Source organism: Streptosporangium sandarakinum (assembly GCF_050942225.1).
Lineage (GTDB): Bacteria > Actinomycetota > Actinomycetes > Streptosporangiales > Streptosporangiaceae > Streptosporangium > Streptosporangium nondiastaticum.
Genome location: NZ_CP192034.1, coordinates 6,581,090 through 6,638,307 on the forward strand (window position 1 = coordinate 6,581,090; position 57,218 = coordinate 6,638,307).

The 57,218-nt window shown below is 72.8% G+C and carries 46 protein-coding genes (2 of these 46 running past the window's edge); 24 read left to right on the top strand and 22 right to left on the bottom strand.

Annotated elements, in window-relative coordinates; translation table 11 throughout:
• From ACQP10_RS30285 to ACQP10_RS30295, 3 genes are all read right to left on the bottom strand, one after another.
• Positions 1-3,191, bottom strand: the 5' portion of a protein-coding gene (locus ACQP10_RS30285) for a DEAD/DEAH box helicase family protein (protein WP_433540148.1). It extends 307 nt beyond the left edge of the window; 3,191 of the gene's 3,498 nt are visible here — the first part of the coding sequence; its start codon is at positions 3,189-3,191; the stop codon falls past the left edge of the window.
• Between the two features lie 219 nt (positions 3,192-3,410).
• A complete protein-coding gene (locus ACQP10_RS30290; protein ID WP_389999924.1) occupies positions 3,411-3,617 on the bottom strand; it encodes a DUF397 domain-containing protein in 207 nt (68 codons plus the stop codon).
• The gene (locus ACQP10_RS30295; protein WP_389999922.1) at positions 3,608-4,435 is read right to left on the bottom strand and encodes a helix-turn-helix domain-containing protein; all 828 of its coding nucleotides are present in this window, start codon (positions 4,433-4,435) and stop codon (positions 3,608-3,610) included. The genes ACQP10_RS30290 and ACQP10_RS30295 overlap by 10 nt, the downstream gene beginning before the upstream one ends.
• A 289-nt stretch (positions 4,436-4,724) precedes the next feature.
• On the opposite strand from ACQP10_RS30295, the gene ACQP10_RS30300 reads away from it, so the two are divergent.
• The gene (locus tag ACQP10_RS30300; RefSeq protein WP_389999919.1) at positions 4,725-5,015 is read left to right on the top strand and encodes a hypothetical protein; all 291 of its coding nucleotides are present in this window, start codon (positions 4,725-4,727) and stop codon (positions 5,013-5,015) included.
• Positions 5,012-5,464: an ATP-binding protein gene (locus ACQP10_RS30305; protein WP_389999916.1), complete on the top strand. Its 453-nt coding sequence runs from the start codon at positions 5,012-5,014 to the stop codon at positions 5,462-5,464. Before ACQP10_RS30300 ends, ACQP10_RS30305 begins: the two co-directional genes overlap by 4 nt.
• Positions 5,465-5,547: 83 nt before the next feature.
• Here ACQP10_RS30305 and ACQP10_RS30310 read toward each other — a convergent pair whose 3' ends face one another.
• Entirely contained in the window at positions 5,548-6,243 is a 696-nt protein-coding gene (locus ACQP10_RS30310; RefSeq protein ID WP_346019411.1) for a nuclease-related domain-containing protein, read from the bottom strand.
• A gap of 279 nt (positions 6,244-6,522) precedes the next feature.
• Between ACQP10_RS30310 and ACQP10_RS30315 the strand changes: the two genes are divergently transcribed.
• From ACQP10_RS30315 to ACQP10_RS30325, 3 genes are all read left to right on the top strand, one after another.
• On the top strand, positions 6,523-7,104 hold the full coding sequence (locus ACQP10_RS30315) for a TetR/AcrR family transcriptional regulator (RefSeq protein WP_389999910.1): 582 nt from the start codon (positions 6,523-6,525) through the stop codon (positions 7,102-7,104).
• A gap of 112 nt (positions 7,105-7,216) precedes the next feature.
• Positions 7,217-8,191 (top strand): helix-turn-helix transcriptional regulator, encoded by a 975-nt coding sequence (locus ACQP10_RS30320; RefSeq protein WP_346019409.1) that lies wholly within the window; start codon positions 7,217-7,219, stop codon positions 8,189-8,191.
• 186 nt (positions 8,192-8,377) lie between these two features.
• A complete protein-coding gene (locus ACQP10_RS30325; protein ID WP_346019408.1) occupies positions 8,378-9,820 on the top strand; it encodes an MFS transporter in 1,443 nt (480 codons plus the stop codon).
• Between the two features lie 83 nt (positions 9,821-9,903).
• Here the strand turns inward: ACQP10_RS30325 and ACQP10_RS30330 are convergent, their stop codons facing one another.
• The 4 genes from ACQP10_RS30330 to ACQP10_RS30345 all read right to left on the bottom strand — a co-directional run bounded on the left by ACQP10_RS30330 (position 9,904) and on the right by ACQP10_RS30345 (position 14,249).
• Positions 9,904-11,022 carry an acyl-CoA dehydrogenase family protein gene (locus tag ACQP10_RS30330; RefSeq protein WP_389999903.1) on the bottom strand — a complete coding sequence of 373 codons (1,119 nt, stop codon included), beginning with the start codon at positions 11,020-11,022 and terminating at the stop codon, positions 9,904-9,906.
• A gap of 55 nt (positions 11,023-11,077) precedes the next feature.
• Positions 11,078-12,250 (bottom strand): acyl-CoA dehydrogenase family protein, encoded by a 1,173-nt coding sequence (locus tag ACQP10_RS30335; RefSeq protein ID WP_386148565.1) that lies wholly within the window; start codon positions 12,248-12,250, stop codon positions 11,078-11,080.
• Positions 12,251-12,375: 125 nt separating this feature from the next.
• Entirely contained in the window at positions 12,376-13,581 is a 1,206-nt protein-coding gene (locus ACQP10_RS30340) for an acyl-CoA dehydrogenase family protein (protein WP_389999897.1), read from the bottom strand.
• 209 nt (positions 13,582-13,790) lie between these two features.
• Positions 13,791-14,249, bottom strand: coding sequence for a winged helix-turn-helix transcriptional regulator (locus ACQP10_RS30345; RefSeq protein ID WP_389999894.1), 459 nt, complete (start codon positions 14,247-14,249; stop codon positions 13,791-13,793).
• A gap of 86 nt (positions 14,250-14,335) precedes the next feature.
• Between ACQP10_RS30345 and ACQP10_RS30350 the strand changes: the two genes are divergently transcribed.
• Together ACQP10_RS30350 and ACQP10_RS30355 are read left to right on the top strand one after the other, a co-directional pair.
• A complete protein-coding gene (locus ACQP10_RS30350; RefSeq protein ID WP_433540149.1) occupies positions 14,336-15,592 on the top strand; it encodes an MFS transporter in 1,257 nt (418 codons plus the stop codon).
• A 10-nt stretch (positions 15,593-15,602) separates the two neighbouring features.
• Positions 15,603-16,181, top strand: a complete 579-nt coding sequence (locus ACQP10_RS30355; protein ID WP_179824428.1) for a GNAT family N-acetyltransferase — start codon at positions 15,603-15,605, stop codon at positions 16,179-16,181.
• Positions 16,182-16,214: 33 nt separating this feature from the next.
• Here the strand turns inward: ACQP10_RS30355 and ACQP10_RS30360 are convergent, their stop codons facing one another.
• The 3 genes from ACQP10_RS30360 to ACQP10_RS30370 all read right to left on the bottom strand — a co-directional run bounded on the left by ACQP10_RS30360 (position 16,215) and on the right by ACQP10_RS30370 (position 27,096).
• Positions 16,215-16,838, bottom strand: coding sequence for a TetR/AcrR family transcriptional regulator (locus ACQP10_RS30360; RefSeq protein ID WP_346019402.1), 624 nt, complete (start codon positions 16,836-16,838; stop codon positions 16,215-16,217).
• A gap of 147 nt (positions 16,839-16,985) precedes the next feature.
• Positions 16,986-23,270 carry an RHS repeat-associated core domain-containing protein gene (locus tag ACQP10_RS30365; protein WP_433540150.1) on the bottom strand — a complete coding sequence of 2,095 codons (6,285 nt, stop codon included), beginning with the start codon at positions 23,268-23,270 and terminating at the stop codon, positions 16,986-16,988.
• Between the two features lie 439 nt (positions 23,271-23,709).
• Entirely contained in the window at positions 23,710-27,096 is a 3,387-nt protein-coding gene (locus tag ACQP10_RS30370; protein WP_433540151.1) for a LamG-like jellyroll fold domain-containing protein, read from the bottom strand.
• Positions 27,097-27,490: 394 nt separating this feature from the next.
• On the opposite strand from ACQP10_RS30370, the gene ACQP10_RS30375 reads away from it, so the two are divergent.
• Positions 27,491-28,849: an FAD-dependent monooxygenase gene (locus tag ACQP10_RS30375; protein WP_433540152.1), complete on the top strand. Its 1,359-nt coding sequence runs from the start codon at positions 27,491-27,493 to the stop codon at positions 28,847-28,849.
• On the opposite strand, the gene ACQP10_RS30380 is transcribed toward ACQP10_RS30375, so the two are convergent.
• Together ACQP10_RS30380 and ACQP10_RS30385 are read right to left on the bottom strand one after the other, a co-directional pair.
• Entirely contained in the window at positions 28,779-29,696 is a 918-nt protein-coding gene (locus tag ACQP10_RS30380; protein WP_386148561.1) for a DMT family transporter, read from the bottom strand. The genes ACQP10_RS30375 and ACQP10_RS30380 overlap by 71 nt on opposite strands.
• A 154-nt stretch (positions 29,697-29,850) precedes the next feature.
• Positions 29,851-30,213, bottom strand: a complete 363-nt coding sequence (locus ACQP10_RS30385) for a VOC family protein (protein WP_346019396.1) — start codon at positions 30,211-30,213, stop codon at positions 29,851-29,853.
• 313 nt (positions 30,214-30,526) lie between these two features.
• Here ACQP10_RS30385 and ACQP10_RS30390 point away from each other — a divergent pair, with 313 nt between their 5' ends.
• The 3 genes from ACQP10_RS30390 (at position 30,527) to ACQP10_RS30400 (ending at position 32,993) form a co-directional block, all read left to right on the top strand.
• A complete protein-coding gene (locus ACQP10_RS30390; RefSeq protein WP_346019395.1) occupies positions 30,527-31,252 on the top strand; it encodes a 2OG-Fe(II) oxygenase in 726 nt (241 codons plus the stop codon).
• Positions 31,253-31,301: 49 nt separating this feature from the next.
• The gene (locus tag ACQP10_RS30395; protein ID WP_346019394.1) at positions 31,302-31,919 is read left to right on the top strand and encodes a hypothetical protein; all 618 of its coding nucleotides are present in this window, start codon (positions 31,302-31,304) and stop codon (positions 31,917-31,919) included.
• Positions 31,920-32,072: 153 nt separating this feature from the next.
• Positions 32,073-32,993, top strand: coding sequence for a DMT family transporter (locus tag ACQP10_RS30400; protein WP_433540153.1), 921 nt, complete (start codon positions 32,073-32,075; stop codon positions 32,991-32,993).
• Positions 32,994-33,210: 217 nt separating this feature from the next.
• Here the strand turns inward: ACQP10_RS30400 and ACQP10_RS30405 are convergent, their stop codons facing one another.
• The gene (locus tag ACQP10_RS30405) at positions 33,211-34,002 is read right to left on the bottom strand and encodes a class II aldolase/adducin family protein (protein WP_346019392.1); all 792 of its coding nucleotides are present in this window, start codon (positions 34,000-34,002) and stop codon (positions 33,211-33,213) included.
• Between the two features lie 145 nt (positions 34,003-34,147).
• Entirely contained in the window at positions 34,148-35,308 is a 1,161-nt protein-coding gene (locus tag ACQP10_RS30410; RefSeq protein ID WP_346019391.1) for a lactate 2-monooxygenase, read from the bottom strand.
• A gap of 246 nt (positions 35,309-35,554) precedes the next feature.
• Here ACQP10_RS30410 and ACQP10_RS30415 point away from each other — a divergent pair, with 246 nt between their 5' ends.
• Positions 35,555-35,908 (top strand): hypothetical protein, encoded by a 354-nt coding sequence (locus ACQP10_RS30415; protein WP_346019390.1) that lies wholly within the window; start codon positions 35,555-35,557, stop codon positions 35,906-35,908.
• 105 nt (positions 35,909-36,013) lie between these two features.
• On the opposite strand, the gene ACQP10_RS30420 is transcribed toward ACQP10_RS30415, so the two are convergent.
• On the bottom strand, positions 36,014-36,511 hold the full coding sequence (locus tag ACQP10_RS30420; RefSeq protein WP_433540154.1) for a ricin-type beta-trefoil lectin domain protein: 498 nt from the start codon (positions 36,509-36,511) through the stop codon (positions 36,014-36,016).
• 362 nt (positions 36,512-36,873) lie between these two features.
• On the opposite strand from ACQP10_RS30420, the gene secA2 reads away from it, so the two are divergent.
• On the top strand, positions 36,874-39,084 hold the full coding sequence (gene secA2, locus ACQP10_RS30425; protein WP_433540155.1) for an accessory Sec system translocase SecA2: 2,211 nt from the start codon (positions 36,874-36,876) through the stop codon (positions 39,082-39,084).
• 12 nt (positions 39,085-39,096) lie between these two features.
• Here secA2 and ACQP10_RS30430 read toward each other — a convergent pair whose 3' ends face one another.
• Together ACQP10_RS30430 and ACQP10_RS30435 are read right to left on the bottom strand one after the other, a co-directional pair.
• A complete protein-coding gene (locus ACQP10_RS30430; RefSeq protein ID WP_433540156.1) occupies positions 39,097-39,738 on the bottom strand; it encodes a serpin family protein in 642 nt (213 codons plus the stop codon).
• The gene (locus tag ACQP10_RS30435; protein ID WP_433540157.1) at positions 39,672-40,292 is read right to left on the bottom strand and encodes a serpin family protein; all 621 of its coding nucleotides are present in this window, start codon (positions 40,290-40,292) and stop codon (positions 39,672-39,674) included. Before ACQP10_RS30435 ends, ACQP10_RS30430 begins: the two co-directional genes overlap by 67 nt.
• A 154-nt stretch (positions 40,293-40,446) precedes the next feature.
• On the opposite strand from ACQP10_RS30435, the gene ACQP10_RS30440 reads away from it, so the two are divergent.
• Both ACQP10_RS30440 and ACQP10_RS30445 read left to right on the top strand, forming a co-directional pair.
• Entirely contained in the window at positions 40,447-41,322 is an 876-nt protein-coding gene (locus tag ACQP10_RS30440; RefSeq protein WP_346019386.1) for an AEC family transporter, read from the top strand.
• 101 nt (positions 41,323-41,423) lie between these two features.
• The gene (locus ACQP10_RS30445; RefSeq protein WP_428837508.1) at positions 41,424-42,227 is read left to right on the top strand and encodes a helix-turn-helix domain-containing protein; all 804 of its coding nucleotides are present in this window, start codon (positions 41,424-41,426) and stop codon (positions 42,225-42,227) included.
• Between the two features lie 95 nt (positions 42,228-42,322).
• Here the strand turns inward: ACQP10_RS30445 and ACQP10_RS30450 are convergent, their stop codons facing one another.
• A complete protein-coding gene (locus ACQP10_RS30450; protein ID WP_346019385.1) occupies positions 42,323-42,820 on the bottom strand; it encodes a metallophosphoesterase family protein in 498 nt (165 codons plus the stop codon).
• A gap of 109 nt (positions 42,821-42,929) precedes the next feature.
• Here ACQP10_RS30450 and ACQP10_RS30455 point away from each other — a divergent pair, with 109 nt between their 5' ends.
• Complete coding sequence (locus tag ACQP10_RS30455; RefSeq protein ID WP_433540158.1) at positions 42,930-43,736, top strand: GNAT family N-acetyltransferase; 807 nt, start codon at positions 42,930-42,932, stop codon at positions 43,734-43,736.
• 163 nt (positions 43,737-43,899) lie between these two features.
• On the opposite strand, the gene ACQP10_RS30460 is transcribed toward ACQP10_RS30455, so the two are convergent.
• Complete coding sequence (locus ACQP10_RS30460) at positions 43,900-44,355, bottom strand: MarR family winged helix-turn-helix transcriptional regulator (RefSeq protein ID WP_346019383.1); 456 nt, start codon at positions 44,353-44,355, stop codon at positions 43,900-43,902.
• A gap of 215 nt (positions 44,356-44,570) precedes the next feature.
• On the opposite strand from ACQP10_RS30460, the gene ACQP10_RS30465 reads away from it, so the two are divergent.
• From ACQP10_RS30465 to ACQP10_RS30500, 8 genes are all read left to right on the top strand, one after another.
• Positions 44,571-45,407 carry an NAD(P)H-binding protein gene (locus tag ACQP10_RS30465; RefSeq protein WP_179824470.1) on the top strand — a complete coding sequence of 279 codons (837 nt, stop codon included), beginning with the start codon at positions 44,571-44,573 and terminating at the stop codon, positions 45,405-45,407.
• A gap of 240 nt (positions 45,408-45,647) precedes the next feature.
• On the top strand, positions 45,648-45,827 hold the full coding sequence (locus ACQP10_RS30470; RefSeq protein WP_179824472.1) for a YegP family protein: 180 nt from the start codon (positions 45,648-45,650) through the stop codon (positions 45,825-45,827).
• Between the two features lie 286 nt (positions 45,828-46,113).
• Positions 46,114-46,881, top strand: a complete 768-nt coding sequence (locus tag ACQP10_RS30475; RefSeq protein WP_346019382.1) for a DeoR/GlpR family DNA-binding transcription regulator — start codon at positions 46,114-46,116, stop codon at positions 46,879-46,881.
• Between the two features lie 103 nt (positions 46,882-46,984).
• Complete coding sequence (locus ACQP10_RS30480) at positions 46,985-48,547, top strand: amino acid permease (protein WP_433540159.1); 1,563 nt, start codon at positions 46,985-46,987, stop codon at positions 48,545-48,547.
• Complete coding sequence (locus ACQP10_RS30485; RefSeq protein WP_433540160.1) at positions 48,544-49,977, top strand: FGGY family carbohydrate kinase; 1,434 nt, start codon at positions 48,544-48,546, stop codon at positions 49,975-49,977. Before ACQP10_RS30480 ends, ACQP10_RS30485 begins: the two co-directional genes overlap by 4 nt.
• On the top strand, positions 49,974-51,449 hold the full coding sequence (locus ACQP10_RS30490; RefSeq protein ID WP_433540161.1) for an NAD(P)/FAD-dependent oxidoreductase: 1,476 nt from the start codon (positions 49,974-49,976) through the stop codon (positions 51,447-51,449). Before ACQP10_RS30485 ends, ACQP10_RS30490 begins: the two co-directional genes overlap by 4 nt.
• Positions 51,446-52,723 (top strand): NAD(P)/FAD-dependent oxidoreductase, encoded by a 1,278-nt coding sequence (locus tag ACQP10_RS30495; protein ID WP_389999847.1) that lies wholly within the window; start codon positions 51,446-51,448, stop codon positions 52,721-52,723. Before ACQP10_RS30490 ends, ACQP10_RS30495 begins: the two co-directional genes overlap by 4 nt.
• A gap of 155 nt (positions 52,724-52,878) precedes the next feature.
• Positions 52,879-53,991, top strand: coding sequence for an ADP-ribosylglycohydrolase family protein (locus tag ACQP10_RS30500; protein ID WP_433540162.1), 1,113 nt, complete (start codon positions 52,879-52,881; stop codon positions 53,989-53,991).
• A gap of 41 nt (positions 53,992-54,032) precedes the next feature.
• On the opposite strand, the gene ACQP10_RS30505 is transcribed toward ACQP10_RS30500, so the two are convergent.
• Together ACQP10_RS30505 and ACQP10_RS30510 are read right to left on the bottom strand one after the other, a co-directional pair.
• On the bottom strand, positions 54,033-55,205 hold the full coding sequence (locus tag ACQP10_RS30505) for a hypothetical protein (RefSeq protein WP_433540163.1): 1,173 nt from the start codon (positions 55,203-55,205) through the stop codon (positions 54,033-54,035).
• A gap of 120 nt (positions 55,206-55,325) precedes the next feature.
• Positions 55,326-57,218: the 3' portion of a DEAD/DEAH box helicase gene (locus ACQP10_RS30510; protein ID WP_433540164.1), read on the bottom strand. 1,176 nt of this gene lie beyond the right edge of the window; the window shows 1,893 of its 3,069 coding nt (coding positions 1,177-3,069); its start codon lies beyond the right edge, outside the window — the gene reads right to left on this strand; the stop codon is at positions 55,326-55,328.

Below are 57,218 nucleotides of genomic sequence, written 5' to 3' on the forward strand. Positions count from 1 at the left end.
TCCGTGACGGCGGCCTCCCCCTCCCCCAGGGATGGCGCCTCGCCCAGCTCCGCGTACGACCTCCAGAGGAAGTCGACGTTGTAGACGTTCGGCAGCCGTTTCACCTGGTCGGCGAGGTCCTGGAGCTGCGCGTACGTCAGCCGCGGCCCGCTGCCGTGGCGGAGCTGCTGGACGATCACCTCGTCCTGGTGCTCCTTCACGAACTGGCGGAACGACTGGACCGCCTCCCTGGCGATGTCCACCCCCTCGGCCGAGATCAGCTCGTCGGCCGAGTGCGTGTCGATGACCGTGTCGCGGTCGTGGCGGATGTCGAGGATGCGCCGGCGCAGGTCAGGGTTCGTGGTGAGGGGCGCGACGGCATCGCGCAGCCGGCGCTGGACCGCCTTGTCCCCGCCCGCGTCCTGGGCCTCGATCAGCTTGTCGGTGTCGACGGCCTCGATGAGCCGCCGGACGATGTCGCGCAGCGTGGTGCCCTCGGCGACCCGTGCGATCTCGTCGCGGTCGGCGTCGGTCATGTCGAGGTCGAGCCGGGCGAGCCGGGACGCCAGGGTGGCGACCTCGTGCTCGTCGATCGAGAGGTTGGCCGCCTTGCCCAGCAACTGCTTCAGGGTGAGAGACGGTGCCCGTTCGAGCGGGCGCGCGTCGCACAGCGGGCTGTCGGTGACGCCGACCGCGTCGACCAGCAGGAAGCGGTCCTTACGGCGGGCCGTACGATCTGGGTTGACCTGCCGGAACTCGGTCTCGTCGACGGTGCGGGCACCGCGGCCCTTCATCTGCTCGAAGTAGACCGCGCTCTGCACGCCGCGCATGAAGAACACGATCTCCAGCGGACGCACGTCCGTCCCGGTCGCGATCATGTCGACGGTGACCGCGATACGCAGGGCCGCGCTGGTGCGGAAGAGCTGCAGCAGCTTCTTCGGATCGTCACCCACGTCCTTCGACCGGTAGGTGATCTTCGCAGCGAAGTCGTTGCCCTTGCCGAAGACCTCCCGGACGATCTGCACGATGTCGTCGGCGTGCTCGTCGCTCTTGGCGAAGATGAGCGTCTTCGGCACCACGGTCCGCTTGCCGTACTGCTCGGGGAGAACCCTGTCGCGGAAGGTCTTGAGGACCAGCCGGATCTGGTCCTTGGCCAGCACCGAACGGCCGATCTGCTCGCCGGAGTAGGTGAAGTCCTCCTGCAACTCCTCGTAGCGCTGCATCCGCGTGCGGCGGTCCCGGAACGGCACGACCGTGCGGGTGCCGTCCTCGTCGAGGGCCGGGATGCGGCTGCCGCTCTCGCTGATCTTCGTACGGATCCGGTAGACGTCGTAGTCGACGTTGACCCCGTCGGCCACGGCCTGCTCGTAGGTGTACTCCGAGGCGAGGTTCTGGTCGAAGAAGCCGAGCGTCTGGGCGGTCGGCGTCGCGGTGAGGCCGAGGATGGGCGCGTCGAAGTAGTCGAGCACCGCCCGCCAAGTGCCGTAGATCGACCGGTGGCACTCGTCGACGATGATCAGGTCGAAGGTCTCGGGCGGGAGGTGCCGGTTGTACTGCGCGTCCACCGGCCGGTCGGGCACGTAACCGTCGACGCCGTCGACTTCCTGGTCATCGCCGTCCGCCGGAAGCTGCTCGCCGCGCAGCGCGAGGCTGAGCCGCTGAATCGTGGTGATCACGATGTTCGTCGACTCCAGTACGGTCCCGCCGGCCAACCGCTGGATGTTGTACAGCTCCGAGAGCTTCCGGCCGTCGTCAGGTGTGACGTAGTTACGGAACTCCGCGGCGGCCTGGTCGCCGAGGTTGTTCCGGTCGACCAGGAACAGCACCCGCTTCGCGCCCGCGTGCTTGATCAGCCGGTAGGTCTGGGTGACGGCGGCGAACGTCTTCCCGGCGCCGGTGGCCATCTGGACGAGGGCGCGGGGAAGGTCCCGGTGAAGGGAGCTCTCGACGCCCTTGACCGCGTCGATCTGGGCGGGACGCAAACCCGTCTCGATGAGGGCGGGCATTCGCCGTACCCGTGCGCGGAAGGTCGGTGCGTCCGGCAGGTCGTCGGCCTCGGTCATCCAGGCGGCGATGGTCTCGGGCCGGTGGAAGGAGAAGACGCCGCGCGACCGGGGTTCGGGATCGAGACCGTTGGTGAAGCGGGTCTCCACACCCGTGCTCTCATAGCGGAACGGCAGCGGGATGTCCTTGCGCCAGGTGGCCATGGCGTACTCCTTGGGGAGCGCGGCGGCGTATCCGGCGCTCTGCCACTCCACCCCGGTCAGCGAGGTGCCCTCCCGCTTGGCCTCGATGACGCCGACGAGCATGCCATCGACGTAGAGGGCGTAGTCCGACCTGCCATGGGTGAAGACGAACTCCCGTACGGCCACGCCCGTGCCGGCCAGCGGGTTGAGCTGCGCCAGGTCCTGCACGATCCACCCGGCCTCGCGGAGCATCCGGTCGATCTCGCGGCGTGCCTGCGCCTCGGTGAGCGGTTCCGGCGCACGCGCCTGCTCAATGAAGAGCTTGCGGCGGGAGATCGAGACCTTGTCCGGCGTCCGCTGGTCGAACTCCGATCGGAGCTGCCGCGCGGTGCTCTGCAACGCCTCTAGTTGCGCCGCCAGCCGGTCGCGTTCCCGCAACGCGCGGCTGAGCTCTTCTTCGGCCTTGACCCTGGCCTCGGCCAGCGCCTCGGCGTGGGAGCGCTTGCCGTCCAGGATGAGCCGGGCCTCGGTGAGTTCACGCTTGTAGCGTTCGAGGTCTTCGCGGAGCTGGCCGGTCACGTCGACGGGCGGCTGCGGTGGGACGAAGGTGACGACCTTCCGGTCTCCCGTGATGGCGCGGTGCAGCAGCAGACCGAGCTGGAAGCACTTGTTCACCGCGTCGAGGGCCGCCCTGGAGTCGGCGTAGTGCTCGTGAACGGCCTTGTTTCCGACCCGCCGGATCTCGTGAAGGGCGTCGGCTCCACTGCTGATGATGACGCCGTGGTGGGAGAGCGCCTGGATCCGGCTCGACAGCTTGCCGTCACTGGCCGTCGCGATGCCGGTGCGGCGCACCATGACGGTCGTCAGGACCTCGATGAACTGGCGGCATTTGACCAGCGAGCCGTTGGCGTCGGTGAAGACGGACGTCTCGGCGCCCGTTCCGTACACCACGAGCAGCGGCTCGTGTGTGAGCAGGAATCCGAAATTGGGAGACCCACCCGCCAGACCACCGACCCCAACGCTCATTCACCCTCGCAGACATCACGCCGGATTCAGCAAAGCCTTGCAGAATACATCAAATCGCACAGGGCGGAACAGGAATTCTCCGACTTCCGCCCCGAGGCCACTCAGCAGCGTTAAGAGACGCAGAAAACCCCCGATCGGTTGTCCGATCGGGGGTAACAGATGAAAGGGATGGGCGATATTCCGTTTAAGGGATGACCGAAACTGTTTCGACCGTATCGGTCAGGCCAGAGGGTCGAACTCGCCGGCCTTGACCTCACCGACGAAGGATCGCCACCCAGCGGGAGAGAAGAGGAGCGCGGGACCGGCGGGGTCCTTGCTGTCGCGAACCGCCACCACGCCCGGAAGGTTGGCGGCGACCTCGACGCACTGCCCGCCGTTAGGACCAGAACATGACGACTTGCGCCACACGGCGCCGCTCAGGTCCATGTCCGCCTCGCTTCCTCGACCATTTTGAGGGACATACGTTCAGGATAAGCACATCGGCGTAGCGCCTCATATTGGTTTCTAACCGAAACCACGAATTCATAGTCGCCCGTAACCTGCCCTTGGACTGATGAGTCGGCATGGATCATGTCCGGCTGCCCGTTCGGAAGCTCGGCGATCATAAAAGCACCCGACATGCCCGCCAGGCATTTCGGATCGACGACCTGTACGGAGATCACCGGACGCTGCGCCATCTCCAGTAGATGATCGAGCTGCTCACGCATCACTCCGGCGTCTCCGACCTCACGATGCAGCACCCCCTCGTCGATGAGGGCCGTGAACAGCGGAGGGGCTTCCCTGTCAAGGATCTGGCCTCGCCTCATACGCATCCTCACGCGCTCCTCCAACTCCTCTGCAGTGATCCGGACGCTGTGCTTGAGCACGTGCCGTGCATAGGACTCGATCTGGAGGAGGCCCGGGACGAGGAGTGGATCCCATGATTGGAGGACGAGGGCGTTGGGTTCGATCTCCTCGGCCCAGCTCATGAACCAGGCCGGGCTGCCCGGCTTGGCGAGGATGCGGTGGTAGAGCCGGGTGAAGGAAGTGGCGCCCTCCAGGCCGAAGAACCGGTCCAGCCGTTCGGCATCCGACCTCGACGGGGTGCGGGTCGCGGCCTCCAGGCGGCTCACCTGGGTCTGGGTGCACCCGAGCCGGGCGGCCACCGCCGCCTGGGAGAGCTGGGCCTCCTCCCGCAGCCGGCGCATCTCCGCGCCGAACCGCATCCGCGGTGACCCGGGGTCGAGAAAAGGCTCGACGCTCATCGCATTCCTCCCAAAAAGAGAAAAACGGACTCCCTGCTCCGGCGGCGATACCGCGACACGGTTTGCGCAAACCAGCGGTCGTCATTCCCCGCCATCTCCGATTACGCGGAACAGCCATTTCATCACCTGCCGCAAGGGCAATCTAATCACACGCATTGTTCTTCCGGCAGGAAGGCCAGGAAAGCGGATCCGCCCCCTTCGGACAGGAGAGAAATCAGCGATGCCCCATCAGGAAAGTAGCATTTCCCATTCCTCTCTCGACCCCTGGAAGACCTCGGACCCCGCGACCGTGGAGCAGCAGACCCGGTTCATCCATCTCGTACGGCTCGGCTGGGACCTGCGCACCCTCGGGGTCCGCACCTCGCTGGTCCTGCCGGTGACCGGGAACCCCGTCCTGGAGGTCCACGAGGCGGCCGGGGTCCTCGCCCGGATCACGGCCGTCCGGCGTCACCGCGGCTGGGTCTTCACCTGGCGGCCCTGGTGGGCACGCCTGTGGCGGCGGAGCGCGTGGGTGTGGGCGGAGGCCGACAACGCGGCGGACATCGTCATGTCAATCGTCATCTCCGAGGTGGGATCGTGAGACCGGAGCGGGGGAACGCGCACGAGGCCGACGCCCCGGACGCGCGCCACGGATTCTGGTGGCGGGAGTTCCCGGGTGAGGAAGCGTCCGTACCGGCGGCTCGATCCTGGGCACGCGGGTTGCTGGCCGTACGGCTGGCACCCGGGACGCTCGACGACGTCCTGCTACTGCTGAGCGAGCTGGTCACCAACGCCGTCGCCCATTCCGACTCCGGCCGTACGGCGGGCGGCCGGGTGACCGTTCACCTGGGCGACGATCCCGGGGGCGTCCATGTGGAGGTGACGGACGACGGCTCGGCCACGAGCGCCCCGGCCGTACACGTGCCGGACGCCGACGACGACGGCGGCCGGGGCCTGTGGCTGGTGGCCCTGCTCGCGACCGCCTGGGGCACGTCCCGCCACGACGGCGAGGCGCGAAGGTCCGTCTGGTTCAGGGTCGCGCACCGGTGACCGGGCCTGCGCCGACCACTCCGGGAAACCGATCGCCCGGCGGGCCCGGCATGGTCAGGGCGGTGCGGAACCCGCGCGGACGGTCAGTTCATCCGGCGCAGGACCCGGGCGGCGGTGCGGGCGAGCAGTTCCACCTGCTGGGCGTCGTAGTCCGCCCGGGGACCGCTCAGGATCCAGCGGGGCACCAGGCGCGGCTTGAGGAGGGTGAGCCCCTCGGCGGTGACCGTACGGCGCAGCCTGCCGCCGTGCACCGCGAGCAGCGGCTCGATCGTCACCTCGACGCCCGACTCGCGGGTGAGGACCTCGGCCAGGGCGGCGGAGACGTCGACGAGCGCCTTGGCCACCTTCGTGCCGTACTTCTCGCCCAGGAACAGCCGGTCACCGTAGCGGGCGATCTCGGTGTCGGGGTCCCACGCCTCGTTGTCGACGACCCAGACCCCGCCGGGACCGATGACGAGGTGGTCGATGGACGCCTGTCCGGGGACGGCGCGGCCGTCGAGGACGTGGTAGCCGCGCCTGCGGAGCCTGCGGCGCAGCAGCCTGCCGGTGATGGTCTCACCCCGGCGCCTGCCCCGCCAGACGGCGGTGGCGTTGTAGGAGTACCAGGCCCAGGTGGCGTCGGCGGCGGCGACCAGCAGGGCGGTCACCACCCCGGCGAGCGGGAGGTTGAGGCCGAAGCGGTAGCCGAGCAGCACGCCCACGACCAGGCCGCCGGCGGCCTTGACCGCCCGCGTCTTCCGGCGTTCGCCCGCTTCCTTGATCCAGAACTGTTCGTACATGACCTGAGGGGACAGGCCGTGAACCTGGTCCTCTGGCGTCACGTAGATTGATCCGCCGGACACAGCGAACCCCCGGAGGTCGAGAGCTGACAAGGAGCGGATCTGCCACGCTGAAGATCCTTGTGCCAGAAAATACCCAACCGGGGGCTCCAGGCAGCCAAAGGTGACGCAAATAACACACCTACGCCAGGTACCGACACTTTAACCGACCAGTCGGTATGCTGGGTCGGCACACGGCGGGGGGCCGGACGGCCGGGGCCGGCGGCGGGGAGGGGCCAGATGACGCGCGACAGGGAGTCCGTACGGCAGCGCCTGCTGAGCGAGGCCACGCGCCTGTTCGCCGAGCGGGGCTTCGAGAGCACCTCGGTGCAGGAGGTGGTCTCGGCGGCCGGCGTCACCAAGGGCGCCATGTACCACTACTTCGACTCCAAGGACGACCTGCTCCACGAGATCTACGGGCGCGTGCTGCGCATGCAGATGGAGCGGCTGACCGCCATCGCCGACGGTCCCGGCACGGTGGCCGAGCGCCTGCACGCCGCCGCCGCGGACGTCGTGCGGACCACGGTCGAGAACCTGGACGACTCCAAGATCTTCTTCCGCTCGATGCACCTGCTGGCCCCCGACACCCGCAAGAGCGTGCGCGCCGAGCGCCGCCGCTACCACGAGCGCTTCCGCGACCTGGTGACCGAGGGGCAGCGCGAGGGCGTCTTCAGCACCGCCTCCCCCGCCGAGATCGTGGTGGACTTCTTCTTCGGCTCGGTCCACCACCTGGGCACCTGGTACAACACCGAGGGGCCGCTGTCGGGCGCCGAGGTCGGCGGGCACTTCGCCGACCTCCTCCTCGCCTCCCTGCGCCCCTGACCACACCACTCCGACCTCCGCCCCTGATCCCACCCCTCCCCGGTCGCCCTCGCGGCCGAAGACGCCCCCATCGCGGAAAAGAACCTTCCGCGATGGGCGGCACAATCGGGGGATGCTGGAAACCTCGGCGCGGCTGCTGCGCCTGCTCTCCCTGCTGCAGACCCCTCGTGACTGGACCGGCCCCCAACTCGCCGAACGGCTCCAGGTGACCACCAGGACCATCCGCAACGACGTCGAACGGCTGCGCGAGCTCGGCTACCCGGTGCACGCCACCCCCGGTGTCGCGGGCGGCTACCGCCTCGGCGCGGGCGCGCAGATGCCGCCGCTGCTCCTCGACGACGAGGAGGCCGTCGCGGTCGCCGTGGGGTTGCGCACCGCCGCGGGCGGCTCCATCGCCGGGATCGAGGAGATCTCGCTGCGGGCGCTGGCCAAGCTGGAGCAGGTGCTGCCGTCCCGGCTGCGCCACCGGGTCAACGCCCTGCACACCGCGACGGTGGCGGTCCCGGATCGCTCCCCCGCCACCGTGGACGCCGCCGTGCTCACCGCCATCGCGAGCGCCTGCCGGGACCACGAGCGGCTGCGCTTCGACTACCTCAACCACGACGGCGGCGAGAGCGTCCGGGAGGTGGAGCCGCACCGGCTCGTGCACACCAGGCGGCGGTGGTACCTCGCGGCCTGGGACCCCGCGCGGCAGGACTGGCGCAGTTTCCGCGTCGACCGGATCCGGCTGCGAACCCCGAACGGCGGACGGTTCGCCCCCCGCGAGGCGCCCGGCGGCGACATCGCGGCCTATGTCACCAGGGGTGTGACCACCGCGGTGATCCGGCACCGGGCCACCGTACGGTTCCACGCGCCGGCCGAGGCGGTCGCCGAGCGGATCTGGCCCGACTGGGGGGAACTGGAGGCGGCGGACGAGCGGAGCTGCCTGTTCCACACCGGGGCCTCGTCCCTGGACGCCCTGGCGATCCACCTCGGGATGACCGGCCTCGACTTCGAGGTCGTCGATCCGCCGGAGCTGGCCGCGCACCTGCGCGAGATCGGCGCCCGCTACACCCGCGCGGCCGGCACGCCCGCGGAACCGTCCTGAGCGCCCCGCGCAGCAGGCCGTTCCGGGCCGCGGTCCCGGTGGGGCGGGCCGTTCCAGGGGTCCGCCGTACTTTCGGCGGGTCTCCTCTCCGGAGTTCCGCGGCCTGACGCCAATGCGGAAGCAACCTTTCCGCGTTGATCCCTAGTGTTCCTCCCGTCCCCCGAACGAGACGCTCTGGAGGAGCCGATGACCACCCTCGACACCCACCCGGCGCAGGCGCCGGAGACCGCCGGGCCCGCGCCGTACCGGTGGCGCTGGCCCGCGCTCTTCGTGATCCTCGCCGGGTCGGTGATGGAGCTCCTCGACGCGACCGTCACCAACATCGCCGGGCCGACGATGCGGGCCGACCTGGGCGGCGGCACCTCGATGATCCAGTGGCTCGGCGCGGCCTACACCCTCGCCATGACGGCCGGACTGCTCACCGGCGGCCGGCTGGGCGACATCGTCGGGCGCAGGCGGATGTTCCTCATCGGCGCGGCCGGGTTCGTCGTGGGCTCGCTGCTGTGCGCGGTGTCCTTCTCGCCGGAGACCGTCATCGCCGCCCGGGTCGTCCAGGGGCTCTTCGGCGCCGCGATGGTCCCGCAGGGGCTCGGCATGATGCGGGAGATGTTCCCGCCCACGGAGCTGCGGGCGGCCCTCGGCATGTTCGGCCCGGTCATGGGCCTGTCGGCGATCGGCGGGCCGATCCTTGCGGGCTGGCTGGCCGACGCCGACCTCCTCGGCACCGGGTGGCGCATGATCTTCCTGATCAACCTGCCGGTCGGGCTGGCCACCCTGGCCGCCGCGCTGCGGTTCCTGCCCGCCTCCCGTCCGTCGCGGTCGCTCACCCTCGACCTGCCCGGCGCCGCCCTGGCCTCCCTCGGCGCTCTGCTGGTCGTCTTCCCGCTGGTCCAGGGCCGCGAGTACGGCTGGCCGGCCTGGGCGTTCGTGATGATGGCCGCCTCGGCGGCGGTGTTCGTCCTGTTCGGCCGGTACGAGTCGCGCCGCGCCGGCCGGGGCCGCGACCCGCTGGTGGCGCCCAGCCTGTTCCGTAAGCGCTCGTTCGTGGGCGGCCTGTTCACCGGCACGATCTACTTCGCGGCCTTCACCGGCTTCGGCCTGGTCTTCAACCTCTACACCCAGCTCGGCCTCGGTTACAGCCCGCTGAAGGCCGGCCTGGCCGGGATCCCGCTGTCCGTGGGCATGATCGTCGGCATGGGCCTGGTGCAGGCGCTCCGCGGGCACGGCCGCCGGTTGCTGCACGCCGGAGCCCTGATCATGACGGCCGGGGTCGTCGCCCTCCTGCTGACCCTGGGCGCGGAGGCGGGCCCCTGGCAGTTCGCCCCGGCGCTGCTCGTCACCGGCGTCGGCTCGGGACTGATCATGGGCCCGTACTTCGAGATCGCGCTGGCCGGCGTCGAGCCGCACGAGATGGGGTCGGCCTCCGGGACGCTCACCGCCCTGCAGCAGGTCGGCGCGGCGCTCGGCGTGGCGCTGCTCGGCACGGTCTTCTTCGGCGCCACGGGCGGCGACCCCACCGCCGCCGCGCGGCAGACGTTCTGGGTGGTCGCCGGGATGGTCGCCCTGACCTTCCTGGCCGGTTTCCTCCTGCCCCGCCAGACCCGCGAGGACGCCGAACCCGGCCGTTGAACCCCGGCGCACCCGCACCCGGCTGTTGACCCCGGCGCACCCGCTCCGATCCGCCCGCCCCGCTCCGGTCCACCCGTGCCGGGTCAGATCGGGGCGGGGAGGTCGGCGAGGACGGACAGGGCGTCGCGGTGGGCGCCGGGGGTGCCGAGCGCCGTCTCCGACGCCTTGGCCCGCTTGAGGTAGAGGTGCAGCGGATGCTCCCAGGTCATCCCGGTGCCGCCGTGGAGCTGGACGCCCTCCTCGGCGACGCGGACCGCCACCTCCGAGCACCACGACTTGGCCACCGCCGTCGCGGCCTCGGCCTCCAGGGCGGCCTCGGTGCCCGGCTCCGGGCGGGCGGCCAGCAGGTTCGCGGCGTTCCTGGCCGCCGCGCGGGCCCGCGCCACGTCCAGCCACAGGTCCGCCATCCGGTGCTTGATCGCCTGGAAGGAGCCGATCGGCCGGGCGAACTGGTGGCGCTCCCTGATGTGGGCGAGCGTCGTCGCGAGGCACCACTCGGCGACCCCGAGTTGCTCGGAGGTGAGCAGCCCGGCCCCGAACGCCAGCACCCGCCGCGCGTCGAAGGCCCCGAGCCGCTCGCCGGGCGCGCCGGAGAGCGTGACGACGGCGATCGGCCGGGTCAGGTCCAGCGAGGGCACCACGTCGATCCGGGCGTCCTCCGCCCGCACCCGGTAGAGCGCCGTGCCGACCGGGACGAGCAGCACGTCGGCCGCGTCGGCCCCGGCCACCGCCCGGATCTCGCCGTCGAGCGCGCCGTGGTCGTTCAGCGCGACCGGCGGCGGCAGCGTCCGGTACGGCGAGGCCGCCAGCGACACGGCCAGCGCCGCCGTGGTCTCGCCCGCGGCCAGCTCGGCGAGCAGGTCGCGCCCGCCCGCCGGAAGCCCTTCGTGGACCCCCGCCTGGAGCAGGGCCTCGGTCGCGAGCACCGCGCTGGTCAGGAACGGCACCGGCGCCACGGCCCGTCCCAGCTCCTCCAGCACCACCGCGGCCTCGCGGGCCGACGCGCCGGCCCCGCCGTACTCCTCGGGTACCAGCAGGCCCGCCACGCCGATCTCCCGCGACAGGGTCTTCCACAGGTCGGCGTCGTACGGCGAGGCCGACTCGGCCCGCCTCAGCACGGCGTCGGGCCGGCAGCGGTCGGCGAGCAGGTCGCGGACGGAGGCGCGCAGCTCCTCCTCGACCTCGGTGTACAGCAGCGTCATCGGCACTTCTCCTCGTCCGCCGTGGGGGTCGCCGGCCGGCCCGCTCCGGGGCCCGTCACCGGGGCAGGTCCTTCCAGGGCACGTCCTTGTCCACGCGGGGCTCCGAGGGCAGGCCCAGCACCCGCTCGGCGACGATGTTGCGCAGGATCTCCGAGGTGCCGCCCTCGATCGAGTTGCCCTTGGCCCGCAGGTAGCGGTACCCGGGGCCGCGGCCGAAGAAGTCGACGCTCTCGGAGCGGCGGAAGGTCCAGTCGTCGTACTCCAGGCCCTCCTCGCCGCGCAGCTCCACGTCCAGCGCGCTGAGCGCCTGGTTGAGGGAGGCGAACGAGAGCTTCATGGCCGAGCCCTCCGGGCCGGGCTGGCCGGCCGCGAGCTGCTCGCGCAGCCGCGCCCCGGCCAGCCGGGTGACCTCCGACTCCACCCACAGCGCGAGCAGCCGCCGGTGCAGGTCGTGGGTGCGCAGCTCCGGGCGGGACCGCCAGGTGTCGGCGACCAGGCCGATCATGCCGCCGCCCCGCCGTACCGGCCCGCCGCCGATCGCCACCCGCTCGTTCATGAGCGTGGTGGTCGCGACCCGCCAGCCGTCGCCGACGGCGCCGAGGCGCAGGGAGTCGGGGAGCCGCACGCCGGTCAGGAAGACCTCGTTGAACTCCGCCTCGCCGGTGATCTGCCGCAGCGGCCTGACCTCGACGCCGGGGGCGTGCATGTCGCAGACGAAGTAGGTGAGCCCGCGGTGCTTGGGAACGCCGGGGTCGGTCCGGGCGACGAGGATCGCCCACCGGGCGTGGTGGGCCCCGGAGGTCCACACCTTCTGCCCGTCCACGACCCACTCGTCGCCGTCGCGGACCGCCCGCGTGGCGAGCGTCGCCAGGTCGGAGCCGGCGCCGGGCTCGCTGAACAGCTGGCACCAGATCTCCTCGCCCGTCCACAGCGGGCGCAGGAACCGCTCCTGCTGCTCGCGGGTGCCGAACGCCAGGATCGTCGGCGCCGCCATGCCCAGACCGATGGCCTGCGTGCCCGGGTCGGGCTGCGGGGTGCCGGCGAGCTCCCGCTCGACGACGTTCTGCAGCTCCCGGGGGGCGCCGAGCCCGCCGAGCCCCTCGGGGAAGTGGACCCACGCCAGCCCGGCGTCGAACCGGGCCCGCAGGAACCCCGTACGGTCCTCGGGGCCGTGCCCGGCCAGGAACGCGACGGCGCGCTCCCTGACCGCCTCCTCGTCCAACGTCACGACGCTCCCTTCGCAGTCACGCGATCACCTCTGCCGCCCGGCGTTCCGTTCCGGGCACTTCGGACGGGTCCGGTCCGCGCCCGGAGCCCGGTGACCCGGTGCCGGGGGGCGCCGCCGGCGCCGGGTCAACCCATGTGCTTCTTCAGCTCGCGGTAGGCCAGCGAGCGCTTGTGGACCTCGTCCGGGCCGTCGGCCAGGCGCAGCGACCGGGCGCCCGCCCACAGCCCGGCCAGCGGGAAGTCCTGGCTGACGCCGCCGGCGCCGTGAGCCTGGATGGCCTTGTCCAGGATCCACTCGACCTCGCGCGGGGTGGCGATCTTGATGGCCTGGATCTCGGTGTGCGCGCCGCGGTTCCCGACGGTGTCCATCAGCCAGGCGGTCTTGAGCACCAGCAGGCGGAGCTGCTCGATTCTGACCCGCGACTCGGCGATCCAGTCCTGGACGACCCCCTGCTGGGCGATCGGCTTACCGAACGCCGTACGCGACAGGGTCCGCCGGCACATCAGCTCGACCGCGCGCTCGGCCATCCCGATCAGCCGCATGCAGTGGTGGATGCGGCCCGGCCCGAGGCGGGCCTGGGCGATGGCGAAGCCGCCGCCCTCCTCACCGATCAGGTTCTCCACCGGCACCCTGACGTCGGTGAAGTCGATCTCCGCGTGCCCGCCGTGGTCGGCGTCGGAGTAGCCGAACACGTGCATGCCGCGCCTGATCTCCAGGCCGGGGGTGTCGCGCGGCACCAGGACCATCGACTGCTGTCGGTGGGTGGCGGCCTCCGGGTCGGTCTTGCCCATCACGATGAGGATCCGGCAGTTCGGGTTCATCGCGCCGGAGGCGAACCACTTGCGGCCGTTGATGACGTACTCGGAGCCGTCGCGGACGATGGACAGCGAGATGTTCGTGGCGTCGGAGGAGGCGGTGTCCGGCTCGGTCATGGCGAACGCCGACCGGATCTCCCCGCGCAGCAGCGGCTCCAGCCACTCCTCGCGCTGCCACTCGTTGCCGAACATCGACAGCACTTCCATGTTGCCGGTGTCGGGGGCGGCGCAGTTGGTGGCGGTGGGGGCGATCCTCGGCGAGCGGCCCATGATCTCCGCCAGCGGGGCGTACTGGAGGTTGGTCAGGCCGGCGCCGTGCTCGCCGGGCAGGAACAGGTTCCACAGCCCGCGCTTGCGCGCCTCCTGCTTGAGGTCCTCCATCAGCGGCGGGCTGGACCACCCGCTCTGCGCGGCCTGGGCCTCGAATGCCTCCTCGGCCGGGTGGACGCACTCGTCCATGAAGGCGAGCAGCCTCTGCCGCAGCTCCTCGGTCCTGGCGTCGAACGCGAAATCCATGACCCTCCTCACGGTCTCCAAGGAGCGTACCGACCGGACGGTATGGCTGTCGACAAGGGACGGCGGGGTGTCGGCCGTCCGGCCGCCGAAGCGCCCCTCGGCCGTCCGGCCGCCGAAGCGCTCCCCCGGCGGTCCGGCCGCCGAAGCGCTCCCCCGGCCGCGTGGGCGGCGAAGCGTCCGCGAGGCCCGAAGGCGCGGGGGCCCGCCTCCTATCGGGTCTTCCGCACGTGGGTGGTGTCGGTGTCGAGGAGGGTGCCGTCGGCGCCGGTCGGCGCGATCTCCGGCACGGGGGCGCCGTGCCGGTCGACCAGGACCGAGTGGGCCTCGCCGGGGGCGAAGGCGTGGCGCTCTCCCCACTGCCGCAGGGTGAGGACGACCGCGAAGAGGTCGCGGCCGGCGTCGGTGAGCACGTACTCCTGGCGGCGGCCCGACGGTGCGGCGCGCTGGGCGAGGAGCCCGTGAGCGACCAGCCTGCGGAGGCGGTCGGCGAGGATGTTGCGGGCGATGCCGGTGCGCCGCTGGAACTCGGTGAACGACCGCGCCCCGTCCATCGCGTCACGGATGACGAGAAGGCTCCACCTGTCGCCGACGAGGTCGAGCGCGCGGGCGACCGGGCACTCCGAGTCGGTCCAGTCGAGGTTCGGGACGCCCGTGGTGGCGCGCGACATGACACCTCCCGATGAGTTGCGGATTGAAACCATCATGCCGTACGGTCAAATTGGTTGCAATTTGCTACTTATTGAATCGGGGTGCGATGAACCTGTGGCGGCGGACGTTGCTGGCGGTGGTGTGCGGTGTCTCTGTGGCGGGCGTCTACGCCGCGCAGCCGGTTCTGGGTCCGATGGGACGTGATCTCGGCGTGCCGGCGGAACTCACCGGCTGGATGGTCGCGACCGGCCAGTTCGGCTATCTGGCCGGGCTGGTGCTGCTGGTGCCGCTCGGCGACGTGGCCGACAGGCGCCGGCTCATCCCCGCGCACCTGGTGATCACCGCACTGGGGATGATCCTGACGGCCTCGGCGTCGGCCGCGTGGGCGGCGTTCTCGGGGCTCGCGGTGGCCGGGATGTTCGCGGTCGTGGTGCAGACCACGGTGGCCTACGCCGCGTCGGTCTCGCCGCCCGCCGAACGCGGGCGGAACATCGGTGTCGTGACCTCGGGCGTCGTGGCCGGCATCCTGGGCGCGCGGATCGTCGCCGGCACGCTCGCCGAGGTGTGGGGCTGGCGGAGCGTCTACGCCGTGCTCGCGGTGCTGTCGCTCGGGCTCGCGGCCCTCGTCCTCGCCGTCCTGCCGCCGGATGAGCGCCCCGACCGGCCCGCGGGGGTCGGGCGGGCCATCGTCTCGCTCGGCGGGCTGTTCGGGCGGCGCGTCTTCCTGACGCGCGGGCTCATCGCGTTCTTCCTGTTCGCATCGTTCGGAACCCTGTGGAGCGGACTGTCCCTGCCGCTGGCGGACGCGCCGTGGCGACTGAGCGAGAGCCGGATCGGGCTGTTCGGCATCGCCGGGCTCGCCGGCGCGCTCGGCGCGGCCCGCGCGGGACGGTGGGCGGACGCGGGACGGGCGACCCCGGTCACCGGCCTCGCGCTCACCCTGCTCATCGTCTCGTGGGCGGCGATCGCGCAGCTGCCGTGGTCGCTGTGGATCCTCGTCGCCGGAATCGTGGTCCTCGACTTCGCGGTCCAGGCCGTGCACGTGAGCAACCAGCACCTGCTCACCGCCGCGCATCCGGATCGCACCAGCGGCGTCATCGGCGGCTACATGGTCTTCTACTCGCTCGGCTCCGCCCTCGGCGCGGCGGCGACCACCGCCGTCTTCGCCGCCCACGGCTGGGCGGGTTCCAGCCTCCTCGGGGCCGGATTCGCGGCCTGCGCGCTGGCCGTCTGGGCGGCCGACAGGCGACCGTCCCCCGGCCGGAGGGGCCGGCCGCTCACCGGGGACGCCGCCCCGCCGCCGAAGTGGTCGTCCGGCAACCGGGCCGAGTGGACCTTCCGGGCCGCGCGCCACCGGCCGTAGGGTCGCCACCATGACCGCGAAGATGCCCGACCCGCTCGTCCTCGAAGGCGCCGCCGTACGGCTGGAGCCGCTGACCGCCGGCCACGTCCCCGACCTGTTCCTGGCCGGCGGCGGCGACGAGGAGGTGTGGCGCTGGCAGCATCCCACGCCGCACGGGGTGGAGGAACTCGCGACGATGGCGGAGCGGCTGATCGACGACCCCGGCCACGTGCCGTTCGCGGTGATCCTCCGGGAGACCGGCCGCGCGGTCGGCTGGACCTCCTACATCGACACCCCGGGCTTCGACTCCAGCGTAGAGATCGGCTGGACCTGGTACGGCAGGGCCGTGTGGCGCACGGCGGTGAACACCACCTGCAAGATCCTGCTGATCGACCACGCCTTCGACCACCTGGGCGTGAACCGCGTCCAGCTCAAGACCGACATCCTGAACACCCGCTCCCAGGCCGCGATCAGGCGCATCGGCGGCGTCCCCGAGGGCGTGCTGCGCCGCCACCGCCGCCGTCCGGACGGCACCTGGCGCGACACCGCCTATTTCGGCATCCTCGACGAGGAGTGGCCCGCCCACCGCGCCCGCCTGCTGGAACGCTGAGCCCCGGACCGCTCCGGGACCGGGAGGGCCGGGTCAGAGGCGGCCGGAAGGCGGGCCCAGCATGCCCGCCAGCACCTCCCTGACGCCCAGGCGCAGGTCGTCGAGGGTGGGTTCGGCCCCGGCGCCGGCGATGGCGTCGAAGATCACTCCTTCGCCGTAGGCGACCATCTGGTGGCCGTGCCGTACCGGGTCGGGGGATCCGGCGGCGGTGAGGACCGCGACGGCCAGCGTGCGGAAGCGCTGCCCCGCCTCGTCGTAGATCCTGCGCAGTTCGGGGCGGCGGGTGGCCTCCAGCGCCAGCTCGTAGCGGGCGACCGTGCGGCGGCGGTCGACGGTGAGCTGCGCCCACAGGCTCCGCGCGGTCATCTCGGCGAGCGTCTCGGGCGTGACCGGCCCGGCGCTCCCCCCGGGTTCCGTCCCGGCCGCGGCGTGTTCGGTGACGCCGAGGAGCGGCTCGAAGACCGCGCCCTCGATCTCGGTCAGTCGCTCCAGGGCGAGTTCCAGCAGCGCCGAGCGGGTGCGGGCGAGGTTGGAGGTCGAGCCGGGCGGCAGCCCCGCCTCCTCGTCCACCGCCCGGTGGGTCAGGCCGCGCATGCCCCGCTCGGCCAGCAGGGTGATGGCGGCCTCCGCCACGGCCCGGGCCCGTTCCGACTTCATGCGACGAGACTACACGTGTAGTGAAGCCGCGTTCACCCACCGGAGCCGGAGGAACGACGGGCCCCGGCACACCGTGGTGCGCCGGGGCCCGCCGCCGTCCGCGCCGGTCACCCACCGGTCATCGGACCGGTGGGTGACCGGCCGGGATCACCCTCCCCCCGCCAGACGGATGATGTGCATGAAGAGGCTGTCCAGGTCGCCCTCGTTGATGAACTTGGTCGACCGGGCCGCCGTCTCGGCGACGATGCCCGTCCGTGTCGACGGCGGGTCCAACTCCGCCGGTTTGTAGTCCTGCCGCATGCCCTGTCCCGACCCCGAGGGCCGCACCATGCCCTGGGGCGGCCGTCCGTCGGGGTACATCTTCCCGTCGCGGTAGACGCTGACGGATTTCGACGGATGCCTGCTCCCGTCGATGCGGTGGTAGCTCCCGTCCCTGACCGGCGAGCGTTGCGCCTTGGGCGGGGACTGCCGTTGGACCGCCTTGCGACTGGTCGGACGGTGGGCGGGCCGCTGCCGGGCCGGCTTGGCCGGGGCCCTGCTCACGCGTCTGCTGCGCGCCTTGGCCACGGCCGCCTTGGCCCGCCGGGCCGCCGCCCGGCGCGCGGCCGCCGCCGCGCGTCTCGTGGCCGCCGCGGCGGCCGCCTTCCTGGCCTTCTCGGCCGCCCGTTTCTTCGCCGCCTGCGCGGCCTTCTTCTTCGCCAGCTCCGCGGCCTTCCTCTTCGCCAGTTCCGCGGCCTTCTTCTTGGCGAGCGCGGCGGCCCGCCGCTTGGCCAGCGCGATGGCCGCCCGCCGGGCCGCCGCCTGGGCCGCCCGCCTGGCGGCCGCCTGGGCGAGCTTCCTGGCCAGGGCGCGCGCCGCGATCCTGGCCGCGATGCCGACGACGATCCAGACCAGCTGCCCGTCGGGGTCGCTCATCGTGACGGGGCTGTTGTTGGCGTAGGCGTAGGCGTTGAGCTGCTGGGGGTCCTCCTCGTCGATGACCGGGTCGACGGACAGGAACCGGCCGTTCACGGGGTCGTACTCGCGGGCGCCGAGCTGGACGAGCCCGGTCGACGCGTCCCGCACGCCTCCCACGAATCCCCGCTGGCCGGGCCACCACGGCGGTGCCGCGCCGCGGTCCTCACCGAACGGCGTCGTCCTGCGGACGGCCACGTCTCCGGTGCCGCCGTTGACCGCCGCCTGCGCGGTGCCCTGGTGGTCGGACGCCAGGAAGTACACCCTGTTGTCCGGGGTCCGCACGGCGATCGTCTCGTCGCCGATGGTGTAGTAGCGGGTGCACTCGACGACGTCCTTGGCGATGTCGAGCCGCAGCTCCATGTCGTCGATGTAGAGCGTCGAGTCCGTCGGCGTCTTGCGGAGCAGCCGCTCGCCGTCGGCGTCGTACACGAACGACGTGGTCTTTCCCGCCTCGGTCACCGATTCGAGGTTGCCCTCGGCGTCCCAGACCAGGGTCTGGTCGGCCGTCCCGACCTTGCGCCGGGTCGTGTTCCCGGCCTCGTCGTAGGCGAAGACGTCCGTGCCGGCCGTCAGGAGGGCGTGCGGCCGCGCCTCACCCGCGGCGGGGTAGGTATAGGAGCGGACGGACTCCGCGCGCCCGCCGAACGCGTGCCGCGTCTCCTTCGTCCTGTTGCCGGTGGAGTCGTAGGCGTAGCCGATCGCGTACGGCGCCACACCGCCGATCGTGTCCGACCGCGGGCCGCCGCCCGCGCAGTCGTCGGTGGCCGTCCACGCCGCGGTCAGGCGGCGCAGGTGGTCGTAGGTGAAGCACTGGGTGTCCCTGGACCGGCCGCCGTCCATGTCCGTGATCCTGGTGATGTTCCCGGCCGGGTCGTAGGTGTAGTTGAGGTCCAGGTCGGGCGCCGGGGCCGACTCGCGGTCCAGCCGGGTCCGGGTCAGCCGCCGTGTGCTCTCGTCGTGGGTGTAGGTGAGCCAGCTCTTCTTCCCGCCGCTGTTCAGCTCGTACTGCAGGGTCTCGCCCAGCTTGGAGTAGCGGGTGGCCGTGACGTACGACGACAGGCCGGTGACGGTGACCGGCTGGCTGAGCCCGTCGTAGGTGTAGACGACCGACTCCTCCGCCAGCCCGCCCGCGGCGGGGAAGCCGGCGGACTGCACCTGGTCGTCGAGGGTGTAGCGGCTGTTGAGCACGTACGACCCGGCCAGCTTGCCTTCCCTGGCGGGGACGGTGACGGTCTGCCGCAGGGTGCGGTACTCGGCGTCGATCGCGTTGATCTCCGCCTTGTACGCCTGGCCGCCGACGTAGCGGATGCTGGCGTTCATGTGCCCCTTGGCCAGCGCGTCGTACTTCCACTCCGCGAGCAGCGGGCCGGTCGTGGAGCCCTCGTGGAGCTCGCGCTTGCGCCCCAGCGCGTCGTAGACGTACGCCAGGGTCCGGCCCCGGGCGTCGGTGGAGGTGACGGCCTCGTCGACGTCGTTGTAGGTGAACGTCGTGACGCCCTTGTCGGGGTCCTCGGTCCTGATCTCCCTGCCCCGCAGGTCGTAGGTGTGCCGCCACACGTTGCCCGCGTGGTCGGTCACGGTGGCCAGCCGGTCCGACGTGTCGTAGGTGTACTTGGTCGCCTCGTAGTCGCCGGTGGGCGTGGCCCCCTTGTACTGCCGCAGTTCGACGAGCCGGCCCTCGGCGTCGCCGATGCGGGTGACGGCGGTGCCTCCGGCGGGGGCGGTGATGTGCATCCGGTCGCCGCGGTAGGTGGCGGCGGCCCGCCACTTCTCCACGCCCTTGACCCGGAACGCCTGGACGGACACCTCCCCGGTCCCGTCGTAGGAGGTGACGATCTGGCTGGGGACGGCCGTGTCGGCCACCCCCAGCAGCTCGGTGGACGGCTCGCCGGGGCTGAAGTAGCCGCTGTTGGACTTGGCCACCTCGCCGAGCGAGTTGTGGAAGGTGTCGGTGATCGTGCGCCCGTCGCGCAGCGCGGGATCCTGCGCCTGGTCGTCCCGGGGCGCCGGCTCCTGGGTCTGCCGGGGGCGCAGCAGGCCGTCGAGCAGCTCGTGGCTGACGGTGTAGCCGCCGTCCGCCCGCAGGGTCTTCGTGGTGACGACGTTGGGGCCGTCGTTACGCGTCAGGTAGGAGTACTCGGTGCTGGGCGACTGGCCGGCCTCCTTGCTGCGGTCGCCCTGCCACACCTTGACGAGACGGCCGAGCGCGTCGTGCTCCAGGTCGACGCGCCGGTTGTTGGCGTCGATCTCGGTGACGACCTCGCCCCAGGCCGGCTCGATGAGGGTGCGTTCCACGTGACCGAGCGGGTTGGTCTCGGTGACCTCCGTCGCCGGAGCGCCGGAGGTCGGCGTGTAGGCGGTGACGACCTTGGTGCCCGCCGCGTCGGTCTCGCTGGTCATCCGCCCGTAGGCGTCGTAGGTCTTGACCGACTCGGTGACGGCCGAGCCGTCCCCGGCCACGGACTGGACGGCGGTGACGTCGCCCTTGACGGGCGCCTGGCCGTACGGCCCGCCGTCGAACTGCATCCGCTCGTCGGAGATCACGTCGGCGGCGGCCAGTTTCGACACGCCGGCGCCGCATCCCGCGGCGACCTTGTGGATCCTGCTGGTGTAGTCCAGCAGCCACGCCGTGGTGTTGCGGGCGTAGGTGTAGCGGGTGCACTGGTCGTCGTCACCGGTGTCCAGGTCGCCCTTCTCGTCGACCTGGGTGAGCATGCCCTGGGTGTCGTAGGCGCGTTCCTCGGCGGTGCGCCGCCACTTCCCGCCCTCCAGCGCGGTGCGGGTCACCATGGATTTCGGCTCGACGATGTGGGCGAGCTTGGTGACGCCGCCCTGGGTGGACTCGGCCGTCTTGAGCGACCACGGCTCCTCCGCCGTGGCGGTCGCGATCTCCCCGCCGTCGCCCTCGTAGAGGATCTCCTCGCGCTCGAACCCGGCGAACTGGTCGAGGTCGTCCAGCTTGCCGCCCTCGGAGTCCACGACCTGCGCCCGGCGTTTGGAACCGTCGGCCTGGCGGTCGCCGTCCATGCCGCGGAAGTACCGGAACTCGGTGAGCGTGCGCCGGGTGTCCTGCCCGTCGCCGCCGCGGACCCTGACCCTGCCGAACCCGCGCCACTCCGACCAGGTGCGGTGCTCGGGTTTCACCAGGATGTTGTCGGCGTAGTGCCAGGCGGCGCCGTCGAGGTACTCGTAGTCGGTGACGACCGGCGGCGACTGCGCGACCCGGTCGATCTCCAGCGTCCGCGTCACGACGTACTTGTGGAACCAGTCGGTGACCTCGCCCTCGTCCGGCGGCGCCCACCGCTGGGGGAAGCAGAGCCGGCCGTTGCGGTCGGCGGCCGGCGCGTCTCCCGGCTTGCAGTCGGCGGGGCCGTACTCGACCCGGAGCTCCCCGCCGCTCTCGTTGTTCACCGACCGGACCCGCCACTTGACGAGCGGCGCGCGGCCCTCGTTGGAATCCACCCTGTTGGGCAGCTGGACGCCGACGAACGTGACCTTCGGCAGGGTGATGGTGCCGCCCACGTGGCCGCTCTGCTGGATGGACGCGAGCCACAGCGAGGGGCTGAGGCCGTCACCCGTCGCGGGGAAGGAGTGCGTCAGCGTCCAGGAGTCGACGTCGCAGTACGGCTTGCCCGAGCACTTGGCCGTGTCGGGGTTGAGCACCTGGGTGGTGACCTTCGCCAGGCGCAGACGGGTGAAGAACGTCGGCGACAGCCGGTTGGTGCACTTCTCCCCCGAGCCGCAGATCTGGTCGAAGGGGACGTCGGGCCAGTGGCTCGCCGTCTCCTTCTTGAGCTGGTCGGCGGCGCAGGTGACCGTCCCGCCGGGCACGCAGCGTTCGGCGACGTCGAAGACGACGCGGGCCGCGGGCGACCTGGTGAACAGCTCACCCCGCAGGTAGCCGTAGTCGATCCGCTTGAGGTATCCGCCGCGCACGTACTCCGTGCCCTGCTCGGGCTTCATGTTCCGCCCGTAGTGGTTCTTCTCGGCCCCGTACCAGTAGGTGGTGGCGTTGCCGTGCGTGTCGACGGCGAGGTCGAGATTCCACCGGTAGGCCTGCTGGCACCAGGAGGACGCCGCGTCGCTCTTGTGGCAGGGCTCGCCGCTGTTGTTGCCGAACACCGGCACCGTCCACGTCGACCCGGTCTCCGGCTTGCCCGTGGCCCAGCCGGGCAGGCGGTTCAGTCCGAAGGTGTACTGGGTGCCGTCGTCGGTGGTGACGCGCCAGTGCTCACCGTTGTCGTCGCCGTTGGCGGCGCCCGTGAGGTACTCGACGCGCGTCCCGTCGTCGCGCCTGGGCCGCCACTGCTTGGTCGTGGCGTCCTTGACCAGCTCGACGGCCGAGTTGCCGAGGGCCAGTGTCGCGTTCTCCTGGTCCCAGCACAGGTCGCCGGTCTTCTTGCCGTCGATCATGCACGACTTGTAGCGGCGTTCGATGTAGCCGCCGGGGTTCAGCTCGAACCCCTCGCCCGCCCAGGACGGCTGGTTGTTCGTCGAGACGGTGCGGCCGTCCACGCTCTGGGAGCTGTAGACGAGCGACATCTCGGGTTCCTCACCGCCCAGCGCGGGTGGCGCCCGCAGGCCGTAGTCCCAGGTGAAGTCACCCGACTGCGTGCCGACGCTCCAGTTCGACGAGGGGGCGAGCGAGGTGGCCGCGTGGTCGCCCGACGGCCCGGAGGGCGCCGCCTGCAGCGCGTACAGCGCCGGCATGTCGACGTCGGCGGCCAGCGTGCCGTTCTTCGCGTCGTTGTCGGACGGCACGGGTTCGGGTTGCGGGCAGGCGGTCGGGGCGGCCGGGGCCGTCAGGGCGCACTCGTCCAGCCGTACCAGCCGCAACCTGGCGCCGTAGTCGCCGCCGAAGGCGTACCGGAAGCCGGAGTAGTCGATCTCCAGCCGGGTCCGCCCCCTCGCGACCGCCAGTCCCTGCCCCGCCGTCACCCGCAGGGCGAGACCGAGCAGCCCGGACGGCGCGGTGTCGAGCAGTTCGACGCGGACCCTGTCGGGGGTGGCCGCCGCCGCGACCTCCTTGCCTTCCTTGCTTTCCTTGGCTTCCTTGCCGCCCTCGCCGTTCCTGTCGTCCGCGGCCTTGGCGGGCTCGGCGGGCTTCTTCGGCGGGGCGAGCCGTACCGGGAAGTCGGCAGCCAGCGTGCGCGCGCCGGCGCCGCCGGTCGCGTCCAGCTCGACCGCCTGCGGTTTCGGCCAGACGACGCTCGGCGGCGTCTTCCACGCCTGCTTCTCCGCCGGGTCGGCCGTCCTGGGCAGTACGGGGACCCGCTTTCCGAGGACCGGGGTCTCCCGCTGGACGGCCGGAGCGGAACGGGGCGCGGCGCTCGCGGGCTCCGCGTGCACCAGCGGCGCCATCACGACGACCGCCAGCGTTGCCGCCAGCCGCCGGGGCCACGGCGACTCCCGTACGGGATGCGTCAGACGGTTCCAGTAGGACTCCGGAGGATCTGGATCATGTGCCAGGTTCACTGACTTCACCCAATCTGTGGACGAGTCGAACGGGGGGAGTGACCGGCTGGACGAGCCGGGGCGGAGGGGTGAACGACCGGTTCGGAAAGGGACGGGAAGGGGTGGGGCGGCGAGCGACCGAGAGGAGAAGAAACGGGACAAGAAGGGATAAAAGGGGACATGGAAGACCGAAATTGGGCAGAGAAGGTCGGAGCGGGACCGGAGGAGACCGGGATCGGAAGGCCGGGGCGGGGACCGGAGGCCGGGGGCCGGTGATCGGTGGGGGCGGGGAAACCGATGGGACGGGGACCGGTGGGTCGGGGCTCGGTGGATCAGGGACCGGTGAGTCGGGGACCGGTGAGTCGGGGACCGGTGAGCCGGGGACCGGCGGGATGGAGTTCGGTGGGTCGGGGCCGCCCGGCGGAGTGCCGGGCGGCCGATCGGGAGATCCGCCCGGGGACTACTGGGCGGCCAGTTGGGCGATCTGTTCGGCGCTCAGCACGCCGTCATAGGTACGGACGTCGTCCACGATCCCCGGCCAGTGACCGGTGAAGACGCCCGCGGTCTTGGCGCGGCCCAGTTGCAGCGGGCCGGTGGCGTTCCACGCGCTGACGTGGGCGGTGACGGTACCGGCCGACAGCCGGCCGTTCACGTAGATGCGCAGCTCGCCCTGGAGGGGGTCGTAGACCCCGGCCACGTGGGTCCACTCGAACGGTGCGGGGACCGCGTCGGAGCGTGTCCGCGCCACCGCGGCGGTGTCGGTGTCTGCGGCGGCCATGCCGAGGACCCAGCGCCCCTTCTCCTTGTCGTAGCCGAGCTGGAATCCGCTGGCCCTGCTCCCGGCCTGGGAGACGATCGCCGCGTCGCGGGTGGGCAGGTAGTCGAGCTGGGTCCAGGCGGCGACGGTGAATCCCGTCGCGGTGTTGACGGCGGGACCGGCGGCCTGCGCGTGACCGCCCGTCCCGTCGAGGGCGAGCGCGCCGTCCAGCCAGCCCTCGGTCCACGACGCCCCGCCGCCCAGCGTCGCCGCCGACGCCCGGCCGGAGGAGTCGGCGGCGACGGCGCCGGAATCCTCGTCCAGCTTCCAGTGCCCGACCAGCGTCGCGGCGCTGTTCACCAGGTCGGCGACCTCGTCGCCGAACATGGCGCGCCCGTGGACGCGGACGTCGTCGACGTCGCCCGGCCAGAACTCCGTCTCCGCTCCGCCGGCCTTCGTCCTGCCGATCGTCAGCGGTCCGGTCGCGTCCCACGGCCGGGTGAACGGGACCGCCGACTCCAGGCGGCCGTTGACGTAGAGGGACAGCTCCCCCGCGGCCGTGTCGTAGACGCCGGCGAGGTGGGTCCACTCGCCGGGCTTCGGCGCGGACGTCGACAGCGCGCGTACCACCGCCGCCCCGTCGGTGTCCGCGACGGTACGGCTCAGCGCCCAGCGGCCTTCGGCCTTGGAGTACCCCAGGGAGAAGCCGCCGTTGCGCCCGCCGTCCTGGCCGACCGCGGTCGCGGCGGCGCCGGTGCCGGTCAGCCGCACCCAGGCGGCGACCGTGAGGTCGCCCAGGGTGGACACGACGGGGCCGGTGGTCCGCGCGTGGCCGCCGACGCCGTCGAGCCGCAGCCCCGCGCCCGTCCTGCCGGTGGTCCAGGCGGCCGCGCCGTACAGGGTGGCCGGGTGGGCGCCCGTGCGGTCGGCGGCCACCCCGCCCTGCCCGTCGTCCAGGTTCCAGTGCCCGTCGGGACCGGTGCCCGGGTTGACGTTGAACACGTAGGTGCGGATCGGGCTCTGGTGTCCCGCGCGGTCCTTGCTGCGCACCGCCAGCACGTTGGGGCCGTCGTGGCGGGGGGTGAGCCGGATCGTCGCGGGCCCGCCCGCCTGGTCGGCCGCGACCTCGGCCTTGGGGGCGGTGTCCAGCCCGTAGACGTAGCCGACGACGTCGGCGACGCCGGCCGCGGTGAACGTGAAGGAGCCGGACCGTCCGACGCCGTCGCTCCAGCCGTCCTCCGGGTAGTCCGTCGAGGTCACCACCGGTTCCCCTCCGGGCGCGGAGGCGTCGGCGGTCATCTCGCACCAGGGACTCCACGCGCTGTTGATCCTGCCGTCCTCCGCGCGGACCCGCCAGCGGATCACGTCGCCGTCACCGAAGGCGCCCTGCGGGACGGTCGCGAAGAAGGCGCTGCCCGTTCCCTGCGACTCGGTGAGCCGCTCCCCCACCTTCGTGCCGGCGGCGGTCCACCACTCGAACCGTCCCCTGACCGCGTTGTCGGCGTCCCGCAGTTTGGCCCACAGCTTCGGCGTGGTGGTGCCGATGATCGGCCGCTCGGCGCCGGTGACGCAGCCGCCTCCCGGGTCCGACCAGGTGTCGGCGGCCACGGGCGCGGCGGGCGGCGAGTTGAACTCGATGACCAGGCTGGGGTTGTTCTTGAACTTCTTCCAGGCGTAGACGTCCGTCTCGCTCGTGGCCCTGAGCCCGACGGTGATGTTGGGCCAGTTCTTCGCCGCGGCGTCGGCGGCCTGGCTGGTGACGTCGAACTCGACGCCGCCGGGCAGGCAGGACGGCCCCCAGCCCTTCGCGACGTTCACGGTGTCGAGGAGTCTGGACCAGGTGGGCTGCTTGTTCCAGGTGGTGCTCTTGCTGATCGTGCCGGTCGCCCAGGCCTCGACCTTCCGCGCGCCGCACGAGTAGGACCAGGTCTCGTACGTGCGCAGCGTCGCCTTGAGGATCTGCTTGCCGTGGATGGTCGTGCCGGTGTTCATCTGGAAGAACGACCTGTTGGTCTGCCCGGAGACGTGTCCCACCCTGGCGACGTCGTTGGCGTTCAGGAAGTTGGACGAGGGGTTGTTGCTCCAGACGGACGTCCAGGCGCCGCGGGCCGCGGAGAAGAACGGGTCGAGGTAGATGGGGAACTTGGTCCCCGGGTCCTCGATCATGCCGCGGTGCGGTTTGAGCACCAGCTTCCCGCCGGTGAGTTCGAGGCCCATCACCTCACGGCGCGCGTCCGCGGACGCGCCTTCCCCCGCCGGCGTCTCCGCCCCTGCCGCCGTCTCCGCTCCCTTCGCCGGCGTGCGCGCGGCCGGGGTTCCCGAGGAGTCCCACATCATCGGCGGCGAGGCGGTGAAGATCGATCCGCCGTTCCCGTCGACCGCCTCGATGTTGCCGCCCTCGGTGGATTTCAACGACAGCCCGTCGGCCGAGATCGGGAGGTTCAGCTCGGTGAGGGCCCTGTTCCGGGCCGCGGCGCGCGACTTGACCACGAGGAGGTGGGAGAAGCCGTCGACGTCCGCCTTGACCTGGAGGTCGACCCCGGGAAGCACCTCGGGGTAGGTCGCGGTGTCGTCCTTCAGCACGGGCTTCGGCAGCGTGCCCGGCCAGCCCAGCTCCAGCGTCCTGTCACCGCGGGCCATCCGGGCGAGCGGCGCGTTCCCTCCGCCCGAGAACGTCAGGCCGACCGCCGTCGCGACGGGGGCGATCGTGCCGTCGGGACGGGCCCGGAGCGTCGGGTCCACGTCCACCCATCGGCCGTCCTGGCGGACCCGCACCGGACGCGCGTACTGCTCCAGGGTGAAGGTGCCGTCCGGTTCGGCGAAGACCTGGCGGGTCTCCGTGCGCATCGCGGCGACCTCGACCGGTTTCCCCGTCCGGCGGGCGAGCGCCTGGGCCGGTTCCTCCGCCGGTCGTTCCGTACGGCCGGCGAGGGGTCCGGCCGGTTTCCCCGCGGGGTCCGCGTCCCGCCGTCCCGTGACGGCGTCCGTGGTCTGTTCCCACGTGCCGGCGACGGCGTCCGAACGATTGAGAGGCGTCACGGCGGCCACGCCCGCCAGCATCACCACGACCAGTCCACGACCTAAGCGCATCGGCCCTCGCCGTCGTCGAGCTGGGACGCCGCGCGGCCCATGGTCGTCCGGCGTCTCCATGATCTTGAATTGACAAGCGGATTGTCACCCGCGTGGAGGGGACCGTCCAGATCTTGTGACACATTTCTTCAGAAACTTCCCCTTCCTGAAGAAAACTGCCAGCACACGGCCCGACCGGCCCGCGAAGACCGGTCGTGCGGCCCCGCCTCTCTCACTGGCGATCACAGCACCACCCGGCGACCATCCCGGCAGGCCCCACCCCCGCGGCGCACCCTCCGCGGCGCCCTTCTCCGCGAACCTCGGCACGCCATGACTCCGCACTCCCGGAACTACACTTGTAGTAAAACTACAGACGTAGTACGGTCACTACATTCGTAGTGACGAAGGAGGGGCCGTGGCGCACGCGGTGGTGGTCGGGGCGGGGATCGGCGGGCTGACGGCGGCGGTGGCGCTGCGGCGACGCGGCTGGGAGGTCACGGTGTTCGAACGGGCGCCGTCCCTGGAACCGGTCGGTTCGGGGCTGGCCATCGCCGCCAACGCGCTCCGGGCCCTCGACACGATCGGCGTCGGGGACGACATCCGGCGGCTGTCCGCGGTCCAGGGCGAGGCCGGCATCCGCCGCGCGGACGGCCGGTGGCTGATGCGGACCACCGAGGAGGCCACCTCCGCCCGGCACGGCGACTCCGTCGTGCTGCTGCGCCGTACGGACCTGGTCGACGCGATCGCGGCCCGGCTGGAGCCCGGCGTGATCCGGCTGGGTTCCACGGTCACGGCGGTGGACCCGTACACCGGCCGGGTGACCGTCCGGACCGGTGACCCGTCGGACGCGGGCACCGGCGCGGACACGGGTCGGGCGGGCGCGGGTTCGGGTGGCGGCGCGGCCCATGACGGCGCCGCCGGGACGGCCGAGGTTGCGGCCGACCTCGTCGTGGCGGCCGACGGCATCCGCTCCCCGATCCGGACCGCGCTGTTCCCCGGCCACCCGGGCCCCTCCTACGCGGGCGTCACGAGCTGGCGGCTGCTCGTCCCCGGCGGGGGACGGCCCGGCCGGACGTTCGAGAGCTGGGGCGAGGGCAGGGTCTTCGGCGTCATGCCGCTGGCCGGCGGCACCGCCTACTGCTACGCCACCGACACCGTCCCGGCGGGCGGGGACCCCGGGGACGGCGAGAGCCGCCGTGCCGAGCTGCTCCGCCTGTTCGGCGGGTGGCACGACCCCATCCCGGCGCTGCTGGAGGCGGCCCCGCCGGAGCTCGTCCTCCGCAACGACGTCCACCACCTGGCCACCCCGCTGCCCGCGATGCACCTCGGCAGGGTGGCGCTGCTGGGCGACGCGGCCCACGCCATGACGCCCAACATGGGGCAGGGCGCCTGCCAGGCGATCGAGGACGCGGTGGTGCTCGCCCACGTCGCCGGGGACGGCGACGGCCCGGCTGGCGCGACCGGCGGAACGGGTACGGCGGGCGTGGACCTGGCCCCGTACACCGCCGCCCGGCTGGAGCGGACCGCGCGGATCATGGCCCGGTCGGCGTCGATCTGCCGCACCACCCGGCTGCGCAACCCGCCGGCCGTACGGCTGCGCGACACGATGATGGCGCTCACCTGGCGTCTCGCCGGCGGGCGGATGACCGCCGCGATGGACGAGGTGCTCGGCTGGCGGCCGCCCACGCCGCCCGGGTCCCGGGTCAGGCCACCCGTGACGCCTCCGACGTCTCCGGCGTCTCCGGCGGCTGTGGCCCGGCGGGGGGCGAGGTGATCGGCGGGACCTCCGGGACGGGGGTGCGGCCGTGGTCCGGGGAGAGCCGTCCGAGGGTGACGGTCCCCCAGATCAGCAGCGCCGAGGCCAGCAGGGCGGGGACCGCGTCGGCGGCCCCGCTCGGCAGGGCCTCGTCGAGCAACAGCGCTCCGGCGAGGACCGAGGTGATGGGGTCGACCACCTGGACCGCGGCGTAGGCGATCCCGAAGTAGCCGATCGCGTAGGACCTCTGCAACAGCACCACCGCGCAGACCAGCAGCACCGGGATGGCGAGCGTGAACCAGGTCAGCAGCCTGCTCAGGTCGCCCTGGAGGTCGCCGCCCACCACCCGGACGAAGGTGGACACGCTGGCCGTCACCGCTCCCGCGCCGACGGACATCAGCAGTGCCTTGGCCGGGCCGCGCGCCCTGCGGGCGGCGAGGTGGGAGATCAGCACGACCAGCCCGACGCAGCCCAGGAAGCCCAGCGCCTCGGTGTTCGTCAGGTGCGGGACGCTGGGGTGGGCCGGGACCAGCAGCATCAGCCCGAGCAGGCCGACGGCCACCGCGATCGACCCCAGGATCTCCGCCCGGTGCGGCCGCCTGCCGTGCAGCATCGCCGCCAGCGGCACCGCGAACACCAGCGTCGCCACGCTGATCGGCTGCACGACGACCAGGGGGGCGAGGCTCAGCGCGACGGCGTGGAGGCTGGCGCCGGTGAACCCGATGATGCCGCCGATCCACCAGCGGGGGCGCCGCATCAGCTTGAGCGAGGCTCCCTCGGTGACCGCCTCGAACTGCTGGAGGGCGGCGCCGAGCGCGTAACCCAGCGCGCCGACCAGGGCGATCGTCACTCCGGCCCAGGTCATCGCCACTCCCCGAAGACGAGCAGGACGGGGGGAGGCGATGGCAGTCGGATCATTGTTCCAGCTTAGGGGCCCGGCGGGGAAGTAAGCGCCGGGTCATGCACCGGCAGATACCTCTTGACGGTGCGAACCCGTGCCCTCCCCGCGGGCGGGGGCCTCAGTCGCGCTGCGGGCAGACGCAGAAGAGGTGCCCCTCGGGGTCGGCGAGGACGACCCACTTGCCCTCACCGGGCTGGAAGTCCGGCTTGGAGGCGCCGAGCTTCAGGTAGTCCTCGACCGCCTGCGCCACGTCCGGGACGAGGACGTCGAGGTGGAAATGCTTGTCGGGCCCCGGCCAGGCGGCCGGCCTGCGGTCGAGGTTCTGCTGGAAGTAGATGTTCATCGTGCCGTCGCTGATCCCGGCGTAGGTGTCCTCGGCGTACTGCACCTCGTAGCCGAAGACCTTCGAGTAGAACTCGGCCAGCCCCCGGGGGTCGGCGCAGTCGATGTTCACGGCGAGGAATTTCGCGGTCATGGTCATGGATCCCATCGTGCCGCCCATACCTGCCACGTGCTGTCAGGTACAGGAAGAAAATGCGGATCTCCCGGATCGGGGAGGCTCCCACGCCCGGCCCCGGTACGGCGGGCGGGCCCCTTCGGGCCGGTCACGCCACGTGCCCGGGCCACGGCCGCGACAGTGGCCCCGACACGACGTCCGGAACCCGCCGGAACCCGGGGCCGGGCCGGCGTTATACAGGGCGAGGGGGAAAAGGGCGCGTTCCAGCCGTCGCCCATGTGGCCCGGACCCGAGCCGGGTGTTCCTGTCCCCACCGACGTGACACCGAGGAGCGAGCATGCCGACACCGATGGCGGTCACCCCGCACGAACGCGTGGCGGGCACCGACTGGGCCGGCCTGGCCGAGGAGATGGACGCCCACGGCTGCGCGCTGACCGGTCCGATCCTCACCGGGGACGAGTGCCGCGAGATCGCCGGACTCTACGACGAGGTCTCCCGGTTCCGTTCGACGATCGACATGGCACGGTTCCGCTTCGGCCGCGGCCGGTACCGCTACTTCGACCGGCCCTTCCCCCACCTGGTGGAGCAGCTGCGGCAGGCGTTCTACCCACGGCTGCTGCCCATCGCCCGCGACTGGGCGACCAGGCTCGGCAGGCCCGCGCCCTGGCCGGACAGCCTGGACGAATGGCTCGCGATGTGCCATGCCGCCGGGCAGACCAGGCCGACGCCCATCTTGCTGCGTTATCGCGGCGGTGACTGGAACGCCCTGCATCGCGACCTGTACGGAGACCTGGTGTTTCCGCTGCAGATCGTGATCGGCCTGGACCGGCCGGGCACGGATTACGACGGCGGGGAGTTCCTGCTGGTGGAACAGCGCCCCCGAGCCCAGTCGCGGGGTACGGTGACGCTGCTGCCCCAGGGTCACGGACTGGTCTTCACCACCCGCGACCGGCCGGTCGCCTCCGCACGGGGCTGGTCCGCCGCTCCGGTACGGCACGGCGTCAGCACGGTACGGCGCGGCCTGCGGCACACCCTCGGCCTGGTCTTCCATGACGCGGTCTGACGTCCGCCCCGGACGCCCGGTCCACATGGGAGCCGGAGGGCATGACGCCATGCGAACGACCTCGCCGCTGCTCCACGGGATGCGGGCCACCGAGACGATCACGCCCCCGCACACGGCCGCCGAACTGGCCGCGCTGCTCGGACTGCTGCGCGCCCAGCGCCCCAGGATCGGGACCGTCACGATCGGCCACAGCCGCGACGCCGTCTCGACGGCCGCCGCGGCGGCGTTCGCCGACGCCTGGGAAGGAGAGATCCTCGCGGTGGTCGACTGGCCGGAGGAGGCCGCCTCCTGGCTGCGCCCGGCCCGGCGCTTCACCGCGGGCCACCCGGACGCCTGGGTGGTGGCCGGGATCCCTCTCGGCTGGGCCCAGATGAGCCGCCGCCTGCGGCACAGCACCGGCTGGCGGCCGACGAGGACCTTCGGCTTCGCCTCCGTCACGCGAAGCGCGGCGCTCGCCGGCCCCGGCACGCTGCGGGGCCTGCGCGGCGCCGCGTTCGACGGCGGCACCTGGGAGATCGGCCCCGGCCTGATCACCTTCTTCCCGCCGCGGACCGGGCGGGGACCGTCACCCGATGACCGCGCGGTCACCGCGTACGGACCGTACGGTGACCGGTTCCGCGGAGCCGGAGCCACCGAGGCGTGGGCTCCCGGCCGGGAACGGCGATAAGATCCATCCGTGCGCATGCTGATCGTCTCTCCGCCGCCCGCCCGCTGACGCGGGCGGTCCCCTCTCCTGACGACCGGATCCGAGCGATCCGGTGGGTGGCTGCCGCCCGCACACGTGCGGCCCGACGACCACCTTCCTGTTGGAGAGAACTCCATGACGCACGTCTCCGTACGGCGGGGCCTGCTGTACGTTTCCATCGCGGCGACCGCCTGGGGCACCGGCGGCGCCGCCGGGGCGCTGCTCCGCCTCTCGGGCGGGCTGGACCCCGTCTCGATCTCGTTCTGGCGGTTCGCCGCCGGAGCGGCGACGCTCCTTCCGATCCTCCATTTCCTCGGCCGGAACCGGGACCGGGACTGGGACCGGGGCCATGCCCGCGAGTCCCGGCGGTACGGCCGGATCGCCGCCACCGGCGTGGCGATGGCCGTCTGCCAGACGGCCTACTTCGCGGCCGTCGCCTCCTCCGGCCTGGCCGTCGCCACGGTGGTGACGATAGGCGCGACCCCGGTGTTCGTGGCCGCCGCCGCGCGACTGCTGCTGGGCGAGCGGCTGGGCGCGGCCGGGCTCGGCTCCGCGGCGGTCGCCCTGGCGGGCCTGACCATGCTGGTCCTCGACGGCGGCCCGGCGTCCTTCTCGGCGGCGGGCACGGGCTGGGCGCTGCTGTCCGCGGCCGCCTACGCGGGGGTGACCCTGCTCAACCGGGCCTTCTCCGCCGAGCCGTACGCCGCGACCTTCGGCGGCTTCGCCGTCGGCGGCCTGTGCCTGCTGCCCCTGGCGCTGTCCGGAGGGCTGCTCCCGGACGGCGACCCGCTCTTCTTCTGGGCGGCCGTCGCCTACCTGGGCGTCGTCCCGACGGCCTTGGCCTACGTCCTGTTCTTCACCGGGCTGGGGTCCGTACGGGCCACGACGGCCTCGGTGATCTCGCTCGTGGAGCCGGTCGGGGCGGCGGCCATCGGGGTCCTCGCGTTCGGTGAGCGGTTCACGGCGCAGGGCGTCGCGGGCGCGGCCCTGCTGCTCGCCGCGGTGGCCCTCCTCGCCCTGCGGGAGAGGAGGGAACCGGCACCAGTGACCGGCTGATCCCCGGCACGGTCCCGCGCCCGCCGTCCGGCGGCGCGGGACCGCACACCGGGACCGCACACCGGGACCGCACACCGGGACCGCACACCGGGACCGCACACCGGGACCGCACACCGGGACCGCACATCGGGACCGATGTCCCGGACCGCACACGACCGGACGCGGGACCGGACGGCGGGGACCCGGGGACCGCGCCTCGGAGCCGCCCAGCCCGGTGTCAGTCGAACATCTCCGGCTCGGCCGCGCTGATCTGGTCGTAGAGGGGCTGGAAGTTGACCCAGCCGACCAGGTCGTTGCCGATCTGCCCGTGGGTGAGCTTGGCGTTCTCGTGCTCGATCGGGACGGTCGGCCCGGCGGCCTTGGCCAGCAGCTGCGCCTGGCACGAACGCTCCATCGTGATGAACCACCAGGCCGCGGCGTCCACCGAGTCGCCCACGGTCAGCAGGCCGTGGTTGCGCAGGATGACCGCCTTGCCGGACCCCAGCGCCGCCGCGATGCGTCGGCCCTCCTCGGTCTCCAGGACCACTCCGGTGTAGTCGTCGAACAGGGCGTGGTCCTCGTAGAAGGCGCAGGCGTCCTGGGTCAGCGGCTCCAGCAGCGTGCCCAGCGACGACAGGGCCTTGCCGTACACCGAGTGGCTGTGGGCGGCGGCGACCGCGTCCGGCCGGGCCTGGTGGATCATCGCGTGGATCGCGAACGCGGCCTGGTTGACGTGGTAGCGGCCCTCGACGACCTGCCCCTCGTGGTTGACGAGGATCAGGTCGCTGACCTTGATCCGCTTGAACGACATGCCGAACGGGTTCACCCAGAAGTGGTCGGTGTGCTCGGGGTCGCGGGCGGTGATGTGCCCGGCCACGCCCTCCTCGAAGCCGAACCGGCCGAACAGCCGCAGCGCCGCCACCAGGCGCTCCTGGCGGTGGCGGCGCTCGTCGGCCACGTTCTCGAACTTCTGCGGCAGCCGGAAGGTGAGCTGGTCGGCGGGGACCGGCTTGAGATCGGACAGGCTCATCGTGCCTCCAGTGCGGATGGGTCGGGATGGATGGGAACGGGCGGAGGGAACACAGGAGGGGGGTCACAGGACCACCGGAGCGGACCGGCCGGAGCCCGGGGCCCAGGGCGCGGGGCCCGGAGTGCGGGGCCTCGGCCGCGACGGGTCACCGGGCCGACAGGACGGACGGGTCCAGGCCGGCGGGCGAGCGGTGTCCCGCGAGCCCGAGCGTGAGGTCGAGCTCGGCGAGCAGGCTCCGCACCACGTGGCGCACGCCGTCCTCGCCGCCGGCGGCCAGCCCCCAGACGTACGGCCTGCCCAGCAGCACGGCGCGCGCCCCGAGGGACAGGGCCTTGAAGATGTCGGCGCCGGTGCGGATCCCGGAGTCGAACAGCACGGTGAGCCGGTCGCCCACGGCGGCGGCGATGCCGGGGAGGGTGTCCAGCGCCGCCACGGCGCCGTCGATCTGCCGGCCGCCGTGGTTGGAGACGACGATCCCGTCCATCCCGGCGTCGGCGGCGCGCAGGGCGTCGTCGACGTGCTGGATGCCCTTCAGGACGATCGGCCCGTCCCAGTTGTCGCGCAGCAGCGGCAGGCGGTCCCAGGTGTGGGAGCGGCCGTTGAACATCGGCGCCCACTGCATGATCGCCGCGTTCAGGTCCTCCTCCACCGGGCGCGCCAGCCGGGAGCGGAAGACCGGGTCCGACAGCGGGATGGCCAGGCCGGTGCCGCGCAGGAACGGCAGGTACGCCTGGTCGAGGTCGTTGGGCCGCCAGGCCAGGGTCCAGGTGTCCAGGGTGACGACCAGGGTGTCGTAGCCGTTCCCGGCCGCCCGGTCGAGCAGGCTGAGCGTGACCTCGTCGTCGTGCGGCCAGTAGAGCTGGAACCACCGTGGGCCTTCGGGACCGGCGGCCTCGGCCACCTCCTCCAGCGTGTGGGAGGAGGCGGTGCTCAGGATCGCGGGGACGCCGAGGGCCGCCGCCGCCCTGGCGGTCGCGAGCTCGCCGTCCGGATGGACGATCGACTGCACGCCCACCGGGGCGAGCGCGACGGGGGCAGGGTAGGTCCTGCCGAACAGCTCGGTGCGCAGGTCCCTGACCGAGGCGTCGCACAGCATCCGGGGCACGATGCGCCACCGGTCGAACGCCTCGCGGTTGGCCCGGTCGGTCGCCCCGGTGCCGGCCGAACCGGCGACGTACCAGTAGGGGCCGGGGTCGAGCTTCTCCCTGACGGCCTGTTCGAGTCTGCCGACGTCGGTCGAGTACGGCGGGAGCTGTCCGGCCAGCCCGTTCAGGTAGATCTCGTACTGGTAGTCAGAGAAGTTCACGGGTCAAGCCTGTCCCGCATAGAGGGAGATGTCCATATTCACCGCGGGTTCGCGACCCTCCGTGTTCACCGCAGGCCCATGACCCTCCGCGGGCGGGGAACCGGGAAACCGGCTTCGCTAAAGCTGCTTCAAGAACCGGAAAGCGGGCGATTCGGTCCCTCGCTCCGGACCTTCGCTTTCCTACCGTGGTCGCCGAATACGACCGTCGGGCGATCTCCGCCCGCGGTTCGATCAGGGGAGGAACCCATGTACGGCAAGAGAGAACTGACGGCGCTCGGCGCGGCGCTTCTCGCCGCCCTCGCCGTCGGGGCGGTCTCGGTCTCGGCGGCCTCGGCCGCGCCGACCCCGGCGGGCACGGCGGACACCGCGCAGAGCGCGGCGCAGCCCACGGTCGCGCCGCGCAGGCCGCCCCAGGACGACTACTGGCGGGGCTACCGGGACGGCTACCGCGCCGCCGGCCAGGACTGTGTGTCGGCCTACGCGAACTCGCTGAGGTCGATGGCCGCCCCCGGCATGACCCGGATGAGCGACTACGACAGGGGATGGTTGGACGGCTACGACGACGGCTACGCCCGCTTCTGCAGGCGTCCTCCCCGGTAGCCGGCCCCTTCCCGGGGAGGGGCCGGTCACCGCGGCCGCCCCTCCCCCGCGGATCGCGCCGCCCCGAGGGGGTGCCCGGACCGGCTCTTCAGGGCTGGACCCGGTTCAGGCCCTGGTCCAGCGTTGGCCGGCGCCGCCGTTGCAGCTCGCGACGGTGACCGTGCTGGTGTTGCTCGTTCCGGTCACGGCCAGGCAGAGGTTGTCGGCCGCGCTGGTGACGGTGCCGTTGGAGTTGAGGACCCACTGCCGGTTGGCGTTGCCGTGGCAGTCCCACAGTTGGACGCGGGTTCCCGATCCGGCGTTGGTCGGGGAGTCCAGGCACTTGCCGAGGATCTGCAACTGTCTGCCGGAGGTGTAGGTGAATCGCTGGTTGGGGTTGGTGTGGCAGTCGTAGATCTGGAGCAGGGTGCCGTTGGCGGAGGCGCTGTTCGGTGAGTCGACGCATCGGCCCGCGCCCTCGTTACGCAGCCGGAACGACGTCGAAGGAGAGGGCGACGGCGAAGGACTGGGCGACGTGCTCGTGGTAGGTGTGGGCGTCGGCGACGGGTCGGTGTCGGTCAGGGTCGGGGTGGTCCAGTCGCGCCAGTCGGCGAGGTTGCCCATGGCCTTGGAGGAGATCCTGATGGTGCCCGCGTCGTCGCCGGTCCTCAGCAGGTGCTTCCTGATGTTCTGCTGGAGGGGAGTCGTCCATTCCGGCCGGTTGGCGCAGTGGCCGCCGTTCTGGATGTCGGACCAGTAGGTGATGTCGCTCCCGGCGCCGAGCGCCTTGTAGATCTCCGCGCCGCCCAGGGCCCGTGGACGTCGGCGGCGCTGATCGCGACAGAGCTCGGCAGACCGCTCCTTTCGGTGATGAGACGGTCTAAAGCTCTATTCATCACATTCCCCCCCACGACACGTGATCCGTTCCCTGGGTACGGTGAGGCGACACCGGAACCATGGCCCCGGAAGCGGGCGTTGGAGGGAACGTGGCCTCGATAACCGCACGCATCAGACGATTCCTGGAGCGCCCCGGCTCGATCGACCTCGCACCCTTCCAGCGGATCGTCGCCGCGGCCGGGGAACGCGAGGACGGCCTGCGGGCGGCGGACGAGCTGCCCCGGCCCTCCACCGACGACCTGGCCGGGTTCTGCGCGATCATGCGCGAGGCCGCCCGCCGCACGCTGGGGCTGCGGCCGTACGACGTGCAGCTCGTCGGCACCCTCGCCATGCTGTCGGGCAACGTCGCCGAGATGGCCACCGGCGAGGGCAAGACCCTGTCCGGGGCGATGGCCGCCGCCGGATACGCCCTGCAGGGCAAGCGCGTCCACGTGATCTCCGTCAACGACTACCTCGCCCGGCGCGACGCCGAGTGGATGGGCCCGCTGTACGAGGCGGTGGGCGTGTCGGTCGGCTGGATCTCGGAGTCCGCCACCCCGGACGAGCGCCGGGCCGCCTACGCCGCGGACGTCACCTACGGCTCGGTGAGCGAGATCGGCTTCGACGTGCTGCGCGACCGGATCGTCACCGACGTGGCCGACCTGGTCGTGCCCGAACCGGACGTGGCGCTGGTCGACGAGGCCGACTCCGTACTGGTGGACGAGGCCCGCGTGCCGCTGGTGCTGGCCGGGGCCGCCGACCCGGGCGACGCGGCGCCGGAGACGGCGGCGCTGGTCCGCCGGCTCGTCAAGGGCTACCACTACGAGATCGACGACCAGGAGCGCAACGTCCACCTGACGTCCAGGGGCATCGACACCGTCGAGGAGGCCCTCGGCCTCGACCTGTACGACACCCCCGCCACCCTCACCGAGGTCAACCTCGCCCTGCACGCCCACGCGCTGCTGACCAGGGACGTCGACTACATCGTCCGCGAAGGCAGGGTCCACCTGATCAACCCCTCCCGGGGCCGGGTGGCGATGCTCCAGCGCTGGCCGGACGGCCTTCAGGCCGCGGTCGAGGCCAAGGAGGCGCTCGCCCCGTCCGAGAGCGGCGAGGTCCTCGACTCCATCACCGTCCAGGGGCTGATCACCCGCTACCCGCAGCGGTGTGGCATGACCGGCACCGCCGTCGCGGTCGGCGACCAGCTCCGGGAGTTCTACGACCTCAGGGTGGCCGTGGTCCCGCCCAACCGCCCGTGCGTGCGGATCGACGAGCCGGACCGGCTGTTCGAGTACGCGATGGAGCGGGACCACGCCCTGGTCGACGAGATCGCCGAGGTGCACGCCACCGGGCGGCCGATCCTGATCGGCACCCTCGACGTCGCCGAGTCCGAGCGGCTGGCCGGAAACCTCGCCGGCCGCGGCCTGGACTGCGTGGTCCTCAACGCCAAGAACGACGCCGAGGAGGCGGCGATCATCGCCCGGGCCGGGGAGCGCGGCGCGATCACCGTCTCCACCCAGATGGCCGGGCGCGGCACCGACATCCGTCTCGGCGAGGGCGTGGAGAAGCTCGGCGGGCTGTACGTCATCGGCTCCGGCCGGCACGCCAGCAGCCGCCTGGACGACCAGCTCCGCGGGCGCGCCGGCCGCCAGGGCGACCCGGGCGGGTCGATCTTCCTCGTCAGCGGCGAGGACGACCTGATCACCCACTACGTGGCCGACGAGTACGCCAGGGGGGTGCCCGACCGCGAACTGGTGGGCCACGCCCAGCGCGTCGCCGAGGGCGTGGACATGGAGATCCACCGCAACACCTGGCGCTACACCCGGCTGCTCGAACAGCACCGCGCCATGGTCCTCGGGCTGCGCGAGAAGGTGCTGCGCGGCCGTTCGGCGAGCGACGCCCTCTCCGGGGCCGCCCCGGAGCGGTGGGCGGAGCTGTCGGAGCGCGTCGGCGAGGACGTGCTCGACGAGGCCGCCCGGCAGATCGTCCTGTTCCACCTCGACCGCTGCTGGGCCGACCACCTGGCCTACCTCGGCGAGCTGCGCGAGGGCATCCACCTGCGCGCGCTGGGCCGGCTGAGCCCGATCGAGGAGTTCAACAAGGAGGCCAAGCCTGCCTACGAGCGGATGCTGGCCGAGGTCGAGTCCCGCTCGATCGCGGCGTTCGAGGCCGCCGAGATCACCGCGGACGGCCTCGACCTCGACGGCGCGGGCCTGAAGCGGCCCACCGCGACCTGGACCTACCTCGTCCAGGAGAACCCCTTCGGCACCGAGTGGGAGCGCATCCTCAACCGCCTGACCACCAAGGTCCGCCGCCGCTGACCCCCGCGGCGCCTACGGGTTCCACGCCTCCGGCTCGGCCACCCAGCCGGCCGCCAGCACGAGGCCGCTCACCCGGTCCGCGGCGAGGAACCCGAAGGGCCGGGTGAGATCGACCTCGACCCTCCTCACCCGGTGGGCGGGCCGCGTCACCGCCGCGGCCGTGACCATGCCGAAGGCGGTGACGGCCGCGGCCTCGAACCCGGTGGCGGAGAACGTCGCGACCGCGTCCTGCCTGGCCTGCCCGACGGCGAGCGGTTCGTCACCGATGCCGGGGAAGTGGCCGCGGCCGGTGTCGGTCACCGCGGCCAGGCCGAACACCTCCGGCAGCGCCGTCAGGTCGTGCGAGGAGGCGACGGTGAACCGCGGAACCGTGACGGCCAGCAGGTCGCCCGGCTCGTGGGAGCGTTCGCTGGAGACGGTGACGCCCGGCCCCGCGTCCCCCTCCGCCAGGGCGTCGCCGTCCACCGCGGGGTGCCGCCCGGTCAGGACGCCGATGCCCGCGGTGAGGATCTCGCCGGCCGTACGGGACTCCTCGCCGAGGAGGAGGTGCACGTCGACCTCCCCGTCCCCCTCGACCCGGAGCGCGGTCAGCGGCCCGGCCGGGGTTCCGGCGACCCGGACCCGTCCGGGCGTCCGGGTGGTACGGCGCAGCACCGCGACCCGCCGGCCGGCCCACGGACCGGCGGCGGGCTCGGCCCCTCGTCGAGGAACGGGTGGCGCCAGGCGGTGCGGACGGTGAGCGCGCCGGCCAGCACCAGGCGCGTGTCCCCGGTCACGGACACGGGCAGGGCCCGGATCAGCCCGCCGGTCCGGTCGGCGGCCCAGGCGTCCAGCGCGGCCCGGTCGTCCTCCGGGACGCCGGTCAGCTCGCCGCGCAGGTGCTCCGGCAGCGCGGCGGTCCACGACGGCCGCAGCGGCAGTCCCCGTCCTGTCCACAGCCCGAGCGCCGCGCGGACGGCCGGCGAGCCGTCCAGGATCGCCAGGACCTCCCCGGCCGCCCGGGCCGCGCCGGCGACGTCCACCCCGACGGCCCGCTCCAGCTCCTCACGCCCCGGCCCGTCGGCGGCCGAGGCGAGGTACGCCAGCAGCGGCCAGACGCCCGCCCCCGCCAGCACGGTGGACGACTCCCCGGAACAGGCCGCGGCCCAGCGCGCGGTCAGCGCGTTCACCGCCGCGACGAGTTCCCCCTGCGATCCGCCGAGCACCATGCCCACCTCCGGGGTGAGAGTCCGTCGGAAGGCGCGATCATCTCACCACCTCCCATATCGGGCAATGCCCTCCGCCCCCACCTGTGGCACACCGCCGGCCCTTTCGCCTTCCCCGCCGTCGGGTCCGGAGAACGGGGATCAGTACGGTGGGGCGGTGCAGGCGGTGATCTCGGCGTTCGCCCCCATCTGGCTCATCGGCGCTCTCGGCTGGCTGACCGCCCGGTCCGGGTGGGCGGGTGAGGAGTTCCAGCGGACGCTCACCCGGTTCGCGTTCACCCTGGCGATGCCGGCCGTGCTGTTCGGCACGCTGAGCCGTACGCCGCTGGACCGGATCCAGCCGCTCCCGCTGCTCGCCTTCGCCGTCAGCACCTTCGCCGTCGGCCTGGCCGCGCTCGCGCTGCGACGGGGCAAGCTGCCGGACCGGGTGGTGGCCGCGATGTCGTCGGCCTACGTCAACTCCGGCAACCTCGGCATCCCGGTCGGCCTGTACGTCCTGCACGACGCGACGTTCGTGGTGTCGGTCATGGTCTTCCAGGTCGCGCTGGTCTCGCCGCTGATCTTCCTCGGTCTCGGCTCGGAACGCCCGTCCCCGCTGGCGCCGCTGCGCACGCCCATCGTGGTGGCCTCGCTCCTCGGGCTGGGCGTGTCCGCCCTCGGCTGGCACCCGCCCGAACTCGTGACGAAACCCCTGGAGATCCTCGGCGGGGCCGCCGTGCCGCTGGCGCTCTTCTCGCTCGGCATGTCGCTGAACGGCTCGGCCGTCGCCTGGCGGGGGACCCTCCCGGTGGTGGCGCTCAAGCTGCTCGCCCAGCCGCTCGTGGCCTTCCTCGCCGGGCGGTTCCTCCTCCACCTCGACGGCCACGCGCTCTTCGCGGCCGTGCTGTTCGCGGGGCTGCCCACCGCGCAGAACACCTACGTCTACGCCGTCGAGTACGGCCGCGCCGCCGACCTGCCGCGCGACGCCATCCTCGTCTCCAGCGTCCTGTCCCCCCTCACCCTCGCCGCCATCGTCCTCACCGCGGCCGCCTGACCCCGCCCGGCTTGAGGCCGCCGGGGCGTCGGTGACTTCATGGTCACGATTACCCTCGTGACGATGGTTCCGCCGACGGGGCTGTGGCTATGGTGGTGATCGTGACCACCGCCAGCGCGTCCCGGCCGGTCGGCGAGCTGCTGCGCCAGTGGCGGGAACGCCGACGGATGAGCCAGATGGACCTCGCCCTGCAGGCCGACATCTCCACCCGGCACCTGAGCTTCGTGGAGACCGGGCGGTCCAAGCCGAGCCGCGACATGATCCTGCGGCTGGCCGAGGAGCTGGACCTCCCGCTGCGCGAGCGCAACCACCTCCTGCTCGCCGGGGGCTTCGCGCCGGTCTACTCCGAGACGCCGCTCAGCTCGCCGCACATGGCCTCGGTTCGGGAGGCGCTCGGCCAGGTGCTGCACGGCCACGAGCCGTACCCGGCGGTGGTCGTGGACCAGCGGTGGAACCTCGTGGACCGCAACGCCGCCACCGGCGTGCTGCTGCGCGGCGTCGCGCCGGAGCTGCTCGACCCGCCGGTCAACGTGCTGCGGCTGAGCCTGCACCCCAAGGGGATGGCCCAGCGGATCATCAACCTCGGCGAGTGGCGGGCCCACCTGCTGCACCGGCTGCGCCGACAGATGAGCCTCACCGCCGACCCCGACCTGGCCGCGCTCTGGCGGGAGCTCGACGACTACCCCTGCGACCAGCCCGAGCCGGAGATCGAACGACCCGGCCCCGGTGACATCGTGGTCCCCCTGCGGTTGCGCCGCGGCTACCGCGAACTCGTCTTCTTCAGCACGATGGCCACCTTCGGCACCCCGCTGGACATCACCGTCGCCGAGCTGGCCATCGAGGCGTACTTCCCGGCCAACCCCGAGACCGCCGCCTACCTGCAACACCAGCACCACCCCGACTGACGGCCCGTACGGCGGGCCGGCCCCGTACGGCGGAACCCGGCCCGGCGTGGCCGGGCCCGGGCCCGGGTCCGGACCGGACCTGGTGACCGGGTCGCTCAGCCGGTGACCGGGACGATCCGCGCCTCGGTCAGCGTGCCGTTCTCGATGCGCAGCAACCCGACGGTGCCGTACGGCTGGCGGCGCCGGTCTGTCGGCGAGCCGGGGTTGAAGATCCGCAGGCCGCCCTGGTCCTCGTCGCCGCTCTCGTCGAGCGGGATGTGGGAGTGACCGAAGACGACCAGGTCGGCGGCGGGGAACCGGCGCCGCATCCGGGCCAGGCGGCCCTTCGCCGCCCCGCTGTCGTGGATCATCGCCACGCGCAGCCCGTCGAGGTCGAGCTCCAGGGTCTCGGGCGCCACCACGTCCGGCCCGTCGTTGTTGCCCCTGACCGCGCGCACCGGTGCGTAGCCGGCCAGTTCCTCCAGCACCTCCGGGACGCAGACGTCCCCGGCGTGCAGGATCAGGTCGGCGTCGCGCAGGTGCTCGGCCACCCGCGGCGGGCACGACTTCCACCGCCGCGGCGCGTGCGTGTCGGACAGGACCACGACCTTCATCCCCCCATCCTCCCCGTCGCGGCCGGCCGTATGTCCGGAGTTCCCATATGCCCGCGGCACGGCGGAAATCCGGGTGACACGCCCGTCCGGCGGGTGCTGGGATGACCCGATGGACGCTGACGAGATGCTCACCCTGTTCGACCGGCGGATGCGGCGGGAGGCGCGGGCCGACTCCCCGGGAGCCCGGATCGAGCGCGTGGAGGTCCCCGGGCCCCCGGGCGGGCGGGCCGGCGTCGTGGTCCGCCAGGTCGGCGGCGACGGCGGCTGGAACGGCGTCCTGTGGACGGACCTCGACGAGACCACGGCCGACGCGGCGATCGCGGCCCAGACGCTGTTCTTCGGATCGCTGGGACACGGCTTCGAGTGGAAGCTGTACGGCCACGACCGGCCCGCCGGCCTCGGTGAGCGGCTGCGGGCCGCCGGGTTCGCCGCCGAGCCCGCGGAGACGGTGATGGTCGCCGAGATCGGTGACCTGCCCGCCGGCGGCGGGCTTCCCGAGGGCGTACGGCTGCGCCCGGTGACCGGCCCCGGTGACGTGGACCTCATGGTGGAGGCCCATGATCTGGCGTTCGGCCGGAGCGATCCCGGGATGCGGCGGTGGCTGCTCGATCGGCTCGCCGGAAGCCCGGAGACGACCGTCATGGTCGTCGCGATGGCCGGGGACCTGCCGGTGAGCGCGGCCCGCATGGAGCTGCATCCGGGCACCGGGTTCGCGAGCCTGTGGGGCGGCGGCACCGTGCCCTCCTGGCGGGGCCGGGGCGTCTACCGGGCGCTGGTCGCCCACCGGGCCCGCGTCGCCGCCGAGCGCGGCTACCGGTATCTCCAGGTCGACGCCTCCGACCAGAGTCGCCCGATCCTGCGCCGCCTCGGTTTCGTCCCGCTGACCGTCACGACCCCGTACGTGTACGGGCCCTGAGCGCGCCGGCCCGGCTGCCCGTTCCCGCCTCCGGCCCGGCCGCCGTACGACCACGGACCGTGAATGCGTCGGCCCGGCTCCCCGCTCCCGCCCCGGCCCGGCCGCCGTACGACCTTGCGGTGGCACCCGGGCGTCCGCCGGGTCCCGCAGGGTCCGCGGGTCCTCAGCGGCCGGAGTGGTGGTCCAGGACGCGGCGGAGCAGGTCGGCGAGCTGGGTGCGCTCGCCCGAGGACAGCGGGGCGAGCAGCTCGTCCTGGACCCCGGCGAGCACCTCGTCGTAGTGCCGCAGCCGCTCGGCCCCCGCCGGGGTGAGCGTGATGACGTTGCGCCTGCGGTCGGCGAGGTCGGGGGCCCGTTCGACGGAGCCCGCCTCGACGAGCTCGTTGACGGCCGCGACGACGTAGCTGCGGTCGATGCCGCAGCGGCGGCCCAGCGCCGCCTGGCTCGCGGGACCGAACTCCTCCAGCGCGGAGAGCAGGGCGTAGTGGTAGCGCCGGGCGCCCGCGGTGTCGAACGCCCCCCACACGAGGCGGCTCGTGTGGGTCGCGACGTGTGAGATGAGCCAGCTCGGGGTGTTCCGCAGCCGGGCGGGGGCGGTCTCGGCGGCCGTCGTCTCCATACGGCCAGCCTAACAAAATTGTTGGCTTCACCAATCGCTGCTACCGTTGATCATGTGAACGTTGGTCATGCCAACATTCGATTCCCCCGTGAAGTGACCCGTGAAGTGACCCGTGACCACGGCCGTCGAGGCGCCGCCCCGGTCCGGCTCACGACGCCGGGCCGCCCGGGGAACACTCCCGTCGACACGGCACCTCATCCGAAGGAGAGCGGAACATGATCCTGGTAACCGGCGCGACCGGAAACGTCGGCCGCAACGTCGTGCGGCAGCTCCTCGACGCGGGCGAGAAGGTCCGCGCGATCACCCGTGACCCGGCCCGCGCCGGGCTGCCGGAGGACGTCGAGGTGCTGCCGGGCGACCTGACCCGCCCCGAGACGCTGCCGGCCGCGCTGCGCGGCGTCGACAGGGCGTTCCTCTTCCCGGTGTTCGGCTCGCTCGGCGACTTCCTGCGGATCGGCGCGGAGTCCGGGCTGCGGCACGTGGTGTTGCTGTCCTCCTACGCGGTGGTGTTTCCCGAGCCGGGCTGGATCGGCGAGCAGCACATCGCGTGTGAGCGGGCGGTACAGGACTCGGGCCTGGCGTGGACGTTCGTCCGGCCGGGCGCGTTCATGACCAACGACCTGAACTGGGCCCCGCAGATCCGGCACGGCGACGTGGTGCGCACACCGTACGGGAATGCGGCCATGGCGCCGATCGACGAGCGCGACATCGCCGCGGTCGCGGTCCGTTCCCTGCTCGACGAGCACGCCGGCCGCTCGCACGTGCTCACCGGACCGCAGTCGCTGACCCAGGCCGAGCGGGTACGGATCATCGGCGAGGCGATCGGCCGGCCGCTGCGGTTCGAGGAGCAGCCGAGGGAGGAGGCCAGGGAGCAGCTCGTCCGGCACATGCCCGCCCCGGGGGCCGACTTCCTGCTCGACGCGCTCGCCGCGGCGGTGGGCCGGGAGGCGGAGGTGCTGCCGACTGTGGCGGAGGTCACCGGGCGGCCGGCGCACACCTACGAGGAGTGGGCCGCGCTCCACGCCGGCGACTTCCGCGGCGCCCCGGCCTGACGAGCCCACCTGACGAACCCGCCTGATGAGCCCGCCTGACGAACCGGCCTGACGAACCGGCCTGACGGGCCGGCCGTACGGCCTGGTCTCAGCCCGGTCAGGCGGGCCGGGACCGGAGCGGCCGATTTCCAGTGATCGCTTAAACCGCCATAAACATCCATTTATCCGCATAGCGAATGTCGAAGGGGGAAGTTGCCGGGCGGAAAGCCCGCAGGGCATGACACAGGGAAAGGAGCCGCCATGGCAGCGCGTTACGTCCTGAAGAAGACCTCCGCCGGTTTCCGCTTCAACCTGGTCGCCGGGAACGGCGAGATCATCGCCACCAGCGAGTCCTACAAGACCAAGGCCGGCGCGATGAAGGGCATCGAGTCGGTCCGCACCAACGCCGCCTCCCCCGTCGACGACCAGACCGAGAACTGACCCTCCTCCTCGAACGGCCCCGGACCCGGGCGGCGACGCCCGGGTCCGGGGCCGCTCGCGGTTCCGCCGCGTGATCACGCCTCTCCGCCCTTCTGCGCGGAGGTCGCGGCGGGAGCGGCCGGCGAGCCCGGATCACTCCCCTGAGCAGGCCGTCGACCTTTCGGGCGGGTTGGTCAAGATTTGAGTAAAAAGTCCGGGTGCCGCGGCTCACCCTGTTGACGGCGTAATCCACATGGACACATACTCACCCTCATGAGCCCACAGAAGTCCACAGAAGCGGGCACGCATGCTTCCCGCTGAGCGGCACTCGCGGATCGGTGAGGCGCTCCGGACCTCCCGCGTGGTCAGCACGGAGGACCTCGCCCGGGAGCTCGCCGTGTCCGCGGAGACGATCCGCCGCGACCTGGTGCTCCTCGAACGCCAGGGAAAGCTGGCGCGCGTCCACGGAGGCGCGACGATCGCGCTCGGGCGGCCCGCCGGCGAGGAGGCGCCGTTCGCCGAGCGGTCGGTGACCGCCGCGGAGGCGAAGCGGCACATCGGGCACGTCGCCGCCGCGCTCACGCGGCCCGGCCAGACGATCGTGATAGACGTGGGGACCACCGCCGTCGAGGTGGCCCGCGCCCTGCCGATGGACTTCTCCGGCACCGTCGCCACGTGCTCCCTGCTGGTCGCGGCGGAGCTGGCCGAGCGGCCGGGGGTCGAGATCCTCGTCTGCGGAGGTAGGCTCCGCAAAGGAGACCTCGCCCTGTCGGGACCGGTCGCCCAGGCGTTCTTCGACGACCTGAACCCGGACCTCGCCTTCCTCGGGTCCGGCGGCATCGACGCCGCGGCGGGCCTGACCGACTACTACCTGGACGAGATCGCGGTCCGCAGGATCATCCTGAGGAACGCGGCCCGGTCGTACGTGCTGGCCGACTCCGGCAAGTTCGGCCGGATCGCCCGCCACCGGGTCGCGGGCGTGGAGGAGTTCACCGGCCTCATCACGGAGGCAGAGCCGCCGCCGAGCGTCCGGGACGCCGTCACCCGCGCGGGCGGGGTGATAGCGCTGCCCTGAGACGTCTCCCCGATGATTCGAGGGCCGGGCGGCGCGGCAACGCCACCCGGCTCGGACCCCTCACAATGCGCCATCTCACAGGAAACACAGAGGTCGAGGATCCATGTCCCAGTATTCACCATCCCCACCCCCGTCCGGTGATCAGGCGACCGCCGGAGGCGTCGAGGAGTTCGGTTACCAGCAGGCGATGAAGCGCGGCACCGGCCGTTTCGCCTCGTTCGCGGTGGCGTTCGCCTTCGTCTCGATCGCCACCGGCATCTTCACCACCTACGGCTCGGTGCTGAACAGCTCGGGACCGGCCGGCATCTGGACCTGGCCACTCGTGATCGTCGGGCAGCTCGCCGTCGCGTTCATCTTCGGCTCCCTGGCCGCCCGCATCCCGGTGACCGGCTACTCCTACCAGTGGACGTCCCGGCTGGCGAACCCCGTGCTCGGCTGGATCATCGGCTGGATCTCGTTCACCTTCCTGGCGATCGTCGTCGTGGCGGTCGACTACACCATCGCCTCCACCGTCCTGCCCGTACTGCTCCGGTACGAGGGAACGTGGCTGAACGCGTGGGTGATCACCGGGGTGGTCATCCTGGCCCAGGCCGTCCTGGTGGCGTTCTCCACGAAGTGGACCGAGCGGGTCAACAACTTCGCGGTGACGGCGGAGCTCATCGGCATGGTCGCCCTCGTCCTGCTGCTGCTCGGCGTGGGGTTCGTCGCCCGCGAGGTCGACTTCGCGAACCTGTTCAGCACCGGCGCCGTCCCGTCCGAGGGCTACCTCCACTTCGGGACCCTCACCTCGGCGGGCCCGTGGATGCTGGGCTTCCTGCTCGGCGCGTTCACGATCGTCGGTTTCGAGTCTGCGGCCAACCTCGCGGAGGAGACGAAGGACCCGGCGCGGGTCGTCCCCCGCGCGATGTGGCAGGCGGTCCTCGCCTCCGGCGTGCTCGGCTTCCTGTTCCTCATCGCGGTGACCCTGCTCGCCGGCGACCCGGTCGAGCTGGCCAAGTCGGCGACGCCGATCGCCGACGTGATCACCCGGGTGCTCGGCCCGGTCGTGGGCACGGCCCTGCTGGTGCTGGTGGTCGTCGCGATCTTCGCCTGCGGCATGGTGATCCTCATGACCGGGGTGCGCCTGGTGTGGGCGATGTCCCGTGACGAGAGGTTCCCCGGCTGGCAGGCCTGGCGGAAGGTCTCGCCGAGGTTCGGCACGCCGCTGAACGCCACCGTGCTCATGTGCGTCATCGGCCAGCTCATCCTGGCGATCTTCTCCACCCGGACCGACGCGCTGTTCGACCTGTTCGCCGCCGCCACCCTGCTGCCCGCGATCATCTACACCGCGACCGTCGTGCTGTACGTGGTCAAGCGCAGGACGCTGCCGCCGAGCAAGGGGTTCGCCCTGGGGCGGTGGGAGACCCCGGTGATCGTCGTGGCGCTGGTCTGGCTCGTGTTCGAGCTGCTGCTGTTCCGGGACTCCTCGTTCGCCGCCCCGTGGACCTACATTCTGATCATGCTCGTCCTGGGCGCCCTCTACCTGGGCTACCTCCTGATCTCCCGAGGCGGGGCGGCGGGCCTGGCGATGCCGACGATGCGCTCCATCGACGCGGAGCTGGACGCCGACGCCGGAGCGGCCGGGCACACCGGCACGGCCGACGTGAGCCGGAGCGGGGAACGATGACGACCGTACTGGCCATCGACCAGGGCACCTCCGGCACCAAGGCGGTCGTCGTCGACGGCGACGACACGGTGCTCGGCCTCGCCGAGCTGCCCGTCCGGCCCGCCTACCTGCCCGGCGGCGGAGTCGAGCAGGACCCCCGGGAACTGCTCGACTCCGTCCTCGACGCCGGACGCCGGGCCGTCGAGCAGGCGGGCGTCCCCGTCGACGCCGTCACGCTGGCGAACCAGGGCGAGACCGTTCTGGCGTGGGATCCCGCCACCGGCGAGCCCCTCTCCCCCGCCATCGTGTGGCAGGACCGCCGCTCGGAGGGCCTCTGCGCGGAGCTGGCCGGGCACGCCGGCCGGATCGCGGAGGTCACCGGGCTGGTCCTGGACCCGTACTTCTCCGCGCCGAAGATGGCGTGGCTGCGCCGGAACGTGACCGCGGAGGGGGTCGTCACCACCTCCGACTCCTGGCTCGTCCACCACCTGACCGGGGAGTTCGTCACCGACGCCGCCACCGCCAGCCGGTCGCTGGTCACCCGGCTCGACGACGCCGAATGGGACGCCGGGCTGCTCGACCTGTTCGGGCTCGGCGGGGAGCGGCTGCCGCGCATCGTCTCCTGCGACGAGGTGGTCGGCCACACCACCGCCTTCGGCGGGAACGTCCCCGTCGCCGGGCTCGTGGTCGACCAGCAGGCGGCGCTGCTCGCCCAGAACCGCCTGACGGCCGGCGACGCCAAGTGCACCTTCGGCACCGGGGCGTTCCTGCTGGCCAACACCGGCACCTCGGCCGCCCGCTCCACGGCGGGACTGGCCGCCTCCGTCGCCTGGCGGGCCAGGGGTGAGACCTCCTACTGCCTCGACGGCCAGGTCTACACGGCCGCCTCCGCCGTACGGTGGATCCAGGACCTCGGCCTCGTCCGCGACGCCGCCGACCTCGACGCGGTCGCCGCCGACGACGCCGAGGGGGTCATGTTCGTCCCGGCGCTGGCCGGGCTGGCCGCCCCCTGGTGGCGTCCCGACGCCAGGGCCGCGTTCACCGGGATGACGCTCTCCACCGGCCCGCGGCACCTCGTGCTGGCCGTACTGCAGGGCATCGCGGCGCAGGTCGCCGGGCTCGGCGACCTCGTCGCCGCCGACCTCGGCCGGCCGCTGACCGCCCTGTGCGTGGACGGCGGGCTCACCCGGAGCCGGGTCCTCATGCAGGCGGTCGCCGACCTGACGCAGCTCCCGATCGGCGTCTACCCGTCCCAGCACGCCACGCCGCTGGGCGCGGTGACGCTGGCCCGCGCCGCACTGAACCCCTCACTCCCCCTCCGGGAGGCGGTGCCGGCGTGGGAACCCGCCATGACATACGAACCTCGATGGTCCGCCGACCGGGCGGCCGGCTTCCGCTCCCGCTGGGAGAACGCGGTGGCCGGCGTCCTGGCGCGGGAGGGGAACCAGTGAGCACCACAGACAGGAACACGACCGCGAACGGTGACGCCTCAGCCACGTTCGACGTGGTGGTGATCGGCGCGGGCATCGTCGGCTCCGCCATCGCCCGCAAACTGGCCGGCCACGAGCTGAGCGTCGCGCTGCTGGACGCGCGCGACGACGTCGGCGACGGCACGAGCAAGGCGAACACCGCCATCCTGCACACCGGCTTCGACGCGAAACCCGGCACGCTGGAGTCCCGCCTGGTGCGCGAGGGCTACCACCTGCTGTCCGACTACGCCGAGCGGACCGGCATCCCGATCGAACGCACCGGCGCCCTGCTGGTGGCCTGGACCGACGAGGAGCTGGAGGCCCTGCCCGGCCTGAAGGAGAAGGCCGAGCGGAACGGCTACGACCGTACGGAGATCGTCGGCCCCGCCGAGGTGTACCGGCAGGTCCCCCACCTGGGGGAGGGCGCGCTGGGCGGCCTGACCGTTCCCGACGAGTCCGTCATCTGCACCTGGACCACCAACCTGGCCCTGGCCACCGACGCCGTGCGGCGCGGCGTGACGCTGCTGCTGAACCGCAGGGTCGAGGCGGTCGAGGAGCGCGGCGGGACGACCGTGCTGCGCACCACCGGCGGGGACGTGACCACCCGCTGGGCCGTCAACGCCGCCGGTCTCGGCTCCGACGTCATCGACCGGATGTTCGGCCACGACCGCTTCACGGTCACGCCCCGCCGCGGCGAGCTGCTGGTCTACGACAAGCTCGCCCGCCCGCTGGCGGACAAGATCATCCTCCCGGTGCCCACCTCGCGCGGCAAGGGCGTGCTGATCAGCCCGACCGTCTACGGCAACGTCCTGCTGGGCCCCACCGCCGAGGACCTCACCGACCGCACCGACACCGGCACCTCGGAGAAGGGCATCGCCTTCCTGCTCGAAAAGGGGCGCAAGCTCATGCCGGAACTGCTGGAGGAGGAGGTGACGGCGACCTACGCGGGCCTGCGCGCGGCCAGCGACCACTCCGACTACGTCATCGACGCCGACGCGCGGCGGCGCTACGTCCTCGCCGGCGGGATCCGCTCGACCGGCCTCACCGCCGGCATCGCGATCGCCGAGTACGTCGCCGGGCTCGCCGGGGAGGCCGGCCTGGAGCTGGTGCCGCGCGAGGACCTGCCGGAGCCGCCCCGCATGCCCAACCTCGGGGAGGCGTTCCCGCGGCCCTACCAGGACGCCGCCCGGATCGCCGCCGACCCCGCCTACGGCAGGGTGGTCTGCTTCTGCGAGCGGGTCACCGCCGGGGAGATCCGCGACGCCTTCCGCTCGCCGATCCCCCCGGCCGGGCTGGAGGGGCTGCGCCGCCGTACCAGGGCGATGAACGGGCGCTGCCAGGGGTTCTTCTGCGGCGCCGAGGTCGGGAGGCTGCTGGAAAGCCGGGGCGCCTGCGTCCCCCATGAGAATCGCGAGCACGGCGGGGAACGCCGCTCGCCGGAGGCCCGCCGATGAGCACCGACACCACGCCGGAGAGCACCGGCGTCACCACCCTCACCCCGGCCGTCGTCATCGTCGGCGCGGGGCCGTCCGGGCTGAGCGCCGCCCGCGAGCTGGCGCCGCGGGTCAGGGGCGAGGTCCTCGTCCTGGACCGGGAGAGCGCCGCCGGCGGCATCCCCCGGCACAGCGACCATCCCGGCTACGGGATCAGGGACATGCGGCGCTTCATGAGCGGCCCCGCCTACGCCCGGCGGCTCGTCGAGCAGGCCCGGGCCGCCGGCGCGACGATCCGTACGAACGCGACCGTGACCGGCTGGGCCGGCGAGCGCACGCTGGAGGTCACCACCCCGCAGGGCCGTCTCCGGGTCGAGGCGGGAGCCGTCGTCCTCGCCACCGGCGCTCGCGAGCGCCCGCGCCCCGGCCGCCTCATCCCCGGGGACCGCGGCCGCGGCGTCTACACCACCGGCCACCTGCAGAACATCGTCCACCTGCAGCACGGCAAGGTCGGCAGGAGGGCCGTCATCGCCGGCGCGGAGCTGGTGAGTTGGTCGGCCGCGCTGACCCTGCGCGAGGCGGGCTGCGCGACCGTGCTGATGACCACCGAGTATCCCCGGCCCGACTCCTACGCCCTGTTCAACATCGGCGGCCGGGCCTTCTTCCGGCCCCGGATCGCCACCCGCACCCGGGTGTCGAGGATCATCGGCAAGCCGGACCTCCGGGCGGTCGAGATCGAGAACCTCGACACCGGCGCGCGGCGGATCGTCGAGTGCGACACCCTCGTCCTCACCGGCGACTGGATCCCCGACCACGAGCTCGCCCGCGCCGCCGGGATCACCCTCGACCCGGGCACGAAGGGCCCGCTGGTCGACAGCGCGTTCCGGACGGACCGGCCCGGCGTGTTCGCCGTGGGCAACCTGCTCCACCCGGTCGACACCGCCGACATCGCGGCGATCGACGGCGCCCGCGCCGCCCGTTCCGTCCTCGCCTGGCTGAACGGCGGGAGCACGCCGGACGGGCAGGTGCGCCTCGTCGCCGAGGCGCCCTTCCGATGGGTGACGCCGGAGGTCATCCGCCGCGGCGACCCCGCCCCGGCCCGCCGCCGCCTGCTGCTGTGGAGCGACCGGTTCATCCCGTTCCCCCGGGTCGTCCTCCGGCAGGACGGGAAGATCGTCGCCCGGAAGCGGCTGTGGTGGCCGGCGTCCCCGGGCCGGGTGTTCCGCGTCCCGTCGATCATGCTGGCCTCGGTGAACCCCCGGGGCGGACCGGTGAGCATCGGCGTGGAGGACTGACGGCGCGCGTCCCCCGGTGGGCCGGGGCTCCCCGCGACCCGGCCCACCGGGGACGTCGGCCGCCCCGGACCCGCCCACCGGGGGACGCCGGCCGCCCCGGAGACGGCCTCCGGCCTCGGCGCGGTAGCCTCCACCGGAGACGAAGGAGTGTGATCATGCCTCGTTCCCCCGGCGGCCCGCCGGAGTACCGCGACCGGGTGCGCGGCTGCCTGCTGGGCGGCGCGATCGGCGACGCGCTGGGCGCCCCCGTCGAGTTCGATTCGATCGACATGATCCGCCACCGGTACGGCCCCGCGGGCGTGACCGGGTTCGTCCCCGACCCACGCGGCAGGACCGGCCTGATCACCGACGACACGCAGATGACGCTGTTCACCGTGGAGGGGCTGCTCCGCGGGGGTGACGTCACCGCCGTCCACCACGCCTACCTGCGCTGGCTGGACACCCAGTCGCACCCCGCCCCGCCCCCGGCGGACGGCGCCGCGTTCCGCACCGGCGCACTGCGCGAGCAGACCTGGCTCTACTCCCGGCGCGCCCCCGGCAACGCCTGCCTGTCCGGCCTGCGCCACGGCCGGTCCGCGCCGCCCTCCGGCGGGTCCGGGCCGGACGGCCACGACCTCACGTTCTCCGGCGAGCCCGGACCGGTCAACCCCGACTCCAAGGGCTGCGGGACGGTCATGCGCTCGGCCCCCTTCGGCCTGCACGCGCCGAACCCCCGGCACGCCTTCGAGCCGGCCGCCGCGTGCGCCCGGCTCACCCACGGCCACCCCACCGGCTATCTCGCCGCCGGCGCCTTCGCCGCCGCCGTCCACTTCGTGATGGCCGGAGAACCGCTCGTGCCCGCCGTACGGCAGGCGATGGACCTGCTGGCGGCCTACCCGGCCCACGAGGAGACCACCCGGGCGCTGCGCGCCGCCGTGTCCCTGGCGGCCGAGGGAGACCCGGACCCGGAGAAGGTCGAGTCGCTCGGCGGGGCATGGGTCGCCGAGGAGGCGCTGGCCATCGCGGTCTACTGCGCGCTGTCCCATCCGGAGCCCGACGACCTGCGGCGGGCGCTGCTGCTCGCGGTCAACCACTCCGGCGACAGCGACTCGACCGGCGCCGTCTGCGGCAACCTCCTGGGCGCCCTGCACGGCGAGGCCGCGCTCCCCGCCGACTGGCTCGCCGGCCTGGAGGGCCGCGACACCGTCACGGAACTCGCCGACGACTTCGCCGCCCGATTCGGCGACGGGACCGCCGCGGACCCGCGCACCGGACGCCCCGGCGCCTGACCGGCGGAATCCGCCCGGCCCCCGCCACCCGCGCCGGAAGGTCACTCCAGCATGTCGAGGTGGAGGAGGTGGTCGTGCATGCGCTCGCCGACGGCGTGGTCGCGCAGTTCGGTGAGCGTCGGCGCGGCGACCTCAAGCCGGGCGGCCAGCGTGGCCGCCCGGCCGGTCAGGTCGGCCCGGGTGCGGACCTCGTGCAGGCGCGCCATGCCGAGGGCCCTCTCCAGTACGGCACGGCGCCGCAGCCCCGGATCGTCGCACCACAGCTGCAGGAAGTGGTGCCCGCGCAGCTGGAACGAGCCCACCTGGCTCGGCGGCAGCTTCGGGGGGCCGCTGAACGCGGCCGGGGTCAGCACGACCCGCCAGACGCCGTTCGGCAGTTCCTGGAGGCGGCCGGGGCCGAGCTTCCGGTCGGCGAGCCACCCGGTCCACAGCTCGCGCGGGTCCGCGCGGGCCTCGGCGGCGATCATCGCGTGCAGCGCGGGGACGTCCCGGCAGACGTTCTCGATCAGGTCGTCGCGTCCCACGCCGGCGTCGGTGTAGGCGAGCAGGTCGCGGCGGTCGGTCTCGATCAGGTAGGCGGGCAGGTAGGCGTCCCGCACGGCGACGCCCCTGATCTCCCGGAGCTGGGCCGGGAGGTTGTAGTCGGCCCGGTCGGGACAGGCGGCGAGGGCCTCCACCAGCTGGTGGCGGAACGCCGTCGGCGCGTACAGCGGGAGGAACCGGGTGCGGTCCACCAGCATCTCCTCCGGGACGTGCGGGGCGGGCAGCACGGTGAGCGACCCGCGGTGGTACCGCCGGGGCAGCGGCCTGGCGGTGAAACGCTCGATCAGCAGCTTCTGCCTGCTCTCCTTCGGGACGTACCGCACGCCCGTCCGCACGGACCGCAGGCCCAGCTCGGTCAGCCTGACCTCGCCGCCGGGGGTCGCGGTGAGATGCCCGATCGCCGTCAGGAAGGCGAGGCAACGGTCCACCAGCGAGGGGTCCAGGCCGAAGAACGCGGCCAGCCCGCCCCGGGTGCCGACACCGCCCTCGGCGAGCGCGCGGGCCAGGAAGCGGTCGACGACCTCGTACGCCTGCTCGTCGTAGACGCTCGCGGTGATCTCCACCTCCCACAGCGGCCACAGGACCGCGAAGAGGCGCACCGGCCGGACCCCGGGCACGGTGACGGCGTGCTCCACGGCACGCCGGGCGGGATAGATCGCGCGCACCGTCACAGCGGCTCCTCCGGCCGAGCATGATGAATCCGGGCCGTCACAGGGACTCCTCCGGCCGGGCAGGGCGGATCCGGGCCGTCACGGTGATTCCTTGCCGGGCAGAGCGGACTCCGCGGGCCGTCACGGCGATTCCTCCAGTCGGGCCAGATGGGCGAGGACGTCGGCCGACGGCCGCAGGTCGCCGGTCCGGCCCAGATGCTCCGCCAGCCGCCGGGCGACGGCGCGGAACCCCTCGTCCCGGGCGGCGGTGAGGGTCGCGGCGTCCCCCACGAGCACCAGCTGCCGCCTGGCCCGCGACACGGCGACGTTCAGTCTGCGCAGCTCCCGGAGGAAACCCACCTCCCCGCGCGGGTTGCTGCGGGTGAAGGCGTAGACGACGAGGTCGCGTTCGCCGCCCTGGAAGGAGTCGACCGTGCCGACGTTGTCGGCCACCTCGGCGCCCTCGCCGAGGACCCTGGCGAGCTCCGTGCGGATGCGCTCGGCCTGGGCGCGGTAGGGCACGATCACCGCCCAGTCCCGGTAGTACCGGGCGTGCACGCGGAGCAGCCGCGTCACGATTTCGGCCTCCAGCGCGTTGACGTAACCGCGCCGCTCACCGTCCGCGCCGCGGCCGCCGGGTTCCTCCCTCCGCTCGTCCGCGGGCCGGTCGGAGGTGTCGATCATCGCGAACGGGCTGCTGAAGACGGGGTCGCCGGATGCGCCGTCGTGGTCGGTGCGGAGCGCGCCGTCGTAGAAGGCGGCCGACACGAACTCCCCGACCTCGCGGGGCATCCGCCGCTGCACCGCCAGCATCACCCGGTGACCGGCGGGCATGGCGCCGTACAGCCGCTCGAAGGCGCTGCGGCGCAGCAGGTCCGCGACCTCCCGCGCCGCGGCGGGCGGCAGCGCGCCCTCCCGTTCAAGGCTCTCGCCCCACTCGCGCACCTCCTCGTCGAGGTACGGCGGAAGCTGCCGGTGGTCCCCGACGAGGACGGCCCGCCTGCCCCGCACCAGGGGGACGAGGAGGTTGGGGGTGGAGATCTGCCCGGCCTCGTCGACGATCACCAGGTCGAACTCCAGCTCGGCGAGCAGCTTGGTGGTCGCGGTGCCGATGCAGGTGGCGGCCACCACGTCCGCGTAGCGCACCAACTCCCGCTGGAGGTCCTCCTCGGCGTCGCCGACCTGGGCCCGCCACTCCGCCAGGAGGGCGGCCCGCGCCCGGAGCGTCCCCACGGCCCGCTCGAACTCCCCGCGCAGCGCCTCCCACCCGGCCGGATCGGCCGGCAGGTCCTCTTCCGAGGCCAGGTCCGGTCCGAGCGTCTCGCCCGGGGCCGGCGCGGCGTTCGCGACCATCGCCCGCAGCGACCACGCGGCCTTCGCGGCCTCCGACGTCGCCTCCCCGCCGCGCCGCCGGGCGGCGTCCCGGTCACCGGCCAGCCGGGCCGTCTCCGGGTGGGCGCCGACGCGCCGTTCGGCCTCCGCGCGTTCCGCGCGCCACGCCGCCTCGGCCGCGGCCGCCTCCCCGGCGGTGCCGGCGAGCTTCCGCTCGACCGCCCGCAGCCGGTCCAGCCGCCGGTCGGCCAGCCACCGGTGGAGGAAGGCGAGCAGCCCCGACTTCGCGCGGGCGCGGGCGGCGGCGTGCCGCCGTTCCCAGACGTCCCTGGCGGCCGTCAGCTCCTCGGCGGAGACGCGCGCGGCGTCGAGGCGGGCGCGGGCGGCGGCGATCCGCTCCGCCAGGGCGGGTTCCAGCCGGCGGAGCGCCTCACCGAGACGCGCGGTGAGGTCCCGCTCGTCCCGCTCGGCCGCGGCGGCCTCCGCCACGGAGTCCGCGAGATGCGCCAGCCAGCGACCGGCCACGTCTCCAGCGTCCCCAGCGTATCCAGTGTGCTCGGTGTGCCCGGTGTGTCCGGACGTTCCCCCACCCTGGGCCACGCCCCCGGCCGTACCCCCGTATCCGTTCCCGGCGAACGGGGCCAGCCGCGAGGCGGGCCCCTCCGTGAGGGTGAGGATCCGCTCGCGCAGCCCGGCGACGTG

What these genes read in the sequence shown, in the direction of transcription:
- ACQP10_RS30290 (WP_389999924.1), bottom strand. Translation starts at nt 3,617, where the DNA reads ATGGACCTGAGCGGCGCCGTGTGGCGCAAGTCGTCATGTTCTGGTCCT.
- ACQP10_RS30295 (WP_389999922.1), bottom strand. Translation starts at nt 4,435, where the DNA reads ATGAGCGTCGAGCCTTTTCTCGACCCCGGGTCACCGCGGATGCGGTTC.
- ACQP10_RS30310 (WP_346019411.1), bottom strand. Translation starts at nt 6,243, where the DNA reads ATGTACGAACAGTTCTGGATCAAGGAAGCGGGCGAACGCCGGAAGACG.
- ACQP10_RS30315 (WP_389999910.1), top strand. Translation starts at nt 6,523, where the DNA reads ATGACGCGCGACAGGGAGTCCGTACGGCAGCGCCTGCTGAGCGAGGCC.
- ACQP10_RS30320 (WP_346019409.1), top strand. Translation starts at nt 7,217, where the DNA reads ATGCTGGAAACCTCGGCGCGGCTGCTGCGCCTGCTCTCCCTGCTGCAG.
- ACQP10_RS30325 (WP_346019408.1), top strand. Translation starts at nt 8,378, where the DNA reads ATGACCACCCTCGACACCCACCCGGCGCAGGCGCCGGAGACCGCCGGG.
- ACQP10_RS30330 (WP_389999903.1), bottom strand. Translation starts at nt 11,022, where the DNA reads ATGACGCTGCTGTACACCGAGGTCGAGGAGGAGCTGCGCGCCTCCGTC.
- ACQP10_RS30340 (WP_389999897.1), bottom strand. Translation starts at nt 13,581, where the DNA reads ATGGATTTCGCGTTCGACGCCAGGACCGAGGAGCTGCGGCAGAGGCTG.
- ACQP10_RS30345 (WP_389999894.1), bottom strand. Translation starts at nt 14,249, where the DNA reads ATGTCGCGCGCCACCACGGGCGTCCCGAACCTCGACTGGACCGACTCG.
- ACQP10_RS30350 (WP_433540149.1), top strand. Translation starts at nt 14,336, where the DNA reads ATGAACCTGTGGCGGCGGACGTTGCTGGCGGTGGTGTGCGGTGTCTCT.
- ACQP10_RS30355 (WP_179824428.1), top strand. Translation starts at nt 15,603, where the DNA reads ATGACCGCGAAGATGCCCGACCCGCTCGTCCTCGAAGGCGCCGCCGTA.
- ACQP10_RS30360 (WP_346019402.1), bottom strand. Translation starts at nt 16,838, where the DNA reads ATGAAGTCGGAACGGGCCCGGGCCGTGGCGGAGGCCGCCATCACCCTG.
- ACQP10_RS30370 (WP_433540151.1), bottom strand. Translation starts at nt 27,096, where the DNA reads ATGCGCTTAGGTCGTGGACTGGTCGTGGTGATGCTGGCGGGCGTGGCC.
- ACQP10_RS30380 (WP_386148561.1), bottom strand. Translation starts at nt 29,696, where the DNA reads ATGACCTGGGCCGGAGTGACGATCGCCCTGGTCGGCGCGCTGGGTTAC.
- ACQP10_RS30385 (WP_346019396.1), bottom strand. Translation starts at nt 30,213, where the DNA reads ATGACCATGACCGCGAAATTCCTCGCCGTGAACATCGACTGCGCCGAC.
- ACQP10_RS30390 (WP_346019395.1), top strand. Translation starts at nt 30,527, where the DNA reads ATGCCGACACCGATGGCGGTCACCCCGCACGAACGCGTGGCGGGCACC.
- ACQP10_RS30395 (WP_346019394.1), top strand. Translation starts at nt 31,302, where the DNA reads ATGCGAACGACCTCGCCGCTGCTCCACGGGATGCGGGCCACCGAGACG.
- ACQP10_RS30400 (WP_433540153.1), top strand. Translation starts at nt 32,073, where the DNA reads ATGACGCACGTCTCCGTACGGCGGGGCCTGCTGTACGTTTCCATCGCG.
- ACQP10_RS30405 (WP_346019392.1), bottom strand. Translation starts at nt 34,002, where the DNA reads ATGAGCCTGTCCGATCTCAAGCCGGTCCCCGCCGACCAGCTCACCTTC.
- ACQP10_RS30415 (WP_346019390.1), top strand. Translation starts at nt 35,555, where the DNA reads ATGTACGGCAAGAGAGAACTGACGGCGCTCGGCGCGGCGCTTCTCGCC.
- ACQP10_RS30420 (WP_433540154.1), bottom strand. Translation starts at nt 36,511, where the DNA reads ATGGGCAACCTCGCCGACTGGCGCGACTGGACCACCCCGACCCTGACC.
- ACQP10_RS30435 (WP_433540157.1), bottom strand. Translation starts at nt 40,292, where the DNA reads ATGGTGCTCGGCGGATCGCAGGGGGAACTCGTCGCGGCGGTGAACGCG.
- ACQP10_RS30450 (WP_346019385.1), bottom strand. Translation starts at nt 42,820, where the DNA reads ATGAAGGTCGTGGTCCTGTCCGACACGCACGCGCCGCGGCGGTGGAAG.
- ACQP10_RS30455 (WP_433540158.1), top strand. Translation starts at nt 42,930, where the DNA reads ATGGACGCTGACGAGATGCTCACCCTGTTCGACCGGCGGATGCGGCGG.
- ACQP10_RS30460 (WP_346019383.1), bottom strand. Translation starts at nt 44,355, where the DNA reads ATGGAGACGACGGCCGCCGAGACCGCCCCCGCCCGGCTGCGGAACACC.
- ACQP10_RS30465 (WP_179824470.1), top strand. Translation starts at nt 44,571, where the DNA reads ATGATCCTGGTAACCGGCGCGACCGGAAACGTCGGCCGCAACGTCGTG.
- ACQP10_RS30470 (WP_179824472.1), top strand. Translation starts at nt 45,648, where the DNA reads ATGGCAGCGCGTTACGTCCTGAAGAAGACCTCCGCCGGTTTCCGCTTC.
- ACQP10_RS30475 (WP_346019382.1), top strand. Translation starts at nt 46,114, where the DNA reads ATGCTTCCCGCTGAGCGGCACTCGCGGATCGGTGAGGCGCTCCGGACC.
- ACQP10_RS30480 (WP_433540159.1), top strand. Translation starts at nt 46,985, where the DNA reads ATGTCCCAGTATTCACCATCCCCACCCCCGTCCGGTGATCAGGCGACC.
- ACQP10_RS30485 (WP_433540160.1), top strand. Translation starts at nt 48,544, where the DNA reads ATGACGACCGTACTGGCCATCGACCAGGGCACCTCCGGCACCAAGGCG.
- ACQP10_RS30495 (WP_389999847.1), top strand. Translation starts at nt 51,446, where the DNA reads ATGAGCACCGACACCACGCCGGAGAGCACCGGCGTCACCACCCTCACC.
- ACQP10_RS30500 (WP_433540162.1), top strand. Translation starts at nt 52,879, where the DNA reads ATGCCTCGTTCCCCCGGCGGCCCGCCGGAGTACCGCGACCGGGTGCGC.